This window comes from Chryseobacterium culicis (assembly GCF_900108365.1).
Taxonomy (GTDB): Bacteria; Bacteroidota; Bacteroidia; order Flavobacteriales; family Weeksellaceae; genus Chryseobacterium; species Chryseobacterium culicis.
Genome location: NZ_FNWQ01000002.1, coordinates 980,414 through 1,038,084, shown reverse-complemented (window position 1 = coordinate 1,038,084; position 57,671 = coordinate 980,414). Strand labels below are relative to the sequence as shown.

At 37.6% G+C, this 57,671-nt stretch carries 50 protein-coding genes and 1 tRNA gene (1 of these 51 cut by a window edge); 29 read left to right on the top strand and 22 right to left on the bottom strand.

What is annotated here, in order from left to right:
* The 4 genes from BLW74_RS11080 to BLW74_RS11065 all read left to right on the top strand — a co-directional run.
* Positions 1-859, top strand: partial view of a TonB-dependent receptor gene (locus BLW74_RS11080; RefSeq protein ID WP_089692458.1) — the final stretch only. Its footprint begins 902 nt before the window's first position; only the last 859 of its 1,761 coding nucleotides appear in the window; its start codon lies off the left edge, out of view; it ends in the stop codon at positions 857-859.
* 52 nt (positions 860-911) lie between these two features.
* Positions 912-983: transfer RNA gene (locus tag BLW74_RS11075), tRNA-Arg, on the top strand.
* A gap of 120 nt (positions 984-1,103) precedes the next feature.
* The gene (locus BLW74_RS11070; protein WP_089692457.1) at positions 1,104-1,511 is read left to right on the top strand and encodes a 5-fold beta-flower protein; all 408 of its coding nucleotides are present in this window, start codon (positions 1,104-1,106) and stop codon (positions 1,509-1,511) included.
* A gap of 168 nt (positions 1,512-1,679) precedes the next feature.
* Positions 1,680-3,479, top strand: coding sequence for a POTRA domain-containing protein (locus BLW74_RS11065; RefSeq protein WP_089692456.1), 1,800 nt, complete (start codon positions 1,680-1,682; stop codon positions 3,477-3,479).
* A gap of 13 nt (positions 3,480-3,492) precedes the next feature.
* Here the strand turns inward: BLW74_RS11065 and BLW74_RS11060 are convergent, their stop codons facing one another.
* Together BLW74_RS11060 and BLW74_RS11055 are read right to left on the bottom strand one after the other, a co-directional pair.
* On the bottom strand, positions 3,493-4,314 hold the full coding sequence (locus BLW74_RS11060) for an anti-sigma factor (RefSeq protein WP_089692455.1): 822 nt from the start codon (positions 4,312-4,314) through the stop codon (positions 3,493-3,495).
* A gap of 6 nt (positions 4,315-4,320) precedes the next feature.
* Positions 4,321-4,890: an RNA polymerase sigma factor gene (locus BLW74_RS11055; protein WP_227413203.1), complete on the bottom strand. Its 570-nt coding sequence runs from the start codon at positions 4,888-4,890 to the stop codon at positions 4,321-4,323.
* Between the two features lie 89 nt (positions 4,891-4,979).
* Here BLW74_RS11055 and msrB point away from each other — a divergent pair, with 89 nt between their 5' ends.
* The 4 genes from msrB to BLW74_RS11035 all read left to right on the top strand — a co-directional run bounded on the left by msrB (position 4,980) and on the right by BLW74_RS11035 (position 7,809).
* Complete coding sequence (gene msrB / locus BLW74_RS11050) at positions 4,980-5,495, top strand: peptide-methionine (R)-S-oxide reductase MsrB (RefSeq protein ID WP_089692454.1); 516 nt, start codon at positions 4,980-4,982, stop codon at positions 5,493-5,495.
* Between the two features lie 116 nt (positions 5,496-5,611).
* Positions 5,612-6,181: a fasciclin domain-containing protein gene (locus tag BLW74_RS11045; RefSeq protein ID WP_089692453.1), complete on the top strand. Its 570-nt coding sequence runs from the start codon at positions 5,612-5,614 to the stop codon at positions 6,179-6,181.
* A 77-nt stretch (positions 6,182-6,258) separates the two neighbouring features.
* On the top strand, positions 6,259-6,969 hold the full coding sequence (locus BLW74_RS11040; RefSeq protein WP_089692452.1) for a ferritin-like domain-containing protein: 711 nt from the start codon (positions 6,259-6,261) through the stop codon (positions 6,967-6,969).
* 24 nt (positions 6,970-6,993) lie between these two features.
* Complete coding sequence (locus BLW74_RS11035) at positions 6,994-7,809, top strand: ferritin-like domain-containing protein (RefSeq protein ID WP_089692451.1); 816 nt, start codon at positions 6,994-6,996, stop codon at positions 7,807-7,809.
* 498 nt (positions 7,810-8,307) lie between these two features.
* Here the strand turns inward: BLW74_RS11035 and BLW74_RS11030 are convergent, their stop codons facing one another.
* From BLW74_RS11030 to BLW74_RS11010, 5 genes are all read right to left on the bottom strand, one after another.
* Positions 8,308-8,766: an organic hydroperoxide resistance protein gene (locus BLW74_RS11030; RefSeq protein ID WP_089692622.1), complete on the bottom strand. Its 459-nt coding sequence runs from the start codon at positions 8,764-8,766 to the stop codon at positions 8,308-8,310.
* A gap of 46 nt (positions 8,767-8,812) precedes the next feature.
* On the bottom strand, positions 8,813-10,111 hold the full coding sequence (locus tag BLW74_RS11025) for an epoxide hydrolase family protein (RefSeq protein ID WP_089692450.1): 1,299 nt from the start codon (positions 10,109-10,111) through the stop codon (positions 8,813-8,815).
* A 253-nt stretch (positions 10,112-10,364) separates the two neighbouring features.
* On the bottom strand, positions 10,365-11,171 hold the full coding sequence (locus BLW74_RS11020) for an SDR family NAD(P)-dependent oxidoreductase (RefSeq protein WP_089692449.1): 807 nt from the start codon (positions 11,169-11,171) through the stop codon (positions 10,365-10,367).
* A gap of 75 nt (positions 11,172-11,246) precedes the next feature.
* On the bottom strand, positions 11,247-11,834 hold the full coding sequence (locus BLW74_RS11015; RefSeq protein WP_089692448.1) for a TetR/AcrR family transcriptional regulator: 588 nt from the start codon (positions 11,832-11,834) through the stop codon (positions 11,247-11,249).
* A gap of 407 nt (positions 11,835-12,241) precedes the next feature.
* Positions 12,242-12,664 (bottom strand): transposase, encoded by a 423-nt coding sequence (locus BLW74_RS11010; RefSeq protein WP_089692447.1) that lies wholly within the window; start codon positions 12,662-12,664, stop codon positions 12,242-12,244.
* Between the two features lie 1,802 nt (positions 12,665-14,466).
* Between BLW74_RS11010 and BLW74_RS11005 the strand changes: the two genes are divergently transcribed.
* From BLW74_RS11005 to BLW74_RS10970, 8 genes are all read left to right on the top strand, one after another.
* Positions 14,467-15,891, top strand: coding sequence for a hypothetical protein (locus BLW74_RS11005; protein ID WP_089692446.1), 1,425 nt, complete (start codon positions 14,467-14,469; stop codon positions 15,889-15,891).
* A gap of 257 nt (positions 15,892-16,148) precedes the next feature.
* Positions 16,149-17,030 carry a hypothetical protein gene (locus BLW74_RS11000; protein WP_139265730.1) on the top strand — a complete coding sequence of 294 codons (882 nt, stop codon included), beginning with the start codon at positions 16,149-16,151 and terminating at the stop codon, positions 17,028-17,030.
* A gap of 189 nt (positions 17,031-17,219) precedes the next feature.
* The gene (locus BLW74_RS10995; RefSeq protein WP_139265729.1) at positions 17,220-18,110 is read left to right on the top strand and encodes a hypothetical protein; all 891 of its coding nucleotides are present in this window, start codon (positions 17,220-17,222) and stop codon (positions 18,108-18,110) included.
* Positions 18,111-18,139: 29 nt separating this feature from the next.
* The gene (locus BLW74_RS10990; protein WP_089692443.1) at positions 18,140-19,039 is read left to right on the top strand and encodes a hypothetical protein; all 900 of its coding nucleotides are present in this window, start codon (positions 18,140-18,142) and stop codon (positions 19,037-19,039) included.
* Between the two features lie 400 nt (positions 19,040-19,439).
* Positions 19,440-20,312, top strand: a complete 873-nt coding sequence (locus BLW74_RS10985; RefSeq protein WP_139265728.1) for a hypothetical protein — start codon at positions 19,440-19,442, stop codon at positions 20,310-20,312.
* A gap of 120 nt (positions 20,313-20,432) precedes the next feature.
* On the top strand, positions 20,433-21,326 hold the full coding sequence (locus tag BLW74_RS10980; RefSeq protein ID WP_089692441.1) for a hypothetical protein: 894 nt from the start codon (positions 20,433-20,435) through the stop codon (positions 21,324-21,326).
* Between the two features lie 234 nt (positions 21,327-21,560).
* Positions 21,561-22,448: a hypothetical protein gene (locus BLW74_RS10975; RefSeq protein WP_089692440.1), complete on the top strand. Its 888-nt coding sequence runs from the start codon at positions 21,561-21,563 to the stop codon at positions 22,446-22,448.
* Positions 22,449-23,093: 645 nt separating this feature from the next.
* Complete coding sequence (locus tag BLW74_RS10970) at positions 23,094-23,411, top strand: helix-turn-helix domain-containing protein (protein ID WP_089692439.1); 318 nt, start codon at positions 23,094-23,096, stop codon at positions 23,409-23,411.
* Positions 23,412-23,998: 587 nt separating this feature from the next.
* On the opposite strand, the gene BLW74_RS10965 is transcribed toward BLW74_RS10970, so the two are convergent.
* From BLW74_RS10965 to BLW74_RS10955, 3 genes are read right to left on the bottom strand one after another with little or no spacing between them, the layout of a single operon-like run.
* Positions 23,999-24,433 carry a hypothetical protein gene (locus tag BLW74_RS10965; RefSeq protein WP_089692438.1) on the bottom strand — a complete coding sequence of 145 codons (435 nt, stop codon included), beginning with the start codon at positions 24,431-24,433 and terminating at the stop codon, positions 23,999-24,001.
* 28 nt (positions 24,434-24,461) lie between these two features.
* Positions 24,462-27,287 (bottom strand): T9SS type B sorting domain-containing protein, encoded by a 2,826-nt coding sequence (locus tag BLW74_RS10960; protein ID WP_089692437.1) that lies wholly within the window; start codon positions 27,285-27,287, stop codon positions 24,462-24,464.
* Between the two features lie 49 nt (positions 27,288-27,336).
* Positions 27,337-31,845, bottom strand: coding sequence for a GEVED domain-containing protein (locus tag BLW74_RS10955; RefSeq protein WP_089692436.1), 4,509 nt, complete (start codon positions 31,843-31,845; stop codon positions 27,337-27,339).
* Between the two features lie 758 nt (positions 31,846-32,603).
* On the opposite strand from BLW74_RS10955, the gene BLW74_RS10950 reads away from it, so the two are divergent.
* The gene (locus BLW74_RS10950) at positions 32,604-33,362 is read left to right on the top strand and encodes a response regulator transcription factor (protein WP_089692435.1); all 759 of its coding nucleotides are present in this window, start codon (positions 32,604-32,606) and stop codon (positions 33,360-33,362) included.
* Positions 33,363-33,493: 131 nt separating this feature from the next.
* Here the strand turns inward: BLW74_RS10950 and BLW74_RS10945 are convergent, their stop codons facing one another.
* Positions 33,494-33,853 carry a prevent-host-death protein gene (locus BLW74_RS10945; RefSeq protein WP_089692434.1) on the bottom strand — a complete coding sequence of 120 codons (360 nt, stop codon included), beginning with the start codon at positions 33,851-33,853 and terminating at the stop codon, positions 33,494-33,496.
* Between the two features lie 253 nt (positions 33,854-34,106).
* Here BLW74_RS10945 and gndA point away from each other — a divergent pair, with 253 nt between their 5' ends.
* From gndA to BLW74_RS10915, 6 genes are all read left to right on the top strand, one after another.
* On the top strand, positions 34,107-35,525 hold the full coding sequence (gndA, locus tag BLW74_RS10940) for an NADP-dependent phosphogluconate dehydrogenase (protein WP_089692433.1): 1,419 nt from the start codon (positions 34,107-34,109) through the stop codon (positions 35,523-35,525).
* Positions 35,526-35,539: 14 nt separating this feature from the next.
* Positions 35,540-37,021, top strand: coding sequence for a glucose-6-phosphate dehydrogenase (gene zwf, locus BLW74_RS10935; RefSeq protein WP_089692621.1), 1,482 nt, complete (start codon positions 35,540-35,542; stop codon positions 37,019-37,021).
* Between the two features lie 24 nt (positions 37,022-37,045).
* Positions 37,046-37,756, top strand: a complete 711-nt coding sequence (gene pgl, locus BLW74_RS10930; protein ID WP_089692432.1) for a 6-phosphogluconolactonase — start codon at positions 37,046-37,048, stop codon at positions 37,754-37,756.
* Positions 37,757-38,441: 685 nt separating this feature from the next.
* Complete coding sequence (locus tag BLW74_RS10925) at positions 38,442-39,080, top strand: TetR/AcrR family transcriptional regulator (protein ID WP_089692431.1); 639 nt, start codon at positions 38,442-38,444, stop codon at positions 39,078-39,080.
* A 731-nt stretch (positions 39,081-39,811) separates the two neighbouring features.
* On the top strand, positions 39,812-40,450 hold the full coding sequence (locus BLW74_RS10920; protein WP_089692430.1) for a TetR/AcrR family transcriptional regulator: 639 nt from the start codon (positions 39,812-39,814) through the stop codon (positions 40,448-40,450).
* Between the two features lie 274 nt (positions 40,451-40,724).
* Entirely contained in the window at positions 40,725-42,041 is a 1,317-nt protein-coding gene (locus BLW74_RS10915; protein ID WP_089692429.1) for a M20 metallopeptidase family protein, read from the top strand.
* On the opposite strand, the gene BLW74_RS10910 is transcribed toward BLW74_RS10915, so the two are convergent.
* Entirely contained in the window at positions 42,038-42,454 is a 417-nt protein-coding gene (locus BLW74_RS10910) for a RidA family protein (protein ID WP_089692428.1), read from the bottom strand. The two genes, BLW74_RS10915 and BLW74_RS10910, sit on opposite strands and share 4 nt — an antisense overlap.
* A gap of 145 nt (positions 42,455-42,599) precedes the next feature.
* The gene (locus BLW74_RS10905; RefSeq protein ID WP_089692427.1) at positions 42,600-43,202 is read right to left on the bottom strand and encodes an FMN-dependent NADH-azoreductase; all 603 of its coding nucleotides are present in this window, start codon (positions 43,200-43,202) and stop codon (positions 42,600-42,602) included.
* Between the two features lie 116 nt (positions 43,203-43,318).
* Between BLW74_RS10905 and BLW74_RS10900 the strand changes: the two genes are divergently transcribed.
* On the top strand, positions 43,319-43,675 hold the full coding sequence (locus BLW74_RS10900; RefSeq protein WP_089692426.1) for a winged helix-turn-helix transcriptional regulator: 357 nt from the start codon (positions 43,319-43,321) through the stop codon (positions 43,673-43,675).
* Positions 43,676-43,779: 104 nt separating this feature from the next.
* Positions 43,780-44,376, top strand: coding sequence for a Crp/Fnr family transcriptional regulator (locus BLW74_RS10895; protein WP_089692425.1), 597 nt, complete (start codon positions 43,780-43,782; stop codon positions 44,374-44,376).
* Positions 44,377-44,524: 148 nt separating this feature from the next.
* Here the strand turns inward: BLW74_RS10895 and BLW74_RS10890 are convergent, their stop codons facing one another.
* From BLW74_RS10890 to BLW74_RS10870, 5 genes are all read right to left on the bottom strand, one after another.
* Complete coding sequence (locus BLW74_RS10890; protein ID WP_089692424.1) at positions 44,525-45,367, bottom strand: universal stress protein; 843 nt, start codon at positions 45,365-45,367, stop codon at positions 44,525-44,527.
* Positions 45,364-45,840, bottom strand: coding sequence for a MarR family winged helix-turn-helix transcriptional regulator (locus tag BLW74_RS10885; RefSeq protein WP_089692423.1), 477 nt, complete (start codon positions 45,838-45,840; stop codon positions 45,364-45,366). The genes BLW74_RS10890 and BLW74_RS10885 overlap by 4 nt, the downstream gene beginning before the upstream one ends.
* Positions 45,841-46,054: 214 nt before the next feature.
* On the bottom strand, positions 46,055-47,260 hold the full coding sequence (locus tag BLW74_RS10880) for an MFS transporter (RefSeq protein WP_089692620.1): 1,206 nt from the start codon (positions 47,258-47,260) through the stop codon (positions 46,055-46,057).
* Positions 47,261-47,348: 88 nt separating this feature from the next.
* The gene (locus tag BLW74_RS10875; RefSeq protein ID WP_089692422.1) at positions 47,349-48,263 is read right to left on the bottom strand and encodes a helix-turn-helix domain-containing protein; all 915 of its coding nucleotides are present in this window, start codon (positions 48,261-48,263) and stop codon (positions 47,349-47,351) included.
* 174 nt (positions 48,264-48,437) lie between these two features.
* The gene (locus tag BLW74_RS10870) at positions 48,438-48,953 is read right to left on the bottom strand and encodes a hypothetical protein (RefSeq protein WP_089692421.1); all 516 of its coding nucleotides are present in this window, start codon (positions 48,951-48,953) and stop codon (positions 48,438-48,440) included.
* 118 nt (positions 48,954-49,071) lie between these two features.
* Between BLW74_RS10870 and BLW74_RS10865 the strand changes: the two genes are divergently transcribed.
* The 3 genes from BLW74_RS10865 to BLW74_RS10855 all read left to right on the top strand — a co-directional run bounded on the left by BLW74_RS10865 (position 49,072) and on the right by BLW74_RS10855 (position 52,711).
* Entirely contained in the window at positions 49,072-50,484 is a 1,413-nt protein-coding gene (locus tag BLW74_RS10865) for an aminotransferase-like domain-containing protein (RefSeq protein WP_089692420.1), read from the top strand.
* A 255-nt stretch (positions 50,485-50,739) separates the two neighbouring features.
* Entirely contained in the window at positions 50,740-50,916 is a 177-nt protein-coding gene (locus BLW74_RS10860) for a histone H1 (RefSeq protein WP_047377485.1), read from the top strand.
* 223 nt (positions 50,917-51,139) lie between these two features.
* Positions 51,140-52,711, top strand: a complete 1,572-nt coding sequence (locus BLW74_RS10855; RefSeq protein WP_089692419.1) for a M28 family peptidase — start codon at positions 51,140-51,142, stop codon at positions 52,709-52,711.
* Between the two features lie 115 nt (positions 52,712-52,826).
* On the opposite strand, the gene BLW74_RS10850 is transcribed toward BLW74_RS10855, so the two are convergent.
* From BLW74_RS10850 to BLW74_RS22430, 3 genes are all read right to left on the bottom strand, one after another.
* Positions 52,827-53,468: an HAD family hydrolase gene (locus tag BLW74_RS10850; RefSeq protein ID WP_089692418.1), complete on the bottom strand. Its 642-nt coding sequence runs from the start codon at positions 53,466-53,468 to the stop codon at positions 52,827-52,829.
* Between the two features lie 33 nt (positions 53,469-53,501).
* Positions 53,502-55,625, bottom strand: coding sequence for a Tex family protein (locus BLW74_RS10845; protein WP_089692417.1), 2,124 nt, complete (start codon positions 55,623-55,625; stop codon positions 53,502-53,504).
* A 202-nt stretch (positions 55,626-55,827) separates the two neighbouring features.
* Positions 55,828-55,992: a bacteriocin-like protein gene (locus BLW74_RS22430; RefSeq protein WP_167358411.1), complete on the bottom strand. Its 165-nt coding sequence runs from the start codon at positions 55,990-55,992 to the stop codon at positions 55,828-55,830.
* 507 nt (positions 55,993-56,499) lie between these two features.
* On the opposite strand from BLW74_RS22430, the gene BLW74_RS10840 reads away from it, so the two are divergent.
* Positions 56,500-57,177 (top strand): YceI family protein, encoded by a 678-nt coding sequence (locus BLW74_RS10840; protein ID WP_089692416.1) that lies wholly within the window; start codon positions 56,500-56,502, stop codon positions 57,175-57,177.
* A gap of 85 nt (positions 57,178-57,262) precedes the next feature.
* On the opposite strand, the gene BLW74_RS10835 is transcribed toward BLW74_RS10840, so the two are convergent.
* Positions 57,263-57,619 carry a hypothetical protein gene (locus BLW74_RS10835; RefSeq protein WP_089692415.1) on the bottom strand — a complete coding sequence of 119 codons (357 nt, stop codon included), beginning with the start codon at positions 57,617-57,619 and terminating at the stop codon, positions 57,263-57,265.
* Positions 57,620-57,671 lie beyond the last annotated feature (52 nt).

The window sequence follows — 57,671 nt, the reverse complement described above, 5'->3', positions numbered from 1 at the left end:
TTCTTCATTCTCTTTCCTGAATGCTAAAAATGCTGCGGAACTGTTTTCTCAGAAAAATAATAAAACCTATTGGTTCCCACAGGCGGAGTTCCAGTTTGCGGCAGCGAACGAATTTAAATTCTACGGAGGGGTAGACGGAGGTCTGAAGCTGAATACCTATGGAGATATGTTACAGACTAATCCTTTTATCCTTTCTGACCAGTATTTAACACCTACACAGACTAAATATCACTTTTATGTAGGATTGAGAGGAGATATTGATGAAACGCTGAAATACGACTTCTCTGCAGGCTATGGAAAGATGCGGGATATTATGTTCTTTAAAGCCAATGGTCTTTTCGATAATACCTCTGTTAACCGTTCTGCCTATAATTTTGCCAATACCTTCTCTGCGGTTTATGATGACGGAAATGTAAGTGATATCAAAGGGAGTGTACAGTATTTCCCGCTGGCCAACCTTATTATTGATGGAGAATTAAGGTTTACAAAGTATGATCTGAAGACTTACGACAATATTTATAACGTTCCTTTATTCAATGCGAGCATCGGGGCAAAATATACTATGCTTGATAAAAAGCTATTGCTTGGATTCAAAGGAATCTTCGCAAGTGACAGAACAACAAACTCTTATGCGATTGAAGGGGTAGGCGCTCCGAATGTAATTTACCAGTCTACAGAGAATACCAATGATAAAGTAGGTGGATATGCTGATTTAAATCTTTCCGCAGAGTATAAAATTCACAAAAATTTCAGTATTTTCGCACTCGGAAATAATCTTCTGAGCTCAAAATACCAGACGTACAAAGGCTACAAAGTCCTGGGTGCACAGATTCTGGGAGGCGTGAAAATTACTTTCTAACGTATAAATGATTAGTAATCAGGTATTACTATCATTCATCACTGATGAATACGGCTGCATAGTTTAATGGATAGAACTTCGGATTTCGGCTCCGACAGTGAGGGTTCGAATCCTTCTGCGGTCACAAAGCTCCTTTTTTAAGGGGCTTTTTTGTTGTATACCCTAAAATATTAAATTGATTTTATACCTTTTAAATTCAAAAAAACAAAATAGAATCTTACATTAGAGCTAAAATACCGGGGCCATGAGAAAAATAGTATTTGCTGTCATTACATTTACAGTAGTAACGTTGACTAAAGCACAAACAATTGAATCTGAAAGCAGAAGCACCATTGGCTACATTACCAGTGACGGAACCATTGAAAACAGCAGCCGTTCAACGGTAGGCTATATCAAAAGCGATGGTACTATTGAAAACAGCAGCCATTCAACGATTGGTTATATAAAAAGTGACGGAACCATTGAAAACAGCAGCCGTTCAACAATAGGGTATGTGAAAAAGGACGGAACCATTGAAAACAGCAGCCATTCCACGTTAGGCTATATCAAAGATGATGGTACTGTTGAAAATTCGAGCCGTAGCACGTTAGGTTATGCCAGAGGTATTAAAAAGGAATGGGCAGCTGTAGTGTACTTCTTTTTTAAGCCTTAGAAAGAGTTTTTTATAAATTATGGGTACTATTTAATGATGAGTTTACTTTAAAATTAAAATAGTTCATAAAATAAGCTTAGCATAGAAAAATTTCCTTAATGTGGTAGGTATTGCAGAAGTATTGGCGTATAAATTGATACTACAAACTGAATTGAATTTTGATGACTAATGACTAGAAAGACTGTAACTCTGATTTTCTTATTAAGTGGTATTTCTTTTTTAAGTGCGCAGGAGAAGAAAGACTCGCTGTACTACAAAATAGAAGAATTTTCAGACAAGAGAAAAGTGACGAAATTCATTCATCGCTTTATATTCCGCAGGGAACCGGATTCAACTTCTGTAAGCTCCAGAACGGAGAAACTGTCGCAGGAGGCCTACAATAAAAAACATATCAGAAATATCAGAATAGAAACCATTGATCCTTTTGGATATAATTCCAGAGACAGCAAAGAAAGATCGAGATGGTATGACTGGGTGGCTGATCATCTTCATGCCAGTACCAAAAAGTCAACAGTTGATAACTACCTGCTTTTTAAGAAAGGAGAAGAATACAACGCGCAGAAGCTCTATGAATCTGAACGTCTGCTGAGAACCATGCCTTTTATAAACAGAGTGAATATCAGCGTTTCAGATAGTACTTCAAGCAGAGATTCTATAGATGTTGTCGTAAAGGTGCTCGATTCCTGGAGTCTGAAGCCGAGAATCAGCTATTCCGGAAGTAAGATCGGTTTAGGAGTGACTGAAGAAAATGTGCTGGGTCTGGGACATACGTTAGATTTCCTCTACAGAAATGATTCCAAAGAACATCAGAACTATCTTTTGGGAAGCTATACAGCGTATAATCTATTCGGCACTTATATCAATGCTCAGCTTTTAGGCGAAAGGGATTTTTACAGAAATGAAAGAATCAATTTCAATGTAAGAAGAGACTTTTTCTCGCCATTGACAAAATGGGCGGGCGGCTTTACTTTTGAATATTTTATGCGTCATGTTCTTCTTCCCACAGAAACAGATACTACTTTTCCGGAAGTTCAGATCAAGGTGTATAATCAGGATTTATGGGGAGGTTACCAGATTCCTGTTTCATCAGATACAAGCGAAAGAGTATCCAGCAATATTGCCATTATAGGGAGGTTTCAGAATTACCAGTACAAAGACAGTCCCGGGATTGATCAGTATAAGTATTTCAGCTCTTACAATAGCTTTCTGATGTCTGTTGGGTTTATCCAGAGAAACTTTTCGGTTCAGAGAAATATTTTCCAATATGATCTGCCTGAAGATATTGCTTACGGTAATTCGGTAAATATTATTGGAGGAGGTTTATCCAGAAATAAAGAAGTGAATCCTTATGTGGGAATTTCCGCCTCATACGGTACTTTTACAAAACTGGGCTACTTTACCGTGAAAGGACAGTTTGGAAGATTTTTTAACGAAGACAGCCAGAACAGGGAATCTTTCCGTTTTGACGCCACCTATTTTACGAACCTAATGGACTGGAAATTTGCGAAGGCACGGCATTTTTTCTCGCCTACTTTAGCGCTGGGAAATCCTCAGCACAACTATTCTTATAAAGATAGAATCAATCTTTCTTCTGCCGATGAGTTTCCTGTTTATAACGCTGACTATATCGGAACTAAAAAACTGGTTTTAAGATATCAGCTTCAGCTGTTTGTCAACAAAACCTGGAAGAATTTTCATTTCAGTCCTTACTTAACCGCTGCTGTAGGATGGCTGGGAATGCCGGATGATAAGCTATTTAAGACAAAAGCAAATACCAAAGTAGGAATAGGTGTTTTAATTAACAACCCTTATCTGGTGTTCAACAGAATTCAGATCTCATTCATGTACTATCCGCGGGTACCTTTTGATAATAATTCGGTTTTTGATTTTAATAGCAACAGAAACAATCTTTTACCAATGAATAATTTTGCAACAGATGTTCCGCATTTTGTGAATTTTGGAAATTGATAATGGGAAGAGTTTAAACTCCTCCCATTACAAACATATTTTCCATAGTAGGAACGTTACTTCCTCCTTCTTTTTCAAGCGTAATGGCAAAAGCCTGAGCATCAGGGATATTGGCCAAAGCAATGTGGCTGTCCTTTTCCTCGGTATACATTCCTGCATTCACAGGTTTTCCGTCTTCGATAGCCCAAAGCTGATATTGCATGCCTTCAGGAGCTTTTGGAAGTTTTTCAGCGTTCAGATAGACTTCTTTTGTCTTTTTATCCCAAAAAACCATTGCTTTTGCGTCGGTGTGCTTTTCTACACCGTTCAGCATTACCATCTTCATATCAGGATTCGAGAACATATCAAGCTTCTGATTCATCTTTTTCATCTGCTCATTCTGATGCTTAGTCTCTGCAGCCAGTAAAGCCATCTGTTTTTTATCAGATGATTGGGTATTCATCATAAATACGTTTCCGGCAACACTGATCAGGAATAATACAGAAGCTGCTATTGCATAGGGTTTCCAGCTGCTGTTCTCCCTAATTATCACTCTTTCTGCGGTTTCGGTATGATTTTTTGTTTCAGGAATATCCACGGAAAGAGTAGGAGCTGCCTTTTCAAAAGTCTGCTCCTGTTGAATTTTATTCCAGATCTTAGATTTCAAATCACTTGGAGGTGTTACAGCCTGGGCTGTAGCCAGATGTTCCAAAGTTTGTTGGGCTTCTTCAAAAGCCGCTTTTACTTCAGCATTATTTTTCATCACACACTCCAAAATCCCCACCTCCTCAGGAGAAGCATGGCCTAGAATATAAGATTCTATAATTCCGGATGATATGTATTCTTTAGTGTTCAATTTATTTTATTGATAATCTTTTAGCAAATCTTTTAATTTCATCAGTGCATTCCGCATTTTCGTTTTTACCGTTCCCAGTGGAATCTTCAGTTTTTCGGATATTTCGTGCTGGGTATATCCCTGATAATAAGCAAGATCAATAAGCTCCTGCTTGTCACTCTCCAGACCTTCAAGTACATTATTAAATCCGATATAATCGGAAGAATTATTGGTCGTTGAAAGCGCTGCAGAATTATATACGAAATCTGGAAGTGATTGGTTTTTAAGTTCGTTCTGAAATCCTTTTGATTTTAAATAATCAATAGCTGTATTTCTTGCAATATTAAGTATCCAGGTATAAAATCTCCCTTTAGAAGCATCGTATTGATGAATAGAATTCCAGATTTTAACAAAGACATCCTGAATAACTTCTTCAGTATATTCTTTAGACTGAACAATTCGGAGAATGATTCCGTACAGCGCACCAGAATAGTGGTCATACAGATAATGAAAACCAGTTTCGTTTTTTTCTTGTAATAAAACGATAAGTTCCTCTTCCGAATAGGTTGTTTTAATAGCGTTTATTTTTCTACCCAAATGTAGTAAAATAAAACATATTCCCAAAAAAATCTATAGTAACTTTTATTTCGTACATGGTTTTAAGTAAATAATTAAAAAATATTTAAATGAAAAAGTTCACTTCGGGAGCTGTACTTGCCTTGTGTATTGCACTCTCCATAAATACCTATAAAGCACAGAGCCAGCTTTTTAAAACCAAAAATCCCTATTATTCTCATACAGCAGAAAACGTGCTCAAAGTAAGCAATGCCGAATGGAAAAAAATTTTAAAACCGGAACTCTATCAGGTAGCGCGGGAAGGAGCAACAGAAACAGCCTTTACCGGGAAGTATTATGAATTTGATGAGAAAGGAACGTATTACTGTGCAGTCTGCGGAAATCCTCTTTTTATTTCAACATCCAAATTTGCAACTACCTGTGGATGGCCGTCTTTTTATCAGCCTATCCGTAAAAACAGTGTACAATATAGAAATGATACTTCTTATCATATGGAACGTACAGAAGTATTGTGTGGCAGATGTGACTCTCATTTGGGGCATGTTTTTGACGACGGTCCGAAACCTACAGGAAAAAGGTTCTGCATGAACTCTATCTGCCTTGAATTTATTCCTGATAAAAAATAATATACTGATAATGAGGTGTTTAAAATTAATTTCATTTTTTTTCAATCTAAAATAAAACCAACCTCGTAAATGACATTAAAAGCACAATTAAATATAATTAATTAAAAATCAACACGATGAACACACAGTCAAAAATCACAGTTTTAGCAATGGTAGCCTTATCATTTGCTTTCAGCGGAAAGGTAACTGCACAAACGATGAAAGAAAAAACAGTAATGGTAGGAGGAGCACCCATGTATCCATCCAAAAACATTATTGAAAACGCTGTCAACTCCAAAGACCACAAAACTCTGGTTGCAGCAGTAAAAGCTGCCGGTTTGGTAGAAACATTACAGGGAGCAGGTCCTTTTACCGTATTGGCACCTACTGATGCTGCCTTTGCAAAACTTCCGAAAGGAACGGTAGAAAATCTTGTAAAACCTGAAAATAAAGCAACGCTTACCAGCATTCTTACGTATCATGTTCTGCCCGGAAAATACAGTGCAAAAGAAATATGGGCTGCTGTAAAAGCCGGAAACGGAAAAAGCATGATGAAAACAGTACAGGGGGAAGATCTTACGTTCTGGACTAAAGGAAAAGATCTTTATATAAAAGACGCAAAAGGTAACAGTGCCAAAGTAACTATTGCAGATGTAAACCAATCTAACGGGGTAATTCACGTAATTGATACCGTTTTAATGCCTTAACAAATTGTAAGAAGTAAAACAGCATACTGAAATGTGCTGTTTTCTTTCTTTATCCTAACACTAAAAAAATTAATAGTATGAAAAAGACAATTCAGGTTTCTAATCAGGGTGCTACCCTTGATACAAGCAGAAGAAACTTTCTAAAATTAAGTGGAGTAGGATTGGCAGTCGCAGGCCTTACTTTAATAGGATGCGATGACAATGAAGATTTTCAGATCATAGAAGAATCCAAGTATGATCTTGGAACAGGCGATGTAGGGGTATTAAACTATGCCTACGCGCTCGAACAGCTGGAAGCAGATTTTTATACCAAAGTGGTGAATAATTTTTATACAGGGATTTCCAGTATTGAAAAAGAAGTTTTCACAGACCTCTATCATCATGAAGTGATTCACCGCGATTTCTTTAAAGCAGCCATCAGTGGTGCTACAGACCACGTGCTTCCTAAGCTTGAGTTCCAGTACCCTAATGTGAATTTTAGTGACCGTAATTCAGTTTTAGCCACAGCAAAAGCGCTGGAAGATACCGGAGTGGCTGCCTATAATGGTGCCGGAAAGTATATTACCAATGCCGCTTATCTTGTGATTGCCGGTAAAATAGTTTCGGTGGAAGCAAGACACGCTTCTGCTATCAGAAATCTGATTAATCCCGGATCTGCTGATTTTTCAGGAGATGATGTGATAGATGCTAACGGACTTGACCTGGCAAAAGAGCCTAAAGACATTGTAATGGCTGCCGGAGCATTTATTAAAACACCTTTTACCTGGAAAGAAAGAGGCATTAACTAATCATTCACCCTAAAAATTAACATTATGAATATTCTTAAATTACTGGATAAGCTTTCTCATGATAAATTTTTCACCACAGAAGCTTCAAGACTGGAAACCATTACGAATATGTCATTATTCGGAAAAAAAGCAGCTGCAGCAGCGGTGCCGCTTGGCCTGGGAGCATTGATGACTACCACTGCCAAAGCAGAAACTACAGAAACAAAATTAACAGGAAGCGCCATGAAAAGCGCCCTTACTGATGCCTTACAACTGGCTCTTGTACTGGAATACCTTGAAAATGAATACTACAGCATCGGATTAGCTACGCCAGGTTTGATTCCCAGTGCAGACAGAACAGTCTTTATGCAGATCTCAAAACATGAATCAGCCCACGTTAGCTTTCTGAAAAGTACCCTTACCTCTTTAGGAACAACTCCTGGAAGCAAGCCTACATTTGATTTTACAGCCAGCGGAAGCTTTATGCCTTTTACAGATTATAACCAATTTCTTATCCTCGCTCAGGCATTTGAAGACACAGGAGTAAGAGCATATAAAGGGCAGGCCGGAAACGTAATGTCTAATAAAGTAGTGCTTCAGGCCGCCTTACAGATTCACTCTGTGGAAGCCAGACATGCTTCCCAGGTAAGAAGAATGAGAGCCAATAAAGGTTGGATTGAGCTGGCCAATGGAGGAAATATGCCTTCAGCAACCAATCCTGTTTATGCCGGTGAAGACAATGTCAATCAGGCAGGTTACAATACAGGAACCTTATTTGGAGCAGCAGCAGGTTCTGCTGCCTATGACGAAATTTTAAGTGGCAGTGATGCTCAGGCTATTGCCTCACTTTTCATAGTTTAGTTGTGATTTGGATGATGATCAAGTGGTGCGTCCATTTCCGGTTTTTCCGGAAATGGACTTTTTATTTGAAATCTGATCTACCAGGGTGCTCAAATAAAGGCCCCAGCCATAAGAGTAAGAAATAAATTGTGTTATCGGAAAAGAATCTGAGGATATCTGCTGTTTCACATCTACTGGATTGGTTTCTAAACCTTTTAATCAGCAAATAGTTTGAATAAAAAAATCCCCAGTTGTCCTGGGGATAAAAACTAATAACCATGAAACTCAAATTAATGAGATAATCAAGCCGCAAATGTATTGAAAAAGATTCAAAATCTCATTATTTTGAATTATATTTTTCTGTTTTTTTTTGATTTTTACATAAAGTTTCTCCTTTTGTTATGCGGGAAATACTATTTTTAAGCTGAAACCTTAGACTCCTTCTGACCTACAAAAACCTCCCTCACCAAAAAGGTAAGGAAGATCTACAATCAAAAAGTCATAAGACCATTCGAACAATTACACCACAACATCTATTTTCACATTAATATTTCCACGGGTTGCTTTTGAATAAGGGCATGTTGCATGTGCCATTTCCACCACTTTTCTGGCTTCACTTATTGGCATACCCGGCAGATGGACTTCCAAATAAGCCTGAAGCAAAAAGCCTTCATTATAAGTTGCCAGATCTACAGATGCATTGATGCACAAACCAGCAGGAAGAACGATTTTCATTTTAGATGCTCCTAAATGCATAGCTCCGATAAAACATGCAGACCAGCCTGCTGCTAACAGCTGTTCCGGATTGGTGCCGTTTCCCTGGGCTCCGGGAGAAGTCAGTTCAATATCTAACTTTTCGTCGTTACTTTTAGCTTTCCCGTCACGCCCTCCTGTTGTTAGAACTTTCCCGGTATAAAGTACTTTGCTGACAGATATTACCTGAGAGTTTTCTATTTCATGGATGTTATTTGATTCCATAATTTTTTTATTTAGATTAAATGATATTGTTGACATTATTATATTGTTAAAGCTTTTTTCTTAGATCTTTAAAAGCCGCTCTAAGCTCTTCTGTGAAGACTTGCGGTTGTTCCCACGCTGCAAAATGTCCGCCTTTTGGGGCTCTATGATAATAGTATAAAGTAGGATAAGCAAGTTTTGACCAGCTTTCAGGAGCCTGGTAGATCTCATGAGGAAATACCGAAATCGCTACAGGAACTTTAATATCCTTTGTTTTCTGCGCTTCAGCACTGAAATTATTTTTGTTATTTTCCCAATAAAAACGGGATGAAGAAGCTCCCGTATTGGTAAGCCAGTAAAGGGTAATATCATCAAGGATGGCATCACGTCCAATTACATTTTCAGGATGAAGATCGCTTTCACTCCATTCCGCAATCTTTTCATAAAGAAAAGCTGCCAAAGCACCCGGGGAATCGGAAAGTAAATACCCCGTTGTCTGCGGGCGTGTTACCATCATTCCTCCGTACGCTGCATTTCTTCCGAAGAAAGTACTCATGGCATGATAAGCCTGTGCTTCTGAAGCTGAAAGTCCGGATGGAGCAGGATCTCCCGCATTGATTGGTTTCACGAGTTCAGCAGGAATAGTGGCCGGCATTGTAAGATGAATTCCCAAAAGACCGGAAGGAGCCTGCTTTGCCAAAGCATCGGAAATAACAGAACCATGGTCTCCGCCTTCAGAGACATATTTTTTATAGCCAAGTCTTTTCATCAGAACATCCCAGGCACGGGCAACACGGTCAGGATTCCAGCCCAGCTCAGTTGGAATTTCTGAAAAGCCATAGCCCGGAATTGCAGGGATGATCACATCAAAGGCATCACTTGCTTTTCCACCATATTTTACGGGATCTGTCAGAGGCTCTATCGCATTAATAAATTCAAGCGGAGAACCAGGCCAGCCATGCGTAAGAATGACAGGCAATGCATGAGATTCTTTTGAACGGACATGGATAAACTGGATATCAATACCATCAATTCTTGTTACAAACTGTGGCAGAGCATTCAGCCGTGCTTCTACTTTTCTCCAGTCATATCCGTCTCCCCAATATGTTATCAGTTCTTTTAACTGAGCCAGCTGAATACCCTGTGATGCATCTTTAACGGTTTCTTTATCAGGAAAACGGGTCTCGGAAATACGTCTTTTAAGCTCATCCAGCTGAGACTGTGGAATGTTAATATGAAAAGGGCGGATACTGGTGTCAGAATTTGCTGCTGCAGCATTCATGTTGGTGACCTGGGCTTTGGAAACTGTTGGAGTATTCATTGTAAAAGCCGCTGCTAAAAATAGAGTTGAAATTGTTGTTTTCATTGTTTTTTGAATTAGATTTTTTAATCTGTTTTCTTTTTTGATGAGACAAAATTATACGCTGAAGAGCGGCTGATCAATGGAAATTCTGTTCAGGCAGCCATATTTATTCGTGAAATAGACATTGCCGGAGGTAAACTGGAAAATTGATTACTCTAAAAAAATTGCTGTACAATGGGCAATTATCGAATCAAAATAAAAAACAAGCTCCGCTTTCTGGAAAACGGAGCTTATTGTGTGAATGTTTTTTTGGGATTTATCCGTGAGCTTCTACAGATACATCATTCCATTCTTCCCACACTTTTAAACGTTGCTCGTAATTATGTTTTACAAACGGAAGAGCTACCTTGCCAAGCAGTAAGCGTAAAGGAGGATTTTCAGTTTCTGCTAATTTAATCAATGCCGGTGCTGTAGCGTCTACCTCCCCGAAAGAAGTTTCAGATTCTGAGAAAGCCTTTTTCACACCGTCATAAACCGGATTACTTTTCGTATTGATTCCTGTATGCCAGATATTGGAAGCATAGCCATTAGGCTCTACTAAAGTAACATGAATACCAAATCCTTTCACTTCTGTGGCCAATGTCTCGCTTAACCCTTCCAGAGCAAACTTGGATGCATTATAAAGCCCCATAGTAGGTAAAGTTGCCAATCCTAAAATAGAAGAAACCTGAATGATATGGCCGCTTTTTTGCTCTCTCATAATCGGAAGTACCGCTTGTGTAAGCCATAATGTTCCGAAGAAATTCGTTTCGAACTGCGCTCTCGCTTCCTGTTCGTTTGTTTCTTCAATAGCACCGGTTAAAGCATATCCCGCGTTATTAATCAGGATGTCAATGCTGCCAAAATGCTGATGTACTTTCTGCACCACAGCTAAAGATTCTTCCCGCTTATCAACATCTAAAGTTAAAGCCAGTACCGAATCTCCGTATTTTTCCTGAAGATCCTGAAGTGTTTCTACATTTCTGGCGGTTGCTGCTACTTTATAACCTTTTGCTAAAAACGCTTCTGCCCATGCCTTTCCGAAACCTTTTGATGCACCTGTAATTAAAACTGTTTTTGACATTTTTTTGTTTTTTATTAATTGTTATGAATAAAATTTATTTAAATGACCGATCGGTCATATTTTGGATAAAAAAAATTAGACACTGTTTTCCTCAATCATCTTTTTTAGATTGCTGACAATCACTTCCATTCTATCATTGTCGCCAGACATTCTGGCCATCAGATGGCCACCTTCCAGCATAGCAAATAAAACTGTTGCAAAATCTGCGGCATTCCAGTCTGCCTTGAATTCTTTATTTGAAATCCCCTTCTCAATAATACCGGAAAGCAATTTCTGACTTTGCTGAATAGCACGGTTTACTTTTTCCTTTACAACAGGATTGGTATCATCTGCTTCCGTACCGAAATTTAATAAAGGACATCCACCAACAACCGGAGGATGATTGGGGTCGCTAAAAAAATCAGTATAAGCGAATAATTGCTCTTTAGATGTTTTGTATCGGCTTAAAGTTCTTTGCAGTCTTTCAGCAAGCATATTCATATTATGTTCTACCGCAGCACAGGCCAGAACTTCTTTATTTTCAAAGTGAACATACATGCTGCCTTTAGACAGTTTGGTCGCCTCCATAATATCACTCATAGAAGTGGCTGCAATCCCTTTTGTATTAAAAATAGGTGCTGCTTTTTCTATAATGAATTTTCTGGTTTCTTCCCCTTTTGCCATGATAATGCTAAATAACGATACAAATATATGACCGATTGGTCAATAAAACAAATTTTATATCCTTTTTTTTAAAATCAAAATAATAATGTTTCGAAATTAAGCAAGTCAGATCCTGTAACTTATTCTCTGGAAACCTTTTACGCAAGGGAGAAATTTAATTTAATATATATAGAAATACAAAGACTGAATGGCAGTGTCTTGCTGGAAGTTGAAAACGGCTTACCTAAGATGGAGTAAAAAAAAATCCCCAACCAAAAAAAAATCAAATTTACAAGTGAATCTAAGGGATTTATTCATAAAAAAAGTTGGGGAAATGAATAGAAAAGTAATATTAAAATATTGTTGGCAGCTTTAACAGCCTGCTTTGTGCAAAGATTTTTATACTCAGATGGTAATCAATATGACACTTAATATTTTTTGAGCCATTTATATAGAGTTGTCTTAGGAATTCGATATTCTTCCATTATCTGTTTCTTTGTTTTTTCATTTGTTTTGATCAGATTCATGATAAAATCAATCATTTCAACCGTATAAATATTTTTTCTAAACTCAGGAAGCTGTGTTTTTTGCTGTTTTATCTTTTGATAATACTCTGAAGATGATGGTGGAGAATAGAGGACAAGATGCTGGGAGTACATTCGGAAAAAGTCGTATTGAAGTAACTTGCTCCACTTCAGCAGAATCTCTGTGTCCAATGATTTACGCGTATACATTTTTTCCAGCTCATCTTCAGTACATTGCAAAAATTTAGTAAGCCTTTCTGTAGAAATATCAGTTTCTACCACTCTTTTTTGTATCAGCTCACCTATATGAATATTTTTAAAAAGCATAGTAAATAAATATTAAATGATAAAACCATTTCATTATTCAGACAGTGAAAAATTTTATCATTGAAATTGAAAATAACTTTTTGGTTAATACCTCATGTGTATTATTAATATCTATGCGACTATTGAAATAGAATCTTCTTTTGAGGATGTAATACCTGGCAGAGAGAATCGATTGGCTGTTCCTGCTTTTTCCCAGAAATAACAACATGAGCTGTCAAAGGGATAAATAATTTTTTATTCATGTTAGTTGTATTTAAAGTTTTTAAAAAATGTGTATTTGCGCTTACAAAACTATTTGAAAGACAAATTGTTTGCAAAAAATTATGTATTACATAGATATTACACTTTGATTAATGGGTAACATAATCTTCTTTCCAGCGCATAGATTTTTTTAAATGTTCATATCCGGGATTGTAGAGAGGGCAATTTCAATATTTCTACTTTGTTTTCCGTATCTCTTACAGGGCAGAGGGAGTGCCCTGTGTTTGTCGAGATACTTTCGATTCATCTGTGTGTTTTTTAGAATCGTAAAAAAAATAAATATGAAATTTTGACTCAATAATAAGGACTGCATTCAAATTCAGCGATCCGGAACTATGAAGAGTATAAAACTTTAAATAGTATTTCTTATCATTATCCATATAGGGTTATTATACAGAGAATGCGTTACTTTCTGGTTTTGTATCTCTTACAGGGCAGAGGGAATGCCCTGTATATTTAGAGATACTTTTGATTCATCTTTGTGTGTTTTAGAATCGTAAAAAAATAGATATAAAATATTTAATCCTATAAGTTATAGAGGGAATGAAATCATAAGATTATTAACCTGCTCATGCTATACAATAGTATGAGCAGTGGGAACGTTCGTAAAACTGTTTATAATCACAGTTTCCGTATTTTATATCCATTTATTTTCTTTTATATAATTTTATATTAATAGTTTTTATCCCTACTTGGGAATTAACATCAATAAAACATATTGTAATGGGTAAAGAGGTTCATTTTTTTCATATCTTGTTTTTTGGGGTTAATCATATCTTGTGTTGATTTTGATGCTGCAATATTATTTAAAAAAATAGATTCTGTACAAAAAAGTATCTATTACTTAAGTATTACATGTTTTTAATTGTTTGATTTGCAGTTTTTTACAAAAGCCTATTTGTGCAAATGGAAACTTCTGATATTATGAAAAACAACTTTGTTGTATATTGATTTATCATCTTAAAACCTGCTTAAATCATTAACCACTTTATCTGAAGATTTTTTTTGAAATAGTTTTTGCTTTTTTTGAATTTGAACAATTCATGCCTGAATAATTAATGGTAACGGACACCTGTTTCTGAAATAATTTTACTATCTAACATAAATATTACAGATTTTAGTATTGTGTTGTATCATATGACTAAACGGAGTGATCTTTTAGTAGGATATCTCCTTTTGAATATTTATAATGTTTTGGTAATCAATTTATTGTGTTTTTTTAGTTATAGCCTTGGCCTGCATCATGTATCAGAACTGAAATCGTTATAAGTTCAGTTCATAAGTGAATTACAAGTGGTGTTATATAGTTATGTAATACCTGTGTAATATCTGTGTCATAGGTGTTTTTGATAAATGTTTTTTCTAAATATTTATTATTGCGACAGAAAAAAGACAGGATATTCTTAAAACTTTCTCAAGTTGATATTGGAATTTATTATTATTTATACATAATTTTATAGGTAGGTTTTGTTTTTGTATTAATTAGAGAATATTTTTATTTTATGCCTGTTATATCAATAAACACATACACATACTAAAACATGATGAAAATTATTTTTTTCTTTTTTCCATTGCTGCTGTTTTCCCAGCCTAAAATTACCCAAAAGGACATTGAGCAGAAACTGGAAAAATCTAACACCCTTCTTACGGATGGGAAGATGGATGATATGATTACCTTAAATCTTTCTATTCTCCAGGATGCTAAAGACATTAACTATCCGAAAGGCAGATTATCTGCGTATTATAATCTGGCCTTTGCTTTTTCCCAGCAGTTAAAGTATAATAAAAGCAACTACTATCTCAAGATGATGGAGCCTGAATTTAAAAATGCCAATGAAGAAGATCAGGAAATTTCTATGAATATATTATACAGTATTAATTACAGGGGAATTAGAATGTATGATGAGGCATTACAAAAGATTAGAAAGAGTCTCGTAATGGCAGATAAGATAAAAAATGATTCTACCAGACATGCTATAAAAGCGATGCTTCTAGTGCAGTCAAGCAGAAACTATTTTGAGAAAAAAAAATTTGATTCCACTACTTATTATGCCCATAGGGTGATTGAAGAGCTGAGAAAGTACCCAAAAATGGATGCGGGAATGAATACCAGCATAAAAGCATCACTTTGGCTTTTGGCAGAGGCCAAGATTAATCAAAATAAAATAGATTCTGCAGAGTTTTATATAAAATTATCCGAATCCGTACCTGTTCAGCTGGGTAACAGCGAATTTACCAGGTTTAAACTTCTTGGACAGATAAACGATGTGAAAAAACAATATGATTCTGCTGTTGTCAACTATGAAAAGGCAATAGAATTAGCTGCAAAAGCGAAGAATTTCAGAAAATTATCAGAATTGTACGAATTGATATCCAAGGTCTATCAAAAGAAGGGGCAAACTGAGCAGGAAAAAAAGTATGAAATAAAATTTGACAGTATTAATAATGCGTTGAAGAAAATGGAGGAGGATAATTTGAAGGATACAGTGGATCTTCTGGTAGATGAAAAACAAAAGCATCTGGAAGATAAAAATAACCTGTTAGTTTACATTATTATTGGAGGAATTGGTATTTCTGCTGTTGTTTTCTTTTTCATCTATAAAAGAATAAAAAGAAAAAATAAAATTCTTAATGTAAAAGAGTCAGAAACCCATGAGCTCAGCCAAAAACTGAATCTGGCCTTTGATGAAGTGATACAGTTGGCTAAAAATAATGACACAGAGTTTCTTGCACGCTTTCGTGAGGTTTACCCGGAATTTATACCGAAGCTATTAAAAATTGAACCTCAGCTGATGAATACAGAACTGAAATTTTGTGCGTTGCTGTTTCTTAATTTTTCCACAAAAGAGATAGCTGCGTACACTTTTGTACAGCCGCAATCTATACAGACCAGAAAGAACAGGCTGAGAAAAAGATTGAATATTCCTTCGGATGAGGATATTTATGTTTGGATGAAAAAGCTTTGATTCTTTTTCTCTAATCTCTTATTATACAACTGGTGATACATTAGAATGTTTCACCAGTTTTTGTTTTTAGTAGTAATTCGTTATAAGATAATACTATTTATTTTGGGTATTTATGGTAGGTGGAAATATAATTTTATATAAAATAATTATGATTTGTCATATTTATGTAATAGGGCATTTGTTGGGATAAGTGAAAATGTAGTAGATATTTGCAAATGGTTTTTAAAAGCCATTCTTTAAACTTTAAAATACATTTGATGAAATTTAGAATGCTACTTTTTGCAGGTACATTATGTTTATCTGTACATGCTTATTCTCAGTTGGGTATTAATACACCTACACCTTCCAGTACTCTTGATGTAAGGGGATCTATTGAAGGAAATTACCGCGAATTTACCACCACTACAGATTTCCTGTATAGTAATGATTATCATTTATCTTTTGCAGGAATATCGAATTCAATTTTAAATCTACCTTCTCAATCTACGACTGATGGCTCAGCTGCAGATTTCAGGGGAAGAAAATACTACATCAAGAACAACAGTACCAGCAGTGTTTTAACCTTAGCTGCTGCCACCGGGCAGATTATCCGTTCAGGTGGTATGCTGAATGCCAACAGCAATACCGTTGTTCTGCAACCCGGAAAACTGGCTGTACTTACAGCTGGTGAAGCTAAGGGATGGGATATTCAGGAAATTAAGTGGGGGCTTTTCGATGTGATTACTAACGGGCCGGGAACTACTGCACAAAATATTCCCGGGGGAGGTAACTATTATACCCTTACTGATTCTCCGTTAACAGTAACAGTACCTGCTTCTGGTGCTAAAGTATTATTGAAGTTTACAGGCTACGGAATTGTAACAGGTACTGCCAATTCTTTCGGTACAGTACGTTTAAGACTTTTGCAGACAATAGGAGCAGCCACTACGACGTATGATCTGGCATGTGCTCAAAGTTGGTACAACAGATCAAGTGGAGGTACTACGGCCTACGATTTCAAGGCAGACTATAATCTTGCAAATCTTGTTCCGGGTACTTATACCTTTTCTCTGCAGATCTTAAGAGAGGCAGAAACCGGCTCTGTAACGAGCTTTATCGTTTCGAAATCGATAGGAAGGGGGGATGTTTTTGTAAAATAAGGTATCTATTTATTGATCACCATCACATTTTACAATTCATTTTAATATAAAACATCGAATAATAATTGATTTCCGTTTCCATTACATAAACCTATTACCAATGGAATAATTTTATCCATTTGATCAAAAGACAACGGAAACTTGCAAATGCTTCCACGCCTGAAGCAGTTTAAAAAACAAAAACATACTATGAGTAAAAAAATGCTAATTCTGGCAAGTACCTTATTTTTATCGCTACATGCTTATTCTCAGATAGGTATTACAACGCCAACACCTTCCAGTACTCTTGATGTAAGAGGATCTATTGAAGGAAAGTATCTTGAAATCACAGGTTCATATACTCTTCTTGGCACTGACTATCATGTTTCTTTCTCCGGTACAGGAAATTCAAACCTTTATCTTCCTTCAAAATCGGCTACAGATAATACATCTGCAGATTTCAGAGGGAGGAAATATTACATTAAAAACAACAGTGCATCAGCTGTTTTAACTTTAAATGCGGCAAGCGGGCAAATTCTTCGTTTAGGAGGTAATGCAGCTAATAGCAATACATTTGACCTGAGGCCGGGCAGTTCTGCAGTTCTTACAGCTGGTGGAGCTAATGGATGGGATCTGGAAACGAAAATCAACTGGGAACTTTATGATCTGGATTTCAAAGGGCCGGTTTTTGCAACCGTATCTTTAGTGAATAGCGATACTACTGAGCATAAGTTAACTGATTCCCAAGTTACTGTGGTTGTTCCTTCTTCAAATGCAGTCGTATTGCTGGATTTTAAGGGATACGGAGAAGCAACTATACCAGGTGGAGCTGATGCAGTAGGTTCTACCACATTCACTGTAAGGCAGGAAGGTCCAATGACTAATTATTATCCCTGGGGAGGAAGAAAAGCTTGGTATGAATATAGCGGAACCGGTGCCCCTAAATTTAATTTCTCTGTAGGGCAGTTCATTTCGGGCCTTACCCCCGGAACCTATACATTTTATCTGACGGCTCGAAAAGAAATAGTAACATCAACATCAACATTATCAACAGTGAATATCATGGGTTCTACTGGAAGAGCAGAAGTTTATATAAAATAAGAATTACATCATAATCAGAAATAAACACAATGAATATAAAAACACTATTTTGGGCCGGCACTTTATTTTTGTCAGCACAGGCTTATTCTCAGATAGGTATAACAACGCCATCACCTTCCAGTACTTTGGATATAAGAGGATCCGTTGAAGGAAATTATCGTGAAATTACAGGGGCAAATAATTTTCTTGCAGCCGACGATTATCATGTTTCTTTCTCAGGAACCGGAAGCTCAAATCTGACTCTTCCCGCGAAGTCTACAACAGATAATACTGTGACGGATTTCAGAGGGAGAAAATACTATATTAAAAATAACAGCACCTCATCTGACTTAACTTTGAATGCGGCAGGCGGCCAGATTCTGCGTATAGGCGGTATAACTCCAAGCAGTGCTTCGTTCGTTTTAAAACCCGGAAAATCTGCAATTCTGACAGCCGGTAATACCAATGGATGGGATATTGATGTTGATGTTAATGGGCAGATTTTGGATTTGCAAGCCGTACTGACAAATGCTAGTGCGGTGTCTACTCAAGATTTACCTGCTCCGGGGACTTATGGTGAATTGGCGTTTTCTCCCGTTACTGTAACTGTTCCTTCTTCCAATACAAAAGTATTATTAAGCTTTAATGGCTTTATGGTAGTATTCAGCTCCAGTGGTACATATGGCAAAGTGCGATTTCGAATTGCCCAAAAAATTGGGTCTACAACTACCTATTACAACGATGTAGATTTGTTAAACTGGGTTGTTATGAATGGTGTTTCTACGCTAACTCCTTACATACCTGATTATGCCATATTATACACCATTCCTAATCTTGCACCGGGAACTTACAGATTTTCCCTGGAGGCAGTAAGAGAAGATGAAGCAGGGAATGTAAACAAAGTTACTCATGTGGTTGTATGCCCCAGAGCAGAAGTTTATCTGAAATAGTTTTAACAAGAATAATGAAAAATATAAAGTTTTTTTAAACTTACATATAATGATATACCACATATAGAATCCGGATTTTCAAAAAGCTTATAGCTAATTCTCGTTTTATCTGGAACTAATTATAATGTGAAAATTTTTAATAAATAGAACCCATTTTTATAGGAAACGGGTTCTATTTATTTGTATATAGTATCAATCATATTTAAAAAAATAATGAAATTATTAAATGATGATCTATTTTTATTTTTAAAAAGTCAATTTATTACCATTTGAAAATCAGTAGTTTACAATGTTGTCATATCTATGTAATAGGTGTTTTTTTGGTAGAAAAAGATAAAAATATACAAATTTGCAGCGGGTTTTAGATCAACTATACCCCAACACAACAAACACACTCATAATGAAGACAAAATTATTATTAGCAAGTACACTTTTTGTATCTGTACACATTTATTCCCAAGTGGGTATTGGTACACCGGCGCCTTCCAGCACCATGGATATCAGAGGTTCTATTGAAGGTAATTATCGTGAAATAACAACAACAGACAATCTTAAAGGTGATGATTATCATGTTTCTTTTGCAGGAGCAGTAAATTCAATTCTGAATCTCCCAGGAGCATCAGCAGCAGATGGCTCTGCAACGGATTTCTCAGGCAGAAAATATTTTATAAAGAACAACAGTACCACAGGTACTTTAACTTTAACTGCGGCTACGGGACAGACTTTGCGTTTGGGAAGCAATATTGTAAATGGAAATTCCTATATTTTAAAACCTGGTAAGCTTGCAGTACTTACGGCCAACGGAGCTGGCGGATGGGATCTTAATACCGATGTTTATGTTACTATTCTGGATGCGAATGCCAACGGGCCCAAAATTGCAGCACAAGCTGTACCTGCCGGAACATCTTATTATACACTGAACGATTCTCCGGTGACTGTTAATGTACCTGTTGCAGGAACAAAAACCGTATTGTATTATACAGGTTTGGCATGTGGAGGCGGGGCTGCCCAATCATTGGGTTCATTACGCTTCCAGATTAATCAGGCAGGAACAGCATCGGCAACCTATGGTTCGGTAAATATGGTAAGCTGGTATAATTACAGTGGAATTTCATCTGTTTGTTTTAATTTTAAAACAGCATATTCCGTTTCTAACCTGGCTCCCGGAAGCTATATATTTTCTTTACAGACAAGACGAGAAGGAGAAGCAGGAGCTGTAAGTGATGTTACCGTTTGGAATTCAGCGGGTTCAGCACAGGTTTACTATAAATAATACATTTTATTCAATTGCCGGAGTTTATTCAATCCGGAGTACACACACAATATATAAATTTTTGATCTGGATTTAATAATCTAAGATCCTGGACAAGATTTGCAAAAAGTAAAAAACACAATGAAAACACAACTTTTATTCCTGGCAGGTACTTTATTTTTATCAGTACATGCTTACTCCCAGGTAGGCGTTATGACTCCTACACCCTCCAGTACCCTGGATGTAAGAGGTTCTATTGAAGGGAACTTTCGTGAAATTACAGGCACCACTTCACTTAATGCTACAGATTATCATGTTTCCTTTTCCGGAACATCAGATTCTGTGCTGAATATTCCTTCAAAATCTGCTTCAGACAATACAGCAGCCGATTTCAGAGGCAGAAAATATTATATCAGCAACAACAGTACAACCAGCACTCTGACTTTAACTGCCGCGTCCGGAGAAATCATCCGCTTAGGAAGTAATGCAGCCAGTACTGCTACGTATATTTTACAGCCGGGAATGTCTGCCGTTATTACAGCCGGTGGCGCTAATGGATGGGATCTCGATGCGAAGACTGATTGGAAGCTTGCGGATATGGATTTCAAAGGGCCATCCACGACAGTACAAAATGTACCGCCAACTCCCGGTGGCAATGACCGGTATATTATGACTGATTCTCCGGTTACTGTCACAGTGCCTTTTAAAGGAGCAAAAGTAGAATTAACTTTTACGGGATATGGAGAATCGGTGGGTGCCGCGGGTTCATCTGGTTGGGTAAGATTCTATATTGAGCAGACAGGTACAGCATCGGCAGAATATGGAGCAGGTAATGATAATATTATAGAGGACCAGTGGTACAGTTATAATGGCGCTGCCCAAAGATTTAATTTCTCTACAACCTATTCTGTTACCAATCTTGCTCCCGGAACCTATACATTTTCTTTTGCAGTAAACAGACTTGGTGAAAATGGTACCGTAACTGCTGTCAGAATTTTGGGATCCACAGGTAAAGCAGAAGTTTATGTAAAATAAAATACACGGTATTTACTATTATATTTTATTTGGGTGATACTATATTATAAAGGATTCTAAAAACACACAATGAATCTCTGAATTCCGAAGAGAATTTTAATACAATATTGTAAAACTCAGAGCCGAATTCAGGAAAAGTCAACGCTCTTATTATTGCGGTTTATTATTTTAATAAGAGCTTGGCAGGTTCCCATACCGGGGATCGTACTTTAACACAACAAAAAGAAAAACACAATGAAAACACAACTGTTATTTTGGGCAGGTATATTATTTTTATCAACTCCTGCTTATTCTCAGGTAGGTATCAATACACCCAATCCTTCCAGTACCCTGGATGTAAGAGGTTCTATTGAAGGCAATTTTCGTGAAATTACAACAACAGGTGCGAGCGCGCTTAATCCTACAGATTATCATGTTTCTTTCTCCGGAACCGGAAATTCGTCGCTGGCTCTTCCTGCAAAGTCTGCAACGGATGGATCAACATCAGATTTCACAGGCAGAAAGTATTATATCAAGAACAACAGTACATCCGGTACTCTGACATTAACTGCTGCTGCTGGCCAGATCATGCGTTTAGGATGGTACAACGCCAATACCAATACCTTTGTTTTACAGCCGGGAAAATCTGCCACTCTCACAGCTGGTACAGCTAATGGCTGGGATTTGGATGCTGATTCAAACATGAATCTTGTTGATTATAATTCCAGCACACCCGTGCAAGCGGGACAGCTATTGGGGTTACCTGCCGGAACAGCCTATACTACGGTTCCTAATGCTTCTGTTACGGTAACTGTTCCTTCTTCTAATGCAAAAGTAGTATTATATTTTACAGGCTATACAATGATACATAATTCTGCACAAAATGCATATGGCTCGTTACGTTTCCAAATTGTCCAATCAGGAGCTGCAGCGGCTACATACGGATCTGTAAGTATGGTAAGCTGGTACCAGATTAGTAATATCAGTACCTACTCTAATTTTGCAACAGTATATTCTATATCCAATCTTGCTCCCGGAACTTACACCTTTGATTTACAGGCAAGAAGAGAATATGAAGGAGGTACCGTAGGAAACGTCAGAGTTTACCACGCGATAGGAAGGGCAGATGTTTATCTTAAATAAAAATAATCTGTTACAGTGATCGGAGATGTGCTATAATCAGAAATTATACAGGGTTTTATAAGCATACTGAGCCAAAATGGAAGAGATGATAAATTGATGTAAGGTTCAAAAAAATAATGTACAGTTCCGAGTAATATCTAAGTCATACCTCTTTTCTTGGAATGCAATTCAAAAAATAACACTTTTGCAACAGAATTAAAAAACACATAGAGATCGGAAAAGAATTGCTGTAGTGCTTTAACACTTAATCCACCGCTTTTTCTGGCAGATCCTCAACAGATGATTATAATTCTTTATGAGATTGATTTTTTATATTCAGGAAAGTCCAGTAAGGGGAGTATACTATTCATATTGTGATTTAAAAAAAGAACATTAGATAATTGAAATGAATCCGGATACAAAGCCTGCTCATTCCTCATATCAACCTATAACTGAAGTTTCACAGATCCAAAATAAGACTTGAACAGTTTTTTATTTGAAGACAGGAAGCATTAAGTGAATAAAGAGGTTACAAACATATTCATTTTTAGCAATATATGAGAATGAAGGCTTTGATTTCCCGGAAGGCATCAAATGAACTTCAGGGATAAGAACAGGAACTAAAACTAAGATACATTATACAATAAAAACAAATAAACTGAAGAAATGCAGAATCCTGATTACAAGAAAATATATGAGGATATTTTAGTGAAATATCCTACCAAAAAAGAACAGTGCGAAACCATTTTATCTAAAACAGTATTTTCTGTGAAAGATGTTATCACCATTAATAATATTATTTTTCCTAAAGCTGATCAGGAAACCCAGTTTGCTAATCAGAGGCATCGTTCTTATGACAAAACATCTATTTTAGAAATTTTGGATTATCAAACGAAGAATAAACTTAATAATTCTGAATTGGCAAGGCATTTCAAACTAAGCCGTAATACGGTGGCCAAGTGGAAGAAACAATTTTTGATTTAGTATGTTATCAGGCTGTCTCGTTTTTTTGAGACAGCCTGGTTTTTTTTGACTGGAGTTAAATCAGAAAGAGATGTTTTTCAGCATTTACTATTTTTTTCAAAAAAAGGTACCTGCAAAAAACCACTTATATTGCAGGTACACTATTGGCATGATTAAAAATATAGGGTGTGATGATGATCTTTTCTCTTATGGATTAAAAAGTACCTGCGGGAGTTCGTTTCTCCTACAGGTACACGGTACACTCATGATTAACTGCTTTTTACTGCAGTTAGTCTATCGTAAGTTTTTCTTCAGTCCCTCAAAATTAATTGCTAATTTTTAAATATAATTGGTGTTTGATAACAGTTTTTGTACATTTAGTATATGATATGTATCTGTTTTACATGGCTCAGAGCTGATGTAGTAGCAACGTAGTAGTATTGTTGTATGCTTTTCACGGAGCAGATGGATCAAAAACCGTAATGCTTTCATATCATAATCAGAAAACTACACGATAGCAAGAAGGTCAATATCCATCCAGCTGAAAAGAGACTATTTCAAAGTGAAACAGTCTCTGGTTTTAAATTAATTTCCGTCAAAACAGGTCATTAATTTCTTATGGTGGAAATATGGATGTTTTTCTCTCCGTTATGGTCTATAACTTCTATGTTGCTGATCATTTCATTATACACAAGAGTAGTAGTATCATTGAACTGATATCCTTCAATAAATACAGGTCTGTCTTTCGGAAGATTATTTTGATCATTCAGCATTTCCAGAGATAAACTGTCGGGATAGCCGGCATTTTTCTTAAACTTTATTTCTATTAAACCATTGTCAGCCAGATAATCAAACTTCTTCAGATGAGAGGGAAGGCCGGATTTTTTAAAAACAGCTGTATTTGCAATACTGTTCTTATAAAGATCAAACATATCGGCAGTGCCGATTGCATTATTGTAGACTGCAAACTTCACAGAAGTGTTTTTTTGGGCAGAAAGTACTCCTGAAATAAAAACAAGGAATATATAAAATAGCTTTTTCATGCTCGTAATAGGTATTTAAATATTGACATTAATTTCTGTTTTTTACCATGATCCATCCCGTATACTTAATTGGGGTTTGCTTTCTGTTGGTCTCATTCCATCCCATATCAAACCAGTAGTTTCCTGTAGAGACCTTCTTGCCGCCGATGCTTCCGTCCCATTGATATCCGTTTAGTTGATTTCCCTCATGAATTTTGGTTCCATATCTGTCATAAATGCTGAAAGTAAAATTCGGTTTTCCGGCTAAAGCGGAATAATCCAGTACATCATTAATTCCGTCTCCGTTAGGAGTGATGATATTGATCAGATTCGGAACTGTAATTTCTACTTCTACAGGTATACAGTTGTAAGCATCTTTTACATAAAAAGTATGGCTTCCCCGCGGAACATTGGTGAATACATTTTCATGCTGCCAGTTGACATTATCCATTGAATACTGATAAGGGGAACTTCCCGCAAGTACAGTAAGCGTAACAGTGTTGTTGCTGATATTAATATCCGAAATGACAGGGTTTTCCGAAGGATAAACCTTTACAGTCTGTCTGGTGGTACATTCTCTGGTTTTAAGATCTACCCAGTACGTTCCAACCCCTGCATTTTTGATGGATTGTGTGGTATCACCGGTACTCCATAGATAAGAAGTAAATCCGGGCCCTGCATCTAACGTAGTGGTATTTTCCATACAGATAATCTGATCTTTTAATACATCTGAGTAAGCAGGAGGGATGACAGTAAGAGTCACTTCTGCAATTCTGTAACATCCGTTGGCATTGCTTACTTTGATGTAGACTACTCCGTCAGGAGCAATATAATTGGCGGGAGTCAGAATTTCATTGGTTCCGTTTTGTGCATCAGTAGGAGAGGGATAATACTGTTTAATGGTTCCCGGCTGTACATTCACTCCGGCAGAGGTCAGGTCAAATTTACCAAGTACCGGATTAGACGGTTCAAAACATGATTTTAAGGCTGCGTCTTTAACGATGGGGCTTTCAGAAACCGTTAAGGTTAGAGTAACCTGTTCGCAATCTGTAAAATCCGGGTTATTACCACAGAATTTGTAAACAATCGTATCCGTACCCATATAACCGAAGTTAGGTGTATAATTAATAACTCCAGCCGGATCCACAGTAGCCGTTCCGTTTACCGGAGGTGTCAGGATCGTTACTGTACTCGGAACATAGCTTTGGGTGGAATTGGTAAACTCAGGAACGATAGCCTGATAGCCTTCGCACACCGTCATTGCTTTCGTAGATTCTTCAAGACATGTATACACTTTATAGACTGGAGTAACAGCCGGAGTACATGATCCTACAGCAATTCTTACGGTATAATTTCCTGAGACCAATGGTGTAAAAGTATTTGAATTGGCTCCGTTAATGGGATTCCCATTTAGGAACCACTGATAGGTATCATAACTGTCATCAACTTCCAGAACAATACCAGGAATACATTCACCGGTTTGCTTTGCAATTAATGGAATAGAGGAGAAACCCGCAAAGTACCCTCCATATCCCGATGTGCTGTACCCTCCATTAATACCGGCAGTTACTGCTTTATCGGAAATAACTGTTACATTTCCTGTTATAGAAGGGATAGCGTAGGTTACCCAGCTGTTATTTCCCGTTAATGGAAATGGACCTTCTGAAGCGAGCGGCTGAACTCCGTTGACGGTCACATTGGCTCCGGCTTCTGTAAGAATATTTAATTTTACTATAGTTCCGTTCGGAACAGTACTTGAAGTTCCCGTTCCGGTAGGCATTTCGTTAATTTTTCCGATCTCGTCAATTTTTCTTGGCAGAAAACAGTTTAATGGCGGAATATAATTATAACCACATGTTGCACTGCTGTTTCCTACCGAAACCAGCTGATACAGATAAACATTCTTTGAAGTGGTGATAAACATATTAAAATGCCCTGAATTTCCCTGCTGTACATAATTGTTTCCTGAAATTCTGTAAAAATCACCACTGTTGATGGTCGCAATAGGTGTTGTGGAACCATTGATGAATATCTGGGTATGATCTTCGGTTCCAACAATAATACCCCCCTCAAGATCATCCACTGAAGATCTGGTTCTTACCATGGCAAACGTACTTCCAAGTCTGTCTGTGGGAACAGACTGGTCAAGAATGGCATCTGAGCCAGAACCTGTATTGTTTCCGAAGTTTCCATTAACATTTCCGTTGGTAAGCGTAATGGGTTTATCCGAAACAATTTTGGCCCCAATAAAAGCCGATTGATTTTGGCCGCCTGTTCCCGGTCCGCCTGCAAAAATAAAAGACTGACCTTTATTAAGAGTAACCGTATGCGTATTGGTTCCTGTAGGTGCTGCACCGAAGAATGTCACATTTCCGTTCCATGTAGCGGTGACTACGGTATTATTTTCTGTGGCCAGTATACCTGCCGTAAAATTATAACCGCTGGATGATGAGGTAGTAGGAGTTCCGGCTACATAAAATTCCTTTCCGATTCCTGCTTTCCCCTTACTGGTTATGATTTCTGCGTGTGTGGTGCTGCTTACAATTCTTAATGAACAGTAGAACGGCTTGGTACCCTGTACATGCAATCCCTTGTTGATGATATTGAAAGCATCTGATGTAACATTAGCTGCAATAACAGCAATGGGTACCACAAATATCTGTGGAGCATTTTTGCTGATCGTTACCGTACCAATGGGATTATTGTTACTGTTAACCGTAACGGTAAAAGGGGTTGCAGAATCAGTGGAAAGATATAATGCCTGAGTATAACTTGTTGAGGCATAGTAAGGCGCGAACCAGTGATCCGTATCTCTCTGAGCCAAAGCAGGAATGCTCAGTAGGATAAATAATAAGCTGAATATAATGTTTTTCATGAATTATTAAGTTTTGATTCTAAAAATTGAATTTTCATATACAAATAGACTAAGATTCTTTAATAAATTTTTTCTGAACGGTTACGCCTCCATCCTCTATCTCTATCATATACATCCCGTGGATAAGATTACTTACATCAATGGCATTGTTCAGGATAATACCGGTTGATATTAACCTCCCGGCAGCACTGTAGATCTTATATTGAGCTTTAAAGCTAATATTTTTTATATATAATATTGAACTTACCGGGTTAGGATAAATATGAATATCCGCTTGGTTGAGAGAGTTTGGTACCGGCAGTTTAGAAATTTTTACCGTATAATCTTCTACTTCGCCATCCTTGAAACCTGTGCAGTTTACAGGGATACCATCTTTTTGTAAAGCGACTCTCATTACCACATACTTATAATCTGTCATACTTATAAAGGCATTATCAGGTACAGAGAATGTAGTAGCTGCGGTTGGGTTTCCGTTGGGGCCGTCTGCCAGAATTCTTTCATTGATGTCGAATTCTCCGTTTCTGTTGAAGTCAATCCAAACTGCAACTCCTGCATTGGTGCCAGAGCTTAATGTTTTATCAATGGTGATCTGATTCCCTTTTGATCCTTGAGTCAGCTCAATAAAATGTAATGAATTTCCTGTAAAATCAGAATAAGTAGAGGCAGCAGATTCATTGATCATTTCCTTATTACCAGTAGGCTTTACAGTCACTTTTGAAATAAATTCCGTTGTAGAATTAGCTGCTGACATCGGGCAGTATACCACTGTAGGTGTAGTGAAATAATATAATTTCGTGAAATTTCCCGGTGTACCGTTACAGATATTGGCTACCTGCATTTCATACTTTGTAAGCTCAAGTAAACCTGTGATCGTGTACGTATTGGTAGTCACCATAACATCTGTCCAGCTTGGAATTCCCACTTTTCTGTACTTCAGGATATATGCAGCTCCCGGAAACGCGTCCCACACCACTTCTGCCGTCGTAGGGAAGATTTGAGTAATCATCAGTCCCGGAGGAGGAATTTCGCAGATTCTTTCTGTAGTAAATACCTTAGGGTTAGACCATGGATTAGGTGCGGTTTCCCCATCACAGATAGTAGCAACCTGCACTTCATATGTTTTGAAAGAATCAAGATTTTGAATCGTATACGAATTTGCCGGCGGCTGAGGAACGGTCGGAGTATTCCAGGGAGTATTGCCTACTTCTCTCCATCTCAATATATATGATGCACTTGGAACAATAGGGTTCCAGGTAATCACTGCTGAGGCTGATGTTACATTGCTTATGGTTACAAAAGGAGGAGTAGGATCACATCTCGTTGTAAATGTTTTCACAGGAGTGTATACTCCTATTCCGCTACCGCAAACTGCTGCAATTCTTACCTCATACGTCGTGGCAGGAGTTAATGCATTGATTGTCACAGGCGGATTTCCACCCAAAACAGACAGGTTTAAAGCAGTCCATGCAGAAGCAGGACTTGTTACAGGTCTGTACTCTAATAGAAACGCATTATTGTTGGTGGCTGCGGTCCAGTTGATGTTTACAGAGTTGTGTGTAATATTCGTAAATGTTGGGTTTCCGGGTGTAGCATTGCTGCAGGGTCTTAATCTTACGGCATAATCTTCTACTTCGCCATTGGCTGCATCGGCACACATGACAGGAGCGCTGGTTCGTTTCAGGACTACTCTCATGGTAGTTGTTAACGGACCTGTATACATTCCCGTGGCCGGAACATCAAAATTGGCCGTAATTGGAGTAGTTGTGCTCGCTGCAGAAGTCATTATTTTTTCGGCATCGGTGAAGACTCCATCCCTGTTCCAGTCGATCCAGGCATTTACTGCATCAGCATATTGAGTTCCTGCCCACTCTTTAGAAACGGATAATTCATTTCCCTGAGAGCCGATTTCAAGATTGATAAGAGTAGCCGGTGTTGTATAGCTGATGTAATTCGTTTGAACGGAAGTGTTATCCATGACCGGGAAATTTACGGGCGTAACTTTTACATTTGAAATAAAGTCATTGGTGCCAGTTCCTGTCATGCTGCAATAAGTTAGGGGAGTCGTAGTAAAATTGACGCTTGGGGAAAAAGCTCCCTGGCTTCCGTTACAGACGGTTGCAATTTGTACCTGATATCCTGTCTGCTCAGCAAGACCAGTAATCGTATAAAAGCTTTGTCCGGCAGGCAGCGTTTGCCCGGCAGCACCTGGAAGCCATGCACCGGTGCTTCCCTGTCTCCATCTTATGATATAAGAAGCATTGGAAGCAGGTATCCATGAAACGTATGCAGCATTATGAGTAATATTATTTACCGCGATATTGGTTGGTGGAGCGGTGGTGCAGGGCTGAAGATCTATAAATTTTACATAGTAATCTTCAACTTCTCCATTCCCTGTTAAAGGGCCGCAGGCATTGGCCGGAGTAGAAGAATATACAATCACACGCATTTTTATTTTACCCGCTCCTGAATAGGCATTAGCCGGAACTGCAAAAGTAGAGGTAACAGGAGTGGTACTGGAAAACCCAAGGTTCATAATTCTTTCCCCGCCGGGAGTAGTAGTCGGATTATTATCAAAAATACCATCACCGTTAAAATCTATCCATGCATTGGTGGAGTAGGTGCCGGATATAATGGATCTTCCTACAGATACTGTATTATTTGCTGAATTTCTCAAAAGAGTAATCGTCTTTGTGGCGTCTAAGGAATAATCTGTATACGTTGTTGCTCCGGAATTGTTGCTTGTTAAAGGTACATTGGTACCAATCATCGTTACATTATTGATGTAACCGTTCGTAACGGTTGCTGTTGCGGCACTGCAATAAGTAAGTGCAGGAGTTGTAAAGCTTACAGGTGTAGAAAAGGCCCCCTGAGTTCCGCAGATGGTTGCGATCTGGACCTCATATTGTGTTTGCTCAATGAGAGAAGTAAGTGTTATAGTATTGGTGAAAGGTGTTGTTACAGTAACAGTCTGCCATGTGACCGAAGGTGGTATTCTGTATCTTACAACATAAGTGGCATTCGCTGCTGCCGTCCAGGTGATATTGGCTGAGGAAGCTGTAATAGTATTCACTGCAATATTAGCAGGAGGTGTATTGGTACAGCTCGGTAAAGTTGTGCCTGTTAACTGTAATCGTGGTAAAACAGCATAACGGCTTACAGCAATAGGAGGGCTTGAAGGATCAGGATTCGTAGACGCATTATAATAGATCATACCACGGTTATTCCCTGCAGAATAACTTCCCCAGTTAGCAGTACAAGATGTTCCGGTAGAATTTTCGTCCACACCTATCACTACATTACTGCTACCATCCCATAGGAAAGGAGTGCTTAATGGGATTTCAATCCATGTCCCGGCGGTCATAGCCGGTAACGTACCGGAATATACCTGTGTAAGTGAAGAAGACGGGATCCAGCTGGAGGTAGTGGCAAAGTCTGGTTGTGCGGTATTTCCCATATATACTGTCCACTGGTTATAATTGGCTTGGGTAGTTCCTGTAGTGGAAACAAAAAAACGGATGGCAGTAATATAATTATTTGTTCCTACGGCAGCTCCAATTTCGGAAGCTAAATAAATCTGCTGAGAATAATTAAACCCTGAACAGGAATAAACAGGTAAAAATGCATGCGTAGCTGTTCCCCCTCCAATCTGCCCCGGGATGAAAGGACTACCTGCAACCCAGGGCGATTTATCGGTAGACGAACATACAGATCTTACCCACCAATAATAAGTAGCTCCGGAAGTCAGTGAGCTGATGCTGGCGCTTGTTCCCGGAGTTGGTGTCCCGGCAGTAGCTGCCACAGGCGGAGTATTGGTAGTGCTGTAATAATATTCATAACCATTGGCTGGTGCCGGTGCCGGAGCGAGTGGTGCTGCCCAGTTAAGGGTAGCAGATGCGGGAGCAATATTGGTTGCAGGCAAAGCGGTAGGCTCAAAGCATGTAGGAGCCTGAATCACCTGTACCTCATCTAAAAGTATATCATCATAGAAATTTCCATTTCCTGCTACATCTTTATCCACTGTAAACTTTAACTGAATGGTGGCCCCCACATAGCTTGCTGCCAGAGGTATTCCCACAGTTCTCCATTCGGGAGCGTTGGTGTCGCCGGACCATACCTGTACCCATCCGGAACCGTTATTGACCGCGAGTTTTAATTCATTGTTATCAGCGGCGGGTACTGTTCCGTTAAGGGCGGTTAAGTGATCTTTAAGCCATTCAAATTTGATATAAGGATTCGTTAATCCCGATAAGTTAATCTGAGGACTGATAAGCTCCACAGTATGTTCTCCTGCATAAGGAGTAGATGCATCAACCCAAGCAAAAGTTCCGGCAGCTTTTCCCCCGTTTCCGGTCACTCCATATCCGGCGGTTCCGGAAAATTTCCATTTAACATTGACATTTGTTGAGGTTGAGGCAGGGTTCTGATTGGTCCAGCATGCAGGAAGTGTGCCTGTACCGAATGACTGTAAAAAAGGTACCGGAACAGGAGCGCAGGTCTGTCCCCTGACATGAGAGGTGAAAATCAGAAAAAATAAGATAAGGGGTAGAATTTTTCTCATATAGTTTCATTTTTAAATTAGAGTTCATAATCCAATAGGCTTAAACGGTTCTATAGACTGATGTGAAGAGTTTTTCCATGGAACTTTCTGATAAATCCATAGAAAAGCTCTCTGTATAAATCACAGAGTCGATAAGCTGTTTAAAAGTATAGACTGTATTACCACCAGACCTTCTCATAAAAAGTATGAATGGGCAACAGAATCAGTAGTGAGGTATAAGTAAGTAAGAGTAGATGGGCATGCAGGTCCGTGAAGGTTTCATACGATGAAGATGATTCACTCAGCGGCACTGAAACTTTGGGGAGTTTAAATTGTTTTAGTTTCTATCATTATTCTAAGCGATTTCTTAAATATTAATTTTGTTATTTTGATTTGGGTAAAAATAATTTAATAAAAATTTAATATGACTATACTTTTGTATAGTTTTAACTCATGACTTGATGAATTAAATTGAAACAGGCTTCAAAAAATGCTTTAAAAGACGTCCTGATGGATTTTCGGCTAAAGGCCAGAATTTTTTATCACATCATTTGGTTTTTATACTTCTTACAGAATGGAAGAGCTCGTTTTGTTCTTATGCTGAAAGTTTAACAAAATACTAAATAATAGATTATTTTATTATTAAAGTAAATATTTTGTAGTTTTAAATTTAATTAAAATTAAGTTTTATTGGATTTTTTATTTAGCTTAATTATGGATATGTTTGCAAAAAAGTAGTCTTATCAAATAGTTTTGTATCCCATGATCATGTCAAAAGTATGAGTGATAAAATAAATTCATTGTATACCAGGAAAAGGTCTGGCACTGTACCCGTTTCTGATGAAAAGAATGCAAATAAATATTTAAATGTACTGAAAGCTGTATCGAAAAACAGCTTGAGCTGTGTCTATATTGCCGATCTTAAAACAAGAAAGTTGGAATTTATTTCAGAAAATCCCCTACTTTTTTCAGGTTTAAGTTCTGCTGAGGTTGAGAAAATGGGATATAGCTTTTACCGTAAATACACAAAGAAAGAGGATCTTGATATATTGAAAAAAGTAAGCAGTACCGGATTCAAATTTTTCGAATGCCTTTCACCGGAAGAAAAAAAAATACATACCCTTACCTATGATTTCCATGTGAAATATGCTAATAGTGTAGATGTTCTTGTTAACCATAAAATTACCCCTGTAGAAATCTGTGACCAGGGAGAAATTTCTAAAGTAGTTTGTGTAGTTTCCTATTCCCTGAGCCGCACTGCAGGAAATATCCGGGTCATTTCCAACACCTCAGATTCCTACTGGACGTATAATCTTTCTACCGGAAAATGGACGGAAGAATGTAAAATTACCTTGAAAATAAGAGAAATTGAAATTATAAGACTCTATCTTCAGGGATTAACCATAGAAGAAATTGCAGAGCAGTTGTTTGTATCTCCCAGTACCATAAAATTTCACAGGAGCAAATTGTTTGAAAGAATTGGGGCGAAAAATATTATTGAAGCAATCTCTTACGTCATATCGAATAATTTGATTTAAATGATACTGTTTGAAAAGTTTTCCGGATCATTTGCGGTTTTCAATATTTTGAAAACAAAATTTTCCGTTTGCTATAATATTTTTGAGAACTGCTCCTCTATAAAAAATAAAGGAGCAATACTCATAACAGCTTAGTTAAGCTGATAATTGGCAATCACTAAACTCAGAATGAAGTGAACATAGTTTTCTTCAACCTCTTTTCTATTGATCAGTTTGTTTTTATATTCATAAGAATTAAGATCTCTCGATAATTTTTGATACGTTTCAAAATCATCACCTTTAATCTTTACTCTGATATTACCGTCCCTTCTGTTGATGAGTACATCATCCAAAGTTCTTACCTTAAATAAAACTTCACATAATGTAGGACGAGCCTTCATTGACCCGATATATCTTTCAACTATATTAATCTTGAACGAATCAAATTTGACGTTATGAAAAACAATTTTAGAATTAGGCTCCTGAGTGTTGAGTTCAAGTTTATAGTTCATTACTTTATAAATTTTGGCAAATATAAGTTTAATTATGCCAAAAAACAGACTGTTTTAATAGATCATTCCCATAATAATAATTGAATTTTATTCTACAAGACCAAAATTATGTGAAAATGTGCACATTAGATGCTTATAAATAAAGGAATAAATAGGGGCTTATAGAATTTTTTCCATTCTTTATTTTTTTCCTTATTCGCATTTCCGTAATTTTATTCTCTGTATAATAAAAATTCATCTTAATACCAATATAATGGAAAGATACAGTTATGGAATGGTTGGCCTTGGAGTAATGGGGCGGAATCTGCTTTACAATATCGCTGACAATGGTTTTTCAATCGCAGGATTTGACCTTGATCAGGAGAAAGTTAAAGAATTAGAAAATGAAGCTGCTTCAGAAATGAAAGTAAAAGGTACAGGTTCTTTGGAAGATTTTGTATCCGCATTAGAAACCCCAAGGAAAATTATTCTGATGGTTCCAGCAGGAAAGCCTGTAGATGCAGTGCTGGAAAATATTACCCCGCTTTTGAGCGGAGGCGATATCGTAATAGATGCAGGAAATTCTTATTTTGAAGATACCAACAGACGTGTTGCTGACCTGGCATCCAAAAAACTTCACTTTATGGGAATGGGGGTATCCGGCGGTGAAAAAGGAGCCAGAAGAGGACCAAGCATAATGCCCGGAGGAGATCTTGAAGCTTTTAAACTTCTGAAACCAATGCTGGAAGCCATTGCTGCCAAAGTAGATAATGAAGCATGTACAGCCTATATGGGGAAAGGATCTGCAGGAAACTATGTGAAAATGGTACATAACGGTATTGAATATGCTATTATGCAGCTTATCAGTGAAGCCTATGATCTTCTTAAAAGAGGGGCGGGCTTAAATAATGATCAGCTGTATCAGGTTTTCAGAGACTGGAATAACGGGGAGATGAACTCTTTCCTGATCGAGATCACAAGAGATATTTTCACGCAGAAAGATACGTTTACAGATAACTACCTTGTAGACCAGATTTTAGACAAAGCAGGAGCCAAAGGAACCGGAAAATGGACTTCCGAGCAGGCTATGGAAATAGGGGTTTCTATTCCAACTATTGATATAGCGGTAACCTCAAGAATTTTATCGGCGTACAAAGAAGAAAGAGTTCAGGCCTCAAAAATATACTCTGAAAAAGAAATTGCAAAACCGGAAAACACAGAATTGTTTATTCAGGAAGTGGGTGATGCTCTTTTCCTTTCAACATTAATCAGCTATGCACAAGGATTATCTCTATTGGTAAAAGCCTCTGAAGAATACGGTTTTGAAATCCCATTAAAAGATGTTGTGAAAATATGGAGAGGAGGATGTATCATTCGTTCTGTTCTGCTGGAAAAATTCTATTCAGCATATACTCAAAACCCTAACCTTTCTAATATTCTTCTTGATCAGGAAATTTCCGGACTGGTTAAATCTAAAATTAAAGCATTAAGAAAAACTGCCGGATATGCCGTTGTCAACGGGATTTCAAGCTTAGGAATTCAGACTGCTTTAGGCTATTTTGATGCCTACACTACAGAATCTCTTCCTGTAAACTTAATTCAGGCTCAGCGTGATTATTTCGGGGCTCATACCTATCAGCGTATTGACAGGGAAGGAGTATTTCATACATCTTGGCAAAGTACAAACAATTAAAATTCGGAAAAAAAATGAATCAAAATAGAATCTTGCAGCCAACAACTATCGTTATTTTTGGTGCTACAGGAGATCTGGCAAAAAGAAAACTTTTTCCGGCATTTTATAACTTATATATCGATGGAAGAATGCCTAAAGGCTTCAATATCGTAGCATTGGGAAGAGCAGAAAATACCAATGAAAATTTCAGAAATTACATTAAACAAAACCTTGAAAGTTTCTCCAGAAAGAAAGTAACTTCCGAAGACTGGGCGGGCTTTCAGGCTCATATTACTTATTTTCAGCATCAGCTGGATGAGGAGAGTTCTTATCAGAATCTACAGCAAAAGCTGCAGGATTTCGATACAGTTTACGGAGTAAGAGCCAACCGGTTATTCTACCTCTCTATAGGACCCAATTTTATTTCTACGATTTCCAATCATATCAAAACCACTTCATTAGCTTCAGATCCGAAGAAAGACCGCATTATTATTGAAAAACCCTTTGGGCACAATAAACAGTCTGCAATTGAACTGAACAGTCTTTTGGCAAAAACATTTGAGGAAGAACAAATCTATCGTATTGACCACTATTTAGGTAAAGAAACGGTGCAGAATATACTGGCGTTCAGATTCGGAAATTCTATTTTTGAACCTTTATGGAAGCATAAATACATAGAATCTGTGCAGATTACCGTAGCGGAAGAGGTAGGAGTTGAAACCCGGGGTGCTTTTTATGAACAGACCGGAGCTCTGAGAGACATGATTCAGAATCACCTGCTGCAAATTCTCTGCATGGTGGCGATGGAGCCGCCGGCATCACTGCAGTCTGGCGAGATCAGAGACCGTAAAGTTGATGTATTGAAGTGCATCCGCAGAATTTCTCCTGATCAGGTAGATCATTATGCTGTAAGAGGCCAGTACGGAAAAGGAATCATAAATGGAGTAGAAGTGAAAGGCTATCGCCAGGAAGATGGAATAGCTCCGGACTCCAATACAGAAACTTTTGCTGCCATTAAATTTTATCTGGATAACGAAAGATGGCAGGATGTACCTTTCTATGTTCGTACCGGAAAGAAAATGAAGGAAAAACACTCTTATATTACCATTCAGTTTAAGCCGCTGCCTCATTCTACTTTCTCAGACAGTCCGCACCTTTTATCAGCGAACCGGTTGATTATCAATATTCAGCCAATGATGGATATCAGACTGCAGTTTATGACGAAAAAACCTGGACTTACACTGGATCTGAAGCCTGCAGAAATGATCTTTGATAATTTTGCCTGCCAGAATGATACTCCGGAAGCTTACGAAACCCTTTTGCAGGATGCTCTTTTGGGTGACCTTACCTTATTTATGCGTTCCGATCAGGTGGAAGAAGCATGGGATGTTGTTACCACCATACAGGAAGCTTGGGAAAATAATAAAGATATCTCCTTCCCGAATTATAAAGCAGGCAGCTGGGGACCTGAAGACGTTAATGCTTTGGTTGAAAGACAGGGGCACAGCTGGGTATAAACAGATAAAATTTAAAAAGAAAAAATGAATATCACAGTATTTGACAATCTGGAAAAACTGTATACAAAGGCAGCTGATACATTTGTTGACCTTGCGGGAAAATCCATTCGGAAGAATAACCGTTTTGTGGTTGCTTTAAGCGGAGGTTCTTCTCCCAAAGCAATTTTTAAGCTATTGGCAACTCCGGAATATGCACAACAGATAGAATGGAATAAAGTCTATTTCTTTTGGGTTGATGAACGGTGGGTGCCTCTAAATGATGATAAAAGCAACTTCCGGATGACAGATGAAGCGCTTCTCAGCCAGGTTCCGGTAGATAAAAGCCACGTTTTTCCTATGTACAGTGACGGAACTCTTCCGGAAAACTATGCAAAAACTTACGAAGAGCAAATAAGAAGCGTTCTCGGTGACGATGGCGTTTTTGATTTTATTCTTTTAGGAATGGGAGATGATGGCCATACCGCTTCATTATTTCCAGGTGAAGAAGTACTAAACGAAAAAGAAAAATGGGTATCAGCTTACTACCTGAAGCCTCAGGAGATGTTCAGAATCACCTTGACGGCACCATTGATTAATAAAGCTGAAAATATTCTTGTCGTAGCTTTCGGAGAATCAAAAAAACATGCTCTGAATGAAGTGCTGAATGGCGAGTACAATCCTGTATTGTACCCAATGCAGCTAATCGAAAGAAAAGAGGGCTTTCAGTTTTTCACAGACGAAAAAGCGAGAGGCTGATTTCCTGTAAGCTTGTAAAATAGAAGAGACTGTCCTGAGACAGTCTCTTTTCATATCAACCTATTCTAAAAACCGAATCATCGGTATATACAGCCTTCTGTAATTAAAAAACAGTATCATTAAAACTGTTAACGATACTGTTGCATGTAGTGTTTTTACCTTAGTTGCTCGTTTGGAAAATGCATCAATTTTCTCAATTCAAACAGTGCTTCTATGTAAAATGGTTATTAGTTTGAAGCAAATATACAAAATAAGACACTACAAAGTGTCTAAAATCTAAAAAAGTTTGTAAAAAATACTGTTAAAGTTTTAAAAGTTAGGTACAACCCTTTGCTGAAGGTGTTTACAGTGAGAAATAAAATTTGTAAATACTTGATTTTAATTAGATAAAACTCAAATTTCATTTCTTTTTTGATCCATAGTACTTACAAAAAATCTTTTATTCATAAAAACAGCATCATTAGTTGGCTAACAATGCTGTTGAGTAATGTTTTACCTCTATCTTACAATGCAATGGCATTCAGGCAGAGGGAACTAACGGTGCAACCTGATCTCTCCCAATCTCACAACTTAGATTGTCTGTTTATAAAAATGGTTATTAGTTTTTGCAAATATATACATTTAGACACTAAAAAGTGTCTAAATTGAAAAAAAATTCTTAAACTTGTACGATTGAAAGTTTACCATGGAAAGAAAATCAGCGGCTGGGAGTATCCGGAATAAAGAGCGCAGTAAAAAAAAGTTTTTAGATGCAGTGGGCAAAATACTGAGAACACAAGGATATACTGCGTTAAAGGTGAATAGCATTGCTGAGATGGCCGGGGTTGATAAAAAAATGATCTACTCTTATTTTGGAGGGATAGACGGTTTAATAGATGAATATATCCGGTCGCAGGATTATTGGAGTAAAGTTACCATTGAAGAAGTAGAGAAAATACAGCCAAAACCGGATGACGGAGGAAAATCTTTTATCGAAAAAATACTCTTGACACAGTTTGATTATGTACATACCCATAAGGAAGCACAAAAACTCCTGTTATGGCGTTTGTCAGAACCTCGTAAAGCATTAAAAAAATTAACCGATACCCAGGAAGAAAACGGAGAATATCTTTTTAAGCTGCTGGTCGATTCCCGTTTTAAGGAAAATGCTCAGGATGTACGTTCCATTATGGCCATCCTGGTTTCAGGACTGTATTATCTGAATATGTTTGCTGCCATCAACGGAAGTATTTTTTGTGGAATAGATGTAAACAGTAATAAAGGAAGAGAAAAAATAAGAAAAGCAATTTCTTTTCTACTGCATCATACGTACGAAAATCTGTAATGTATAAGCCGGTTTTGCAGAATAGTGTATTTTTAAAAAACAAAACCATTAGAAATCTAATGGTTAGTTTTGAGTTGTGTTTCTACCTTAGTCGTTTCGTATTCGAAATGGTCTTAAAGTGAGGGAACTAAAATAATACAACGTTAATTGTTTTATTTTTTCAACCTTAAAGTGTTTTTAAATATAGAGATGGTTTTAGTTTGTACAAATATATAAAATAAGACACTGTGAAGTGTGTAAAAAGATTAAATATTTGTTAATTTTATTTAATACATTGATTGTCAGTTGTTTTATTTTTTAATTTCAGCCATAAATAATCTTCCTTTGGTAGAGTTATGGCTCATTATGGACCATTAAACAAAGCAAATCAGGATTGATTGAAGAGTAAACAACGAATTTTTAAATGGATATTGATTGAAACTCTACAAATATCTGCAAAAAATAACTCATTGATTACAGGTGTTATTTTTCTAAGAAATAAAAAACAGCATCATGATAAAAAATGATACTGCCGGGTTGCGTTTTACCTCAGTTATTTTATGGCGAAATACAGTAAACTGAGGAAACTAACGATACAATCTTAATAATTTTTAATTTTCAATCTCGATAGTGTTTTGTATATATAATGGTTTTTAGTTTTTGCAAATATATAGAAATAGTTGATATTAGACACTGATTGGTGTCTAAAATAATAAAAAAATTTCTTAAACTTGTATATTGAATGTTTAGTCATGGAAAGAAAGTCAGCATCAGGAAGTATTAGGAACAAGGAACGCAGTAAGAAAAAATTTTTAGATGCGGTGGGGAAAATTCTGAAAACGAAAGGTCATGCAGGGTTAAAGATTAATGATATCGCTGCTACTGCCGGCGTAGATAAAAAAATGATTTACACCTATTTTGGCGGAATGGACGGGCTGATGGATGAATATGTTCGTACACAGGACTTCTGGGTAAAAGTTACCAGCGAGGAAGTAGAAAAAATGAAACCGAATCTTGAAGACGGAGGGCAAGAATTTATCCGGCATATGCTGCTCTCACAGTTTGATTATGTATATACCAATAAAGAAGCCCAGAAACTTCTTTTATGGACGATTTCCGAACCCAGAAAATCATTAAAAAAACTGATTGATACTCAGGAAGAAAATGGAGAATATATCTTCAAATTATTGATGGAATCCCGCTTCAAAGATAAATTGGAAACCTACCGCGCTATCATGGCGATCATGGTTTCAGGATTATATTATCTGAATATGTTTGCCTCTCTGAATGGCAGTATTTTTTGCGGTATAGATACCAATACCCCCGAAGGACGCGAAAAAATAAAAAAGGCAATATCCTTTATGGTAGACCAAACCTACGAAAATCTTTAATTGATATCTTCATAAAATAAAAAGGGGCAGTAATCTGCCCCTTTTCTGTGAGTATGGTATCGCTTCTGGCGTGTTTTTCTGAATGTTTTTGGAATAATGATCAGTTATGCACCAGGTAATGCAGGATGAGTTTTTAAGACCATAAATAATCATTGATCTCAAAAAATAATAAATTGATGATTAGGATGTAACAAAAGTGGAACTGCAAATGTCTAATCATTATAAATAAACTTTTGATTTTACCAGTACCAAAAATAAACCAATACCCCTGAACATGAAAAAACTCCCCCTAACCTTATTGTGCTTTGTTTCTTCTCTTTTGTCTGCGCAGGGATTGAACAGTAAAAAAGAAGCAATTGTTCATTCCTCAACGAGGGTAGAACAGATGGTCCATCAATCTGTTCAGCAGGAGACAGACAGAATATTCAATAAATTAGTAAACATAAGAAGAGAATTTCATGAAAATCCGGAGCTGGCTTCTCAGGAAAAGCAGACCCAGGAAAAAATTAAGCAGTATCTGCTGGATTTAGGGCTGCAAGTCCAGACAGATCATTATGGACATAGCGTTATAGGGATTCTGAAGGGTGATAAAAAAGGTAAAAAAATAGCATGGAGGTCAGATATGGATGCGCTGCCGAACGACTATCCAGATCCTGAAGCCTTCAAATCAAAAATAAAAGATATTCAGCATGGCTGTGGTCATGATATCCATATGGCTATCGGGCTCGGAATTGCTGAAGTACTTTCCAAAAATAAAAAATCTTTAAAAGGAACGGTGTATTTCGTATTCCAGCCTGAAGAGGAGACATTCAAAGGAGCTAAAGGGATGCTTAACAGCGGTTTACTTTCCAAAATTAATCCCGACGAAATCTATGGACTGCACGTGACCGCTACTCCTGTAGGCCAAATCATGGTGAAACCCAGGGAAATGTTTGCTTATCAGAGGAAAATAAGAATTCAGCTTAAAAACGGGCTGTCTGAAGATGAGCTTACCGGATTGTCAAAAAAAATCAGCAGTTCTTTATTCCGTGTTTCCAACGGAGGCAAGCCATGGGAAATACAATCTATTGTTGATCCAAAAATCGGATTGACGAATCCTGACACTGTTTTCAAAGATTACCTGTTCACAGACGGAAAATTCAATATCTATTCCAAAAACAGCGAGTCTTTTCTCGAAGCCTATCTGTATGAGACGAATGCCTCTCGTTTAGTCATGATAGTTCCTGAGGTTCAGAAAATTATAGAAAATAGCGGATATCAGAATAAGCTTCTTTCCGTTTCATTTGTTCAGGAAAATCCAACTGTTCTAAATGATGAAAAACTGACTCATTCGGCGATAGAAATTCTTCAGAATGTATACGGAAAAAATTCAGTTGCGTCAGATTATGGCCAGGTTCCCTTTTTTAATGATGATTTTGCCTTTTTTCAGCAGAAAATTCCCGGAGTTTATTTCTTTCTGGGTGGTTCTAATTTTGAAAAGGGAGTCATCGCCATGAATCATTCGCCTAATTTCCGGGTGGATGAAGAAAGTATCAGAACCGGAGTTAAAAGCTTTTCATCATTAATTATTGAACGCCTTAATCAAAACTAACTGCTCACAGCAATGGCATCAATCTCAAATAACATTCCGGGCAAAGCCAGCTGGTTTACCGGAATTAATGTGCTGGTAGGTAAAAATGTGCCTTTCCATACTTTTTTTGCTTCTTCAGACCATATTTCAAGTTTTTCCTGATTGTGGTCTACAATGAGAAGGGTAATTTTTACGATATGCTCAAATGTCATGGAATGAGCCTTTAACACGGTTTTCATATTTTTCAAGGCATCCTGAACCTGAGTTTTGAAATCATCCGCCAATACATGGTTTTCTCCGATGCCTCCGCTTTGTCCTGAGATAAAGCATATTTTGGAAGGATTTTTCACCGAAATACTGTGTGAAAAACCGTAAGGACCCGGATTGAACAATGCTGCCGGGTTGATTACTTGAGGTTGTGTGTTGTTTTCCATAATCTTGAATTTATCACGTAAAAATGCGGTATAAAAACAGAAAAAGTCTTTACATATGTTGAGAAAAATACACTTTTAATGGTGTAAGATTCTCAATCCTGATACAAAAAAATTGCTGCTCCGGGGAACAGCAATTTTATTTTTTTTACTCTACCACTATACTTTCAATTCCTTTTTGCAGTGCGGTATCCTGAACCACAGGAACGGAAAGTCCTTCTGCACGTACAACAGAAATATCGGTCATTCCCATAAATCCCAGTGTTTTTTCAAGATAAGGCACTACAAAATCGTAGGACTGTCTTTCTCCCTCAGAATATACACCTCCGCTTGAAAAAGCAAGATACACTTTCTTATTCTTGATGAGCCCTTCAGGACCGTTTTCGCTGTAACTGAATGTTTTTCCGGCTCTGGCAATATGATCAAGCCAGGATTTCAGGGTAGAAGTAATGCTGAAATTGTACAATGGAGCTTCAATAACAATAATATCGGCTTCCTGAAGTTCATCAATTACCGTATCCGAAAGCTTTACGATTTCTAACTGTTCAGACGTACGGTTTTCTGCCGGAGTAAAGAATGCATTGATATGTGCTTCTTCCAGATGAGGAAAAAGAGGATGGGTCAGGTCACGCTTTTTTATGACCGCGTCCGGATATTGAGCTGTAATTTTTTCTACCACGGCATTTCCCAGTTTTTTACTGATTGATGACTCACTTCTCGGGCTTGAGATAATATGAAGTACTTTTTTCATTTTTTCATTTTTTTTAAAATTGATGTTTCAAAATTATCTATATTTACTAATAAAAATATAGTAGTTACTAAAAGGTTAGTAATAACATTTAGGTTAGTAATATAGAAACCGTGATTATGGAAGAAGAAAAAATAGTGTATTCGAGGCCGCAATGCAGTAACCATCTCGCTGCTACTGAAGATGCTTTATACGTTTTGGGAGGCAGGTGGACCATACGGGTGATGATCGCTATTTTAGGCGGGCATACACGCTTTAATGAGCTGCAGCGCACGATAAACGGAATCTCTGCAAGAGTATTGTCCAGTGAATTAAAGAAACTGGAAGTCAATCATCTGGTTGAAAGAACCGTTATTACCGATCAGAAGCCCGTGCTGGTAGAATATGTACCCACAGAATACAGTGAATCACTGAAAGATGTGATTGCGGCTTTGGCAGAGTGGGGCTCCAGACACAAGAAAAAAATTACGGCTTAATAGCCCATAGGAGTAATGTTGAAAAGTATTGCGTCTCTGTGGTATTTAATAAGTTGCAACATTGCTTATTCTTTAAGTATTTTTACTCAAATTAATAATGTAAGATGATCATAGGCGAAGAATTATTATTTTCCCTCGGAGCCAGTCTGGAAAAGTATGAAGCAGGAGAAACTATTTTTCAGGAAGGATCTGCTGTAAAATATTATTTTCAGATCAGGTACGGCACAGTGAAACTGAATAATTTACTGGAAGATGGAAAAGAATTTGTTCATGGACTACCTTTTGATGGTCATTGCATTGGTGAAAGCTATTTATTCACCAATCACCATTATGCTGTGAATGCCATTGCAGTAACCAACTGTGAAATTATCAGGCTTTCCAAAACTAAATTTCTCCAATTTTTATTGGAAAACCCTTCATTGATGCTTGTCATTAACAGGTATACTGCAGACAGATTTCACTTCAGATATATGATTTCCAGTTTTCTGGCTATTTCGGATCCCATAGTAAAGCTTACGAAGCTTTTCGACCATCTGAAAAGATATTTTGGTTTTGAGGAAGCTTACTCTTTTCTGATCCCCTATACAAGGCAGCAAATAGCTACTTTGACCGGTCTGCGGGTAGAAACGGTAATCAGATACGTCAAGAAGATGGAAGAACAGAAACTGGTTAAAATTGAAAGTACTAAAATTTATTATTAATTTTCATGAATTCATTATGAGTTGCTTATTGCAATTCTAATTATCTTTTTCTAAACCATTAAGATGGTAATAAGGTATTGAAAATAATGAAGATAAGCTTCTTTTTATTACTTAAAGATATGCTCAATGGTTTAGATACAGAACAGTTCTATTTTAAAATTAAAACAGGCTGATGCGTATTTTGATAAATTCCTTCGGAAATACTTCTGCTGGCAAGATAATACAGGAAACTGTGTCTGCCTGGTAGGGCAATAATAAGATCAGCTTCGTTGGAAGCAGCAAAATTCAGAATCCCTTTAATCACATTTTCATCATAGGAATAGTGGATGCTGCTTGGAATTTCCGTCAGATGTTCACGGATATATTCTTCCAGTTCTCTTTTTTTATCTTCATTTTCTTTTTCGCTTTTATTGATATTTAAAAACATCAGGCGTACATCCTGTTTATGAATGACGGATTTATGATGGAACAGTCTTTCCAGCCTTTTAATCCCATTGATGTCACAGGGAATAAAGATATTTCTGATAGGAGTGTAGCGGTAACTGTTGGGAACAATTAGAGTCTTCACCGGACTTGTTCTCGCAATGCTTATAATATTTTCAGAGACAAAACTCTCTGTAGAAGAAGTCTGATCATCACTACCCAGAATAATCAGCTCTACAGACGGCTGGTTCTTTAACAGCTCATTGATACTTCTCGTAAGAGCCCAGTCGCTTAATACCTTAGAAACCTTTATTTCAGGAGCCTTTTCCTTTACAATTTCAATTAACTGATCAAATAACAGCTCTGTTCTCTGCAGCAGATTGTTAACACTTTCTTCATTCACAAATGAATGTCCTTCTGCGATATGCAGATAATCAAACTCAGATTCCCCCGCGGTCTTTAGTAAGATAATATTTTGATATTCATAGGTTTTTGCCCAGTCTGCCGCAATTTTTACTGCATTTTCAGTAGTTGATGTAAAATCAACAGGTACAAGGATTGTTCTCATATTGTATCATTTTTTAATCCCGGTTCTTCCAGGTTTGCTGTCATTTTTTTTACCAGCAGCAGCGCTTTACTGATCTCTTCCTCATCAATATCGCCAGCTGCTTTTTTATAAAGATCCAATGCCCACGGGTAAACGGTTTCTACAATCTGTTTACCTTTTGAAGTCAAAAAGATCTGCTTGTTTCTCCTGTCATTTTGATAGGCTATCCTTTCTACCAGATCTCTCTTTACCAGACTGTTGATAAGATAGGTGATACTTGATTTATCTTTGCTTACCTTAGTTCCTATTTCCTGCTGGTTAATGCCGTCATTTCTTGAAAGTAATCCCATAATTTCGATGAGTTCAAAAGAAAGATCCGGATCATATTCATTGATACTGTTCTGGATTTTCTGCCGGAGTCGGCTTTTCATTTCACCCATCGCGAGACCAAACTCCAAAGCCAGTTCTGATATAGTGTTCTGTTTTGCAGGCATATTTTATACTGATTGAACTTATTCTATCAAATATACGAAAAATTAGTTTTAATTAAAACTAATTAATGGTAAAATATTCTATCGGAAGTAATAAAGAAAGAAAACTAAGTATGGGGCTGACAGCTTTGCAGCAGGGTGACAGAATTCAGCAGTAATCCCGGCTTACATGCTGCAGCATCAATTGACGAATATCGTAGAAATAAAAAAGCAGAGATTAATTCCCTGCTTTTTCTTTTTTTACGGCCTGATGCATGATCAGGATGATCCCTAAAAGGAAACATGCTATAATCAGATAGCGCCAGGAAAGCCCCGTTTGATCCGTTACTGTTCCGCTTACTGAAATAATGAAGCTTGTAACGGAAGTAATTACATATACTAACCCGCCCATTAACCCGCCGGCTGTTCCTGCATTTTTAGGAAAGTAAAGCATACTGGTCGTAAAGAAGGACGTAAATAAAATTCCGGAACAGATATGGATGAAAAAGGCAAATGGAATCATAATAAAAAGGCTCTCTGCAAAATAGCTGGTGGTAATCAGCCCTGCAATCAAAATAAGCTGAAGCAGGATAGGCTGTAATATTCTGGGTTTAAAATCCAGCGTCAGCCTTCGTTTACCGATAAATCCTCCAATCATCCAGGAAAACCCTAAAATTAAGGTACAATATCCAATAACTACGGGAGTAAAATGAAAGGTGTTTTCAATAATGAAAGGACCGGTAATATTGAATAACATGACAATAGAGTAGCTCAATCCCAAAATGAAAATTCCCAGCATAAAAATTCTGTTCTTCAGCATCATTTTATATAGGCTGATATTCTCCGAAAGATCCAGTTTCTTTTTCTGAGGCAGACTTTCTTCACTGAAGAACCATTCAAATAAAAACAGAAATCCTGCATACCCTGCCAGAAAATAAAAATTAGCATGCCAGTTAAACATTTTTTCAAGATAACCGCCAAGGAATGGCGCAAGAATAGGGCCGCAAGACCATACAATGGTAAAATAACTCAAATAATGCTTCACCCGCTCAGAATCGTAAATATCTACGAAAATAGCACGTGTGGCCACTACCAGGACCGAAACTGCAGCGCCCTGAAGAATACGGAGCAGACAGATCAGCAAAATACTGTTGGTCATTGTAATCAGAATACTGGTAAGAATCAGTAGGAATAGGGCTATCAATTTAGGACGGTAGCGCCCTATACTGTCCAGAATTCCTCCTACAAACAATTGGGAAATTCCGTAACTCAGCAGATAGGAAGTCAGTGTGATCTGGATATCTTTTTCCGAAACCATCATTTCTTTGGCCATAGAAGGGAACGATGGTAAATAAATGTCCGTAACAAACCCGGAAAGCGGGATAGACACGAAAGCCATAATGGTAATTAATCTGATTCTTTTCTCAGATGCTTCTCTCAACATATTCATTCATTTTTTACTCTACAAAAATAAGCCAAGAAATACAAAACTAAATTTTAAAAGACAAAGTAAAAATTACAAAAATCAAATATTAGGATAAGTTCTTAAATTTTAATGGTGAAGTCTGGGCATGCTTTTTAAAAAAGTTATTGAAATGAGCAGGCTGATCAAACCCCAAAGTGTAACCAATCTGGGCAATATCCCAATTGGTATATTTCAGAAGATTTTTAGATTCTTCGAACATTTTTTCCTTAATAATCTGTGTTGTAGTAAGGTTTGTGACGGATTTTACAGAAGAGTTCAAATGATTCACATGAACATTCAGATGCTCCGCAAAATCGGAAGGAGTTTTTAATGCCAGCGGATAGGCAGGGGAGTCCAGCGGAAACTGCTTGTTGAGCAATTCATCGAAAAGTTTATAAAGTCTTACATTGGCAGGTAGTTCATTGGGATTAATGTCTTCTACGCGGTTTTCCAGCGCCAGATGCATTACAGATGCCAGATTGCTTTTGATACTGCTGCACCGGAAAGGATACGCCGAATTATTCATTCTGTAAATCTGATCAAAATACAGAGTGGCAAGCTGGGTCTGCTCTTCATTCAGAAAAACAACCGGTTGGCTCCATTCCTTGAACATTGAAGTTTTTTTAAACAGGCTAAATTCTGAATTTCCATGAAAAAACTCCTGGTTGAACAGGCAGAAATAGCCTTCCTGTACATCACTTTCGCACTCCCATGAATAGGGAATACTCGGAGAAGGAAAAAATAAAGCCGGACCATCAATAAATAGCTGATGTGAACCATAATGAATCGTTCCTTTTCCAATGATAAAGCTTATTTTATAATAATCACGGCGGTTATAAGGACTTTTGAAGCTGCAGTATCTCCGCATGGAAATATTGAAATGAGATTTTCCCGTTTCAAAATCTTCAGAATCAAACATTTTGATCTGGTTCTTACGGATACGTCTGTAATAATCTTCTATTGTTTCCAGCTGATCGCTCATAAGTAAAAATTATAAAAATCAAAGATAGGGAAACTATTGATTACCCATTGTCTATTTAAATAAGATAATCGAAATGGGATCAATAGCTTCCCTCAATATATCAATCTGGCATAAGGAGTCCCCTTATAAGCTTCCTGTGCGGATCATTTAAATTTGCGGGTGGAAATGTGAGAATTAATCTTTATTAATTTCCAGTTCCAAAATATGAGATGGCAGCTGAAAAGGCCCCGTCTTTGAGCCGGAAACAGAGATAAAGCCAATCTCTTTTAAAAACTCCGAAAGCGGATCATTATCTAACATATTGATCCAGACTACATCCGTAAAACTGACCGCTGATCTGCATTTTTTCCAGAGTGACTGTCTCGTTTCGGGAGAGTCAAACTCTGACAGGATTACAAAGCTGATCTCGGTCGCTTTTTTCCCGTCAGGATTTCCGGGATGCAGAGAACCGCTTTTGATCATGCTGTATCCAATAGGCTTCTGATCCGCATACGTCATAATAAGCTGGTTGGAAAGATCATTCAGATCATTCATCATCTTTCTCGGATCTATCTCGTCTTGAATGTATTTTTTTATTTCTTCATCGCTTACGAAGTCTTTGTGTAAAGTATAGACAGAAGAGTCAATAATGGCTATAAGATCAGAAATTCCCTCTTCGGAACCTACTGTAAATTTTGAAATGATATCCATAGGATTTTTTTATTCAAAATTATAAGATTAATCCATTCATCAGGGATACAGTTTGCTGAAATATAATCGGTACAGAAGGATGTTTTTGTAAATTTGCCCGGTACAGTTGATTGATGACATGAAGCCATTTAAATACGAAGTTTTTACAGCAATAATAGAGAAACAGATCAGGAGCGGGGTTCTTCAGGAGAAAGACAGGCTTCCTTCTGTACGGGAGATTAAAGAAAAGTACCAGTTGAGCACAAGCTCAGTACAGAGCGGATTTGAATATCTTATGATTAGAGGATTGGTAAAAAGCATTCCCAGATCCGGTTACTTTGTGGCAGCTGTTCAGGAAGCAAATATTCCGGAGATGAGCACGCAATTCCCTATGGTAGCCAGGGATCAGGTATTTAGGAAAAATATGATGCTTACATCGAAGAGAACCTCCGAATCCAGCTCGTTCAATACAGCAGTACCGGGAGATCTCCTGGTTCCTCAAAAGTTAATTCTCAGAACAATGCAGGAGGTAATCCGGGAAAAGGGGGCATCATTGCTGAGATATTATCCTTCTAACGGTCTGGAAGCAGTAAGGAAGCATATTGCAAAACAAATGGGGATGTACGGCAGTATAATGAATCCGGAAGAAATCATTATTACAGATGGTGCCCTTCAGGCCCTTACAATAGCTTTGCAATCGGTAACTCAAGCCGGAGACACAGTTGCCATAGACAGTCCGTGTGTATTTTCTGTGCTGGAAGTACTGGTTCATCTTGAGTTGAAAGTAATTGAGGTTCCGGTACATTACAGAAGCGGTTTTGATACGGAATATTTAAAGACAGCCTGCAGGGAAAATGATATTAAGGCACTCATCATCACCCCTAATTTCCATAATCCTACAGGAATAATGATGAATAGTGAAACGAAAAAAGAGATTCTGGACATTGCAGAAACCGGTCAATTCTGTATTATTGAGAATGACATCTATTCCGACCTTTATTTTGAGGAACAAAGACCGCGTAGTATACAAAGCTTTGATCAGAAAGGAATTGTAATGTCTTATTCATCATTTTCAAAGACTTTGGCTCCCGGAATCCGGTTGGGCTGGCTGTATGCAGGAAAATTTTATGCTAAATCAGAAAGAGCCAGATTCACTTTAGGGCGTTCGGTTTCTCCCATTTATCAGGAGCTTGTTCTGAAGCTGCTTCACGGAAATGGCTATGAAAGACATCTTCGCACCTTTAGGCAGAAGCTTAATCAGCAGGCAATGATGGTATTGGACGTTGTAAGAAATTCTTTTCCTGAGGGCTCTTATTTTCACAGACCGCAAGGTGGTTACAGCATTTGGGGGCAGCTTCCGGAGCGGACAGATATGGAGAAATTCTACGAATATTGTGAAAATCATCAGATTTTGTTTACGCCGGGAGACACCTTTTCCTTTACCGGAAGATACCGGTATCATTTCCGGATTGTTTTTTCAGAACGTATTACCTCTGAAAGCATTATGTTATTAGAAAATGCCGGAAAGAAGGCAAAAGAACTACAGTTGTAAGACAGTGGGGGCAATGCAGTCACAAAAAATGATTGAGAAATTGTTGATTATAAACGATTTATTATAGCAGAGGTGTATGCTCTCTATACGATCAGATTAAATGGCTGATTTTCTACAATAAATTGATTTTATTTTAAAATTTAAATTGAATTTAAGAAAGACTCAAAAAAATTGATTAAATCCACTATTTTTTTTCAACACAATTAGGCTGGAATCACCATAAAACCTATATTTGCAGCCTAAATTTTTAAATAAATGAAAGAACTAATTGAAAAAATCAACGCAGAATTTGAAGCGTTCACAACTGAGGCAAACCAACAAGCAGAAAAAGGTAACAAGGCAGCTGGTACAAGAGCTCGTAAAGCAGCTTTAGAACTAAGCAAATTGTTCAAAGACTTCAGAAAAGTTTCTGTAGAAGAAGCTAAGAAATAATTCAACCTTCAGCCGGCTTTTGAAGCCGGCTTTTTTATACGTATATTTGAATAGGGTAAGGCTGTATATGGTCAGATCGTATTCAAGGCTAACGTCTTCTTTAGTACTATTTCTTTTACTATTATTTAAAATCTTAAAAAGATATCTGAAAAGATGCTTTTTGAGATTAATCTTTTCATCATTTCCCTAATTTCCTTTATCTTTAAAGCAATCAATAAATAGTATGAGGATAAATAGATTTTTTGCAGTGCCTGCAGTAGTGCTTGCTGCTCAGTTTTCATGGGCTCAGGTAAAGGTTGACCCAAAGGAAAGGATTCACCCTATCGTAAAAAGTTTTGTAGATGAAGTAAATAATAATTCCCAGCTGGAAAACCTGGCTTCGGAACTTCTTGACGGGATCGGACCCCGTTTGGTGGGAACTCCTGAAATGCTGGCAGCTAATGAGTGGAGTGCCAATAAACTTCGTTCATGGGGCGTGGATGCAAATCTCCAGCAATTCGGAACATGGAAAGGCTGGCAAAGAGGGATTACGCATGTAGATATGACGTATCCTCGTGTAAAATCTCTTTCTGCAACGCAGCTTGCATGGAGCCCGGCTACTAAAAAAGCAGTCGAGGCAGAAGTGATCATTCTTCCGAAAGCTGCTTCCAAAGCAGAGTTTGACCAGTGGCTTCCTTCAGCAAAAGGAAAAATAGTGCTGATGGCACAATACCAGAAAATCGGACGTTCTGATGAGCAGATCAAAGAATTTGCGACACCGGAACTGTATGAAAAACTTAAAGCAGAAAAAGAACAGGCTGCGAAAGATTTTGCCGCTTATATAAAGAACATTGGATACGATAATAACAGTCTTCCGGAAGCTTTGGAGAAAGCTGGGGCGGCCGGAATTGCCATTTCAAACTGGACCGGAATCATGGGAGCCAACAGGATTTTTGGCGCCAAAACAACTAAAATTCCGATGATTGATATTGAGGTAGAAGATTACGGAATGCTGTACAGAATGGCAGAGAAAGGAATTCAGCCTAAAATTAAAATTGATGCGCAGTCAAAAATACTTCCTGAAGCGAAAAGCTTTAATACGATCGGTATGATTAAAGGAAAGGAAAAACCTGATGAATACGTGATTCTTTCTGCCCACCTGGATTCATGGGACGGTGCTCAGGGAGCTACAGATAACGGCACCGGAACGATTACCATGCTGGAAACCATGAGAATTCTGAAAAAGTATTATCCCAATAACAAGAGAACTATCGTCATCGGGCTATGGGGAAGTGAGGAGCAGGGATTAAACGGATCGAGAGGTTTTGTGGCAGATAATCCGCAGATTATTAAAGGAGTACAGGCTGCCTTTAATCAGGATAACGGCACCGGACGTGTTGTCAATATCAGCGGTCAGGGATTCGTAAAAGCTTATGATTATGTGGGAAGATGGCTGGACGGGGTTCCGAAAGCAGTAAGAAGTCATATTAAGACCGATTTCCCTGGAATGCCGGGCGGAGGAGGTTCTGATCATGCTTCATTTGTAGCAGCAGGAGTTCCCGGAATTTCTTTAGGTTCTCTTAACTGGGGGTACTTTGGATATACATGGCATACCACAAAAGATACTTATGACAAGATCGTCTTTGATGAGGTGAAAAATAATGTGATTTTAACGGCTGCATTAGCGTATATGGCTTCTGAAGATCCTGAATTCAGCAACAGGGAAAAAAGAGCAATGCCTCAGGATGAAAAAGGGGAAACGGTGAAATGGCCGGAAGTAAAAGAACCGAGAAGAAGCTCTAAGGATTTTAAATAAAGTCTTCTGTAATTAAAATATAACAATGAAAAAGGTCATCATTAAGATGACCTTTTTCATTAACTGAATGTCTTCTTAACCCTGTTAAGCAGTTTTATAAGCGAAGACATTCGTATTATTTTATGACATCAATCAGTTCCGGAAACGTACGGATGGAAGGCTCATAAGCTGAATCAGAAAGTTTCCCGAATCCATATTTACAGAAAACAAAAGGCAGACCGTTGGCCTGTGCGGAGTTATAATCTGTCTGGGTGTCACCAATATACACGGAATCTTCGGGGGTTAAATGATTTCTTTCCATCAGAAGCTTAATGTTTTCGGATTTTGTTTTGTTGGTCCGTCCGTGAGATTCAAAATCAACAAACAGCTGATTGAACTGATAATACTCCAAAAAAGATTCAATATATCCGTTCTGGCAGTTGCTTACAATAAATAGAGAGTGGGTTTTAGTCAGGCTTTTTAAAGTAACTTCCACTCCGTCATATAAAATTCCTCCCTGTATGTGCAGGGTTTCATTCTCCCTGGCCACAATTTCAGATAAAAGCTCCAGAGCCTGCTTGTCTGAGATACCGGGAATAATATCTTTGATAATATCATGAGCAAGCAGTCCCATGTATTGATTCATATCTTCAGGGATAAGCTCTCTTTTAATCAGCTGGTTTTTGCCTAATACTTCATTCCATATTGTAATGATTGTTGCTCTGGAATCCCATAATGTTCCATCCAGATCAAAAATTAAGTTCCTGGTGTTCAACATAACTGTTTTTGTGTTTAATCTTTAATAAAAAAATTATAAAATCATGCTCAGCTGCACTCTTTTTCTGGTTTCATCCACTTCTGTTACTTTAACGCGGACATGTTGGTGAAGTTTTACCACTTCGTTTACATCGGATACAAATCCGTCTTTCAGCTGAGAAATATGAACCAGCCCGCTTTCCTTGATTCCAAGGTCTACAAAACATCCGAACGCCGTAATATTATTGACGATTCCGGGAAGAATCATGCCTGCCTTCAAATCTTTTATACTTTTAACATTAGGATCAAACTCAAATACTTTTGCAGCTTTTCTGGGATCAAGTCCCGGCTTTTCAAGTTCTTTTAAAATATCTTTAATTCCTAAAATCCCGATTTCTTCTGTAATATAGCTTTCTGGTTTTACAAGAGCTATTTTTTCTTTATTGGCAATCAGTTCGTAAGTTTTAATGCCTAGATCTTTTGCCATTTTCTCTACAATTCCGTACGCTTCCGGATGTACTGCAGAATTATCCAGCGGATTTTTAGCATTGGCTATTCTTACGAAAGCAGCTGCCTGCTGAAAAGCTTTTTCTCCAAGTCTTGGAACTTTTTTAAGCTGTTTTCTGTCTTCAAAAGCACCGTTTTCAGCACGATAGCTGACAATATTTTCAGCCATTTTTTCTCCGATCCCGGAAACGTAACTTAGCAGTGATTTACTGGCTGTGTTGAGATTAATTCCAACAGAGTTTACACATTTCATTACTGTGGAATCCAGCTCATTTTTAAGCTGAGTCTGGTCTACATCATGCTGATATTGTCCTACACCAATAGATTTGGCATCAATTTTTACAAGCTCCGCCAGCGGGTCAGAAAGTCTTCTTCCGATCGACACTGCTCCACGAACCGTTACATCATAGGTTGGAAACTCTTCCCTTGCGATTTTACTTGCAGAATAAACGGAGGCTCCCGCTTCGGAAACTACGAACACCTGTAATGGCTTATCAAAAGCAATCTTTTTAATGAAAAATTCAGTTTCGCGGCTTGCAGTTCCGTTTCCGATGGAAATGGCTTCAATATGATAGGCATTCACCATAGAACGGATTTTTTTCATGGCCATTCCGCTTTCATTTTGTGGCGCGTGAGGGTAGAGGGTTTCATTATGAAGTAAATCTCCTTTTTCATCCAGACATACCACTTTGCAGCCGCTTCGGTAACCCGGGTCTATCGCCAGAATTCTCTTCTCTCCCAAAGGCGGTGCAAGAAGAAGCTGGCTTAAGTTTTCTGAGAAAATTTCAATAGCTTTTTTGTCCGCTTTTTCTTTGGCTTCCTGCAGAGCTTCATTGGAAATAGCGGGTTCAAGAAGCCTTTTATAACTGTCTTTGATGGCTAGTGCAATTTGGTCTGAACTTTCATTATCAGATTTGATAATTGCCTTTTCTATGAACTCGATAGCTTCATCCTTATCAATTCCTACATTTGTTTTTACAAATCCTTCGGCTTCGGCTCGTAACATGGCCAGAAGCCTGTGAGAAGGTGTTCTGCTAAGGCTTTCTTCCCACTCAAAATATTGGGAGAATTTCTGCGCATCCTCTTCATCTTTTTTGGCTTTTACCACCTTGGAGGTAATCATTGCTTTGCGCTGAAATAGTCTTCTGAGGTTCTTACGGACATACATATTCTCGTTGATCCATTCTGCCATGATATCCCGCGCTCCCTGCAGCGCATCTTCTACGGAACTCACTTCATTGCTGAGGTATTTTGAGGCCAAAAAATGAAGATCATTACTTTTCTGGCTCATGATGATTTTGGCTAAAGGTTCCAGCCCTTTTTCTTTTGCCGCATCAGCTTTTGTTTTCTTGCGTTTTTTGAAAGGCAGATAGAGATCTTCCAGCTCCTGAATATCGAAGCTTTCTTCTATTCTTTGTTGAAGTTCAGGCGTCAGAGAACCTTGTTCTTCTATGGATTTTAAGATGGATTCCTTTCTTTTCACGATTTCCTCAAACTGCCTGCTGATCTTTGAGATCTGTTCAATCTGTGTTTCGTCCAGATTTCCGGTTTTATCTTTTCGGTAGCGGGAAATAAAAGGGATGGTACAGTCTTCTGCTAATAATTGTAAGGTATTGTTGATGCTCTTTTCAGAAATAGAAAGCTGCTTCTGTATAAATTCTACGGTCGTCATTGTTCTGTTTTCGGATCGCTAAAATAGGATTTTAAAACGAAAAAGGTGGGTTACCCGACCGTGAATGTTTTTACAACAATTAAATTTCTTATACAGCAGCGCACTGCCTCTGTAACTAATCATTAAGATAACGATTTTTGCAAGCATTTTCAAACAGAATCTTAGGCATAAAAAATCCCTCAGCTTGAGGGATTGTTTTTTATTAAATAGGAACGCAATAGCAGTTACAAGCTGTATCAGGTTCTGTGCCACAGATTCCGGTAGCATCGCAGATTAACATATACTGAGGCTGGCAAATACCATCTCTGTTACCGCCGCCATTTACTTTTTTTAACTGATCTCTGGAAATTTTTTTGAAATTTTTCATGGTATAATTTTAATTTGTAAGTGTCAAATGTATAAATTATTTTCAATCTGTAGATTTAACATAAAAAATATTTAGGTGATTATCCTTCTATTGATTGTAAACAGATTCTTTTCTCTTGACAATTTTTCAAATTATTTGCTGATTTTAGAAACTGTTCAATTAGAACGGAAAAGGCGAGTTGCCCCGCCTTGAATGTTTTCACAACAAGATACTAAAACAGGCAAAAAATCATACTGCTGTGACTAATCACGAAGATAATAAATTTTGAAAGCAATTCACAACTGAAGCGATAAGAATTGAGATTGAATACCAGCTGTGACTGATGACGAAGATAATAAATCTCTATTAAGTTTAGGTCGATAAAATACACTGTAAAATGTACTTTTAATTACATGTAATGCAAAAATACCACATTTCTTGATATATGATAAGATCATACAAAGTAGGTTTTTCTATTTTTGTACCCGAAACAACAAAATTTCAATAAACTTTTTAAAACAGTTCAATATGAAAAAAATTAGCGTAATTGCATTAGTAGGAGTAGGATTGCTTTTGGCATCATGTGATAAAGGAAAAACTGCAGAAACTGCAGCTACTGCTCAGGAGCAGGCTGTAGCGGAAAGCAAAGGGGAAACACTTATGGTAGATACAGCAGGTTCAGTAGTAAACTGGAAAGCTTTCCACAAAGGAGGTATGGCTCCACGTTGGGGAACACTTACCGTAAAATCCGGAGATCTTAGTGTGGATGGAGGTCAGGTTTCAGCTGGAAACTTTGTGATTGATATGAGCTCTATCAAGGTAGACCCGGCTTCAGTAACAGAAAAAGATAAAAAACCTGCAGAACTTGAAACGCATCTGAAGAGTGCTGATTTCTTTGATGTAGCGAAAAACCCTACTTCAGATTTCAAAATTACAAGTGTAACAGACTTGAAAGAAGCTCCAAAAGATGCTGTAGCAGGAGCTAATAAAACAGTAAGCGGAAACCTTACTTTATCAGGAAAAACAATGAATGTTACCTTCCCTGCGAAAGTAGATGTTGCAGAAAATTCAGCGGCTATTCAGGCTAAATTTACAGTAAACAGAGCAGATTGGGGGCTTAAATTCGGTACTTCAGAAGCAGATCCTGCAGAATGGATGATCAGCAAAGATATCGAAATCGCTATCGACGTAAAAGCTAAGAAATAAGTTATTTATAAGATAATAACTAACAGAGCTGCCTTCATGAAGGCAGCTCTTTTTATTGGTAAGATTATTCCATTGCTGAGCAAGATCAGTTCAAAATCTTTGAATTTTGAATTTTCACACAATATTCACTCCCAAGATACAGAGGATTTCCGTGTTTCTCAGACCAGAATCCGTCCAGAATATCAGCACCCAGACAGCGGTACACCGCAACTCCCTTGTAGAGGGTATGATCATCACCTTCGTAGTTGAAATTAATCACTAAAATGTGATCTTTATAAAACCCTGTGCCGTTCTGCTGGTGATCGCCAATCAGCCATTGGGCAATAATACGGTTGTTCTCATCAAGGGATAAAGTTAATAAACCATGATAAGTGGGTAAGGAAGACTCCTCCTGGTTACTTCCTTCAACAGTGTAAGTGCCCACAAGATCGTTTACTGTCATTCATTTATTTTTATGGAAAGCAAATTTAAAACATTCAGATCATACTGAAATT

Coding starts and splice junctions, on each gene's coding strand:
- BLW74_RS11070 (WP_089692457.1), top strand. CDS start 1,104: ATGAGAAAAATAGTATTTGCTGTCATTACATTTACAGTAGTAACGTTG.
- BLW74_RS11065 (WP_089692456.1), top strand. CDS start 1,680: ATGACTAGAAAGACTGTAACTCTGATTTTCTTATTAAGTGGTATTTCT.
- msrB (WP_089692454.1), top strand. CDS start 4,980: ATGAAAAAGTTCACTTCGGGAGCTGTACTTGCCTTGTGTATTGCACTC.
- BLW74_RS11045 (WP_089692453.1), top strand. CDS start 5,612: ATGAACACACAGTCAAAAATCACAGTTTTAGCAATGGTAGCCTTATCA.
- BLW74_RS11040 (WP_089692452.1), top strand. CDS start 6,259: ATGAAAAAGACAATTCAGGTTTCTAATCAGGGTGCTACCCTTGATACA.
- BLW74_RS11035 (WP_089692451.1), top strand. CDS start 6,994: ATGAATATTCTTAAATTACTGGATAAGCTTTCTCATGATAAATTTTTC.
- BLW74_RS11030 (WP_089692622.1), bottom strand. CDS start 8,766: ATGGAATCAAATAACATCCATGAAATAGAAAACTCTCAGGTAATATCT.
- BLW74_RS11025 (WP_089692450.1), bottom strand. CDS start 10,111: ATGAAAACAACAATTTCAACTCTATTTTTAGCAGCGGCTTTTACAATG.
- BLW74_RS11020 (WP_089692449.1), bottom strand. CDS start 11,171: ATGTCAAAAACAGTTTTAATTACAGGTGCATCAAAAGGTTTCGGAAAG.
- BLW74_RS11015 (WP_089692448.1), bottom strand. CDS start 11,834: ATGGCAAAAGGGGAAGAAACCAGAAAATTCATTATAGAAAAAGCAGCA.
- BLW74_RS11010 (WP_089692447.1), bottom strand. CDS start 12,664: ATGCTTTTTAAAAATATTCATATAGGTGAGCTGATACAAAAAAGAGTG.
- BLW74_RS11005 (WP_089692446.1), top strand. CDS start 14,467: ATGATGAAAATTATTTTTTTCTTTTTTCCATTGCTGCTGTTTTCCCAG.
- BLW74_RS11000 (WP_139265730.1), top strand. CDS start 16,149: ATGAAATTTAGAATGCTACTTTTTGCAGGTACATTATGTTTATCTGTA.
- BLW74_RS10995 (WP_139265729.1), top strand. CDS start 17,220: ATGAGTAAAAAAATGCTAATTCTGGCAAGTACCTTATTTTTATCGCTA.
- BLW74_RS10990 (WP_089692443.1), top strand. CDS start 18,140: ATGAATATAAAAACACTATTTTGGGCCGGCACTTTATTTTTGTCAGCA.
- BLW74_RS10985 (WP_139265728.1), top strand. CDS start 19,440: ATGAAGACAAAATTATTATTAGCAAGTACACTTTTTGTATCTGTACAC.
- BLW74_RS10980 (WP_089692441.1), top strand. CDS start 20,433: ATGAAAACACAACTTTTATTCCTGGCAGGTACTTTATTTTTATCAGTA.
- BLW74_RS10975 (WP_089692440.1), top strand. CDS start 21,561: ATGAAAACACAACTGTTATTTTGGGCAGGTATATTATTTTTATCAACT.
- BLW74_RS10970 (WP_089692439.1), top strand. CDS start 23,094: ATGCAGAATCCTGATTACAAGAAAATATATGAGGATATTTTAGTGAAA.
- BLW74_RS10965 (WP_089692438.1), bottom strand. CDS start 24,433: ATGAAAAAGCTATTTTATATATTCCTTGTTTTTATTTCAGGAGTACTT.
- BLW74_RS10960 (WP_089692437.1), bottom strand. CDS start 27,287: ATGAAAAACATTATATTCAGCTTATTATTTATCCTACTGAGCATTCCT.
- BLW74_RS10955 (WP_089692436.1), bottom strand. CDS start 31,845: ATGAGAAAAATTCTACCCCTTATCTTATTTTTTCTGATTTTCACCTCT.
- BLW74_RS10950 (WP_089692435.1), top strand. CDS start 32,604: ATGAGTGATAAAATAAATTCATTGTATACCAGGAAAAGGTCTGGCACT.
- BLW74_RS10945 (WP_089692434.1), bottom strand. CDS start 33,853: ATGAACTATAAACTTGAACTCAACACTCAGGAGCCTAATTCTAAAATT.
- gndA (WP_089692433.1), top strand. CDS start 34,107: ATGGAAAGATACAGTTATGGAATGGTTGGCCTTGGAGTAATGGGGCGG.
- zwf (WP_089692621.1), top strand. CDS start 35,540: ATGAATCAAAATAGAATCTTGCAGCCAACAACTATCGTTATTTTTGGT.
- pgl (WP_089692432.1), top strand. CDS start 37,046: ATGAATATCACAGTATTTGACAATCTGGAAAAACTGTATACAAAGGCA.
- BLW74_RS10925 (WP_089692431.1), top strand. CDS start 38,442: ATGGAAAGAAAATCAGCGGCTGGGAGTATCCGGAATAAAGAGCGCAGT.
- BLW74_RS10920 (WP_089692430.1), top strand. CDS start 39,812: ATGGAAAGAAAGTCAGCATCAGGAAGTATTAGGAACAAGGAACGCAGT.
- BLW74_RS10915 (WP_089692429.1), top strand. CDS start 40,725: ATGAAAAAACTCCCCCTAACCTTATTGTGCTTTGTTTCTTCTCTTTTG.
- BLW74_RS10910 (WP_089692428.1), bottom strand. CDS start 42,454: ATGGAAAACAACACACAACCTCAAGTAATCAACCCGGCAGCATTGTTC.
- BLW74_RS10905 (WP_089692427.1), bottom strand. CDS start 43,202: ATGAAAAAAGTACTTCATATTATCTCAAGCCCGAGAAGTGAGTCATCA.
- BLW74_RS10900 (WP_089692426.1), top strand. CDS start 43,319: ATGGAAGAAGAAAAAATAGTGTATTCGAGGCCGCAATGCAGTAACCAT.
- BLW74_RS10895 (WP_089692425.1), top strand. CDS start 43,780: ATGATCATAGGCGAAGAATTATTATTTTCCCTCGGAGCCAGTCTGGAA.
- BLW74_RS10890 (WP_089692424.1), bottom strand. CDS start 45,367: ATGAGAACAATCCTTGTACCTGTTGATTTTACATCAACTACTGAAAAT.
- BLW74_RS10885 (WP_089692423.1), bottom strand. CDS start 45,840: ATGCCTGCAAAACAGAACACTATATCAGAACTGGCTTTGGAGTTTGGT.
- BLW74_RS10880 (WP_089692620.1), bottom strand. CDS start 47,260: ATGTTGAGAGAAGCATCTGAGAAAAGAATCAGATTAATTACCATTATG.
- BLW74_RS10875 (WP_089692422.1), bottom strand. CDS start 48,263: ATGAGCGATCAGCTGGAAACAATAGAAGATTATTACAGACGTATCCGT.
- BLW74_RS10870 (WP_089692421.1), bottom strand. CDS start 48,953: ATGGATATCATTTCAAAATTTACAGTAGGTTCCGAAGAGGGAATTTCT.
- BLW74_RS10865 (WP_089692420.1), top strand. CDS start 49,072: ATGAAGCCATTTAAATACGAAGTTTTTACAGCAATAATAGAGAAACAG.
- BLW74_RS10860 (WP_047377485.1), top strand. CDS start 50,740: ATGAAAGAACTAATTGAAAAAATCAACGCAGAATTTGAAGCGTTCACA.
- BLW74_RS10855 (WP_089692419.1), top strand. CDS start 51,140: ATGAGGATAAATAGATTTTTTGCAGTGCCTGCAGTAGTGCTTGCTGCT.
- BLW74_RS10850 (WP_089692418.1), bottom strand. CDS start 53,468: ATGTTGAACACCAGGAACTTAATTTTTGATCTGGATGGAACATTATGG.
- BLW74_RS10845 (WP_089692417.1), bottom strand. CDS start 55,625: ATGACGACCGTAGAATTTATACAGAAGCAGCTTTCTATTTCTGAAAAG.
- BLW74_RS22430 (WP_167358411.1), bottom strand. CDS start 55,992: ATGAAAAATTTCAAAAAAATTTCCAGAGATCAGTTAAAAAAAGTAAAT.
- BLW74_RS10840 (WP_089692416.1), top strand. CDS start 56,500: ATGAAAAAAATTAGCGTAATTGCATTAGTAGGAGTAGGATTGCTTTTG.
- BLW74_RS10835 (WP_089692415.1), bottom strand. CDS start 57,619: ATGACAGTAAACGATCTTGTGGGCACTTACACTGTTGAAGGAAGTAAC.